This window comes from Mesorhizobium sp. M7A.F.Ca.US.014.04.1.1, from assembly GCF_003998745.1.
Taxonomy (GTDB): Bacteria; Pseudomonadota; Alphaproteobacteria; order Rhizobiales; family Rhizobiaceae; genus Mesorhizobium; species Mesorhizobium ciceri.
This window is the reverse complement of sequence record NZ_RZRW01000003.1, coordinates 1-41590: the sequence shown is the minus strand read 5'-3', so window position 1 is coordinate 41590 and position 41590 is coordinate 1. Positions and strand designations below refer to the sequence as shown.

At 58.6% G+C, this 41590-nt stretch carries 33 protein-coding genes and 2 pseudogenes; 25 read left to right on the top strand and 10 right to left on the bottom strand.

The window, feature by feature from the left end; all coding sequences use genetic code 11:
• A partial coding sequence (locus EOA22_RS00585; protein ID WP_164755152.1) for an NADP-dependent malic enzyme occupies positions 1-1981 on the top strand: 1981 nt, incomplete at its 5' end.
• 33 nt (positions 1982-2014) lie between these two features.
• On the opposite strand, the gene EOA22_RS00580 is transcribed toward EOA22_RS00585, so the two are convergent.
• The 7 genes from EOA22_RS00580 to EOA22_RS00550 form a co-directional block, all read right to left on the bottom strand.
• Positions 2015-2716: an antitoxin Xre/MbcA/ParS toxin-binding domain-containing protein gene (locus EOA22_RS00580; RefSeq protein WP_063169907.1), complete on the bottom strand. Its 702-nt coding sequence runs from the start codon at positions 2714-2716 to the stop codon at positions 2015-2017.
• Between the two features lie 239 nt (positions 2717-2955).
• A complete protein-coding gene (locus tag EOA22_RS00575) occupies positions 2956-3948 on the bottom strand; it encodes an adenosine kinase (protein ID WP_013528052.1) in 993 nt (330 codons plus the stop codon).
• A gap of 100 nt (positions 3949-4048) precedes the next feature.
• Positions 4049-5224 carry a methionine adenosyltransferase gene (gene metK / locus EOA22_RS00570; protein WP_063169265.1) on the bottom strand — a complete coding sequence of 392 codons (1176 nt, stop codon included), beginning with the start codon at positions 5222-5224 and terminating at the stop codon, positions 4049-4051.
• A 57-nt stretch (positions 5225-5281) separates the two neighbouring features.
• Positions 5282-6619: a serine hydroxymethyltransferase gene (gene glyA / locus EOA22_RS00565; protein ID WP_063169266.1), complete on the bottom strand. Its 1338-nt coding sequence runs from the start codon at positions 6617-6619 to the stop codon at positions 5282-5284.
• Positions 6620-6656: 37 nt separating this feature from the next.
• Entirely contained in the window at positions 6657-7001 is a 345-nt protein-coding gene (locus EOA22_RS00560; protein ID WP_082826567.1) for a helix-turn-helix domain-containing protein, read from the bottom strand.
• 1056 nt (positions 7002-8057) lie between these two features.
• Positions 8058-9992, bottom strand: a complete 1935-nt coding sequence (locus tag EOA22_RS00555) for an HrpF/NolX family T3SS translocon protein (protein WP_024505366.1) — start codon at positions 9990-9992, stop codon at positions 8058-8060.
• A 301-nt stretch (positions 9993-10293) separates the two neighbouring features.
• Complete coding sequence (locus tag EOA22_RS00550; RefSeq protein ID WP_024505367.1) at positions 10294-10992, bottom strand: secretin N-terminal domain-containing protein; 699 nt, start codon at positions 10990-10992, stop codon at positions 10294-10296.
• Between the two features lie 187 nt (positions 10993-11179).
• Between EOA22_RS00550 and EOA22_RS00545 the strand changes: the two genes are divergently transcribed.
• From EOA22_RS00545 to EOA22_RS00490, 12 genes are all read left to right on the top strand, one after another.
• Positions 11180-11689, top strand: coding sequence for a nodulation protein NolB (locus EOA22_RS00545; protein ID WP_024505368.1), 510 nt, complete (start codon positions 11180-11182; stop codon positions 11687-11689).
• A 36-nt stretch (positions 11690-11725) separates the two neighbouring features.
• On the top strand, positions 11726-12562 hold the full coding sequence (gene sctJ / locus EOA22_RS00540; RefSeq protein WP_272483026.1) for a type III secretion inner membrane ring lipoprotein SctJ: 837 nt from the start codon (positions 11726-11728) through the stop codon (positions 12560-12562).
• Positions 12507-13193, top strand: coding sequence for a nodulation protein NolU (locus EOA22_RS00535; RefSeq protein ID WP_210326671.1), 687 nt, complete (start codon positions 12507-12509; stop codon positions 13191-13193). Before sctJ ends, EOA22_RS00535 begins: the two co-directional genes overlap by 56 nt.
• Positions 13190-13813 (top strand): type III secretion system stator protein SctL, encoded by a 624-nt coding sequence (gene sctL, locus EOA22_RS00530; RefSeq protein ID WP_024505371.1) that lies wholly within the window; start codon positions 13190-13192, stop codon positions 13811-13813. The genes EOA22_RS00535 and sctL overlap by 4 nt, the downstream gene beginning before the upstream one ends.
• A complete protein-coding gene (sctN, locus tag EOA22_RS00525; protein WP_063169268.1) occupies positions 13810-15168 on the top strand; it encodes a type III secretion system ATPase SctN in 1359 nt (452 codons plus the stop codon). Before sctL ends, sctN begins: the two co-directional genes overlap by 4 nt.
• Positions 15144-15656 (top strand): hypothetical protein, encoded by a 513-nt coding sequence (locus EOA22_RS00520; protein ID WP_063169269.1) that lies wholly within the window; start codon positions 15144-15146, stop codon positions 15654-15656. The genes sctN and EOA22_RS00520 overlap by 25 nt, the downstream gene beginning before the upstream one ends.
• 89 nt (positions 15657-15745) lie before the next feature.
• Positions 15746-16774, top strand: coding sequence for a type III secretion system cytoplasmic ring protein SctQ (sctQ, locus tag EOA22_RS00515; RefSeq protein WP_095769044.1), 1029 nt, complete (start codon positions 15746-15748; stop codon positions 16772-16774).
• A complete protein-coding gene (gene sctR, locus EOA22_RS00510) occupies positions 16767-17432 on the top strand; it encodes a type III secretion system export apparatus subunit SctR (RefSeq protein WP_029354851.1) in 666 nt (221 codons plus the stop codon). Before sctQ ends, sctR begins: the two co-directional genes overlap by 8 nt.
• Positions 17433-17461: 29 nt before the next feature.
• Complete coding sequence (locus tag EOA22_RS00505; RefSeq protein WP_081714428.1) at positions 17462-17710, top strand: EscS/YscS/HrcS family type III secretion system export apparatus protein; 249 nt, start codon at positions 17462-17464, stop codon at positions 17708-17710.
• 8 nt (positions 17711-17718) lie between these two features.
• A complete protein-coding gene (gene sctT / locus EOA22_RS00500) occupies positions 17719-18537 on the top strand; it encodes a type III secretion system export apparatus subunit SctT (protein WP_063169270.1) in 819 nt (272 codons plus the stop codon).
• Complete coding sequence (locus EOA22_RS00495) at positions 18534-19571, top strand: EscU/YscU/HrcU family type III secretion system export apparatus switch protein (protein WP_024505377.1); 1038 nt, start codon at positions 18534-18536, stop codon at positions 19569-19571. Before sctT ends, EOA22_RS00495 begins: the two co-directional genes overlap by 4 nt.
• A 355-nt stretch (positions 19572-19926) precedes the next feature.
• Complete coding sequence (locus EOA22_RS00490; RefSeq protein WP_024505378.1) at positions 19927-20730, top strand: hypothetical protein; 804 nt, start codon at positions 19927-19929, stop codon at positions 20728-20730.
• A 525-nt stretch (positions 20731-21255) separates the two neighbouring features.
• On the opposite strand, the gene EOA22_RS00485 is transcribed toward EOA22_RS00490, so the two are convergent.
• Positions 21256-23352 carry a hypothetical protein gene (locus tag EOA22_RS00485; protein ID WP_245458917.1) on the bottom strand — a complete coding sequence of 699 codons (2097 nt, stop codon included), beginning with the start codon at positions 23350-23352 and terminating at the stop codon, positions 21256-21258.
• A 1411-nt stretch (positions 23353-24763) separates the two neighbouring features.
• Here EOA22_RS00485 and EOA22_RS00480 point away from each other — a divergent pair.
• From EOA22_RS00480 to EOA22_RS00455, 6 genes are all read left to right on the top strand, one after another.
• Positions 24764-25048, top strand: a complete 285-nt coding sequence (locus EOA22_RS00480) for a nodulation protein NopC (RefSeq protein ID WP_245478574.1) — start codon at positions 24764-24766, stop codon at positions 25046-25048.
• Between the two features lie 71 nt (positions 25049-25119).
• Positions 25120-25362 (top strand): nodulation protein NopA, encoded by a 243-nt coding sequence (locus tag EOA22_RS38525; RefSeq protein ID WP_224570034.1) that lies wholly within the window; start codon positions 25120-25122, stop codon positions 25360-25362.
• 117 nt (positions 25363-25479) lie between these two features.
• Positions 25480-26370, top strand: coding sequence for a hypothetical protein (locus EOA22_RS00470; RefSeq protein WP_024505382.1), 891 nt, complete (start codon positions 25480-25482; stop codon positions 26368-26370).
• Between the two features lie 232 nt (positions 26371-26602).
• On the top strand, positions 26603-28666 hold the full coding sequence (gene sctV / locus EOA22_RS00465; RefSeq protein ID WP_063169272.1) for a type III secretion system export apparatus subunit SctV: 2064 nt from the start codon (positions 26603-26605) through the stop codon (positions 28664-28666).
• Between the two features lie 53 nt (positions 28667-28719).
• A complete protein-coding gene (locus tag EOA22_RS00460; protein WP_082826568.1) occupies positions 28720-29262 on the top strand; it encodes a tetratricopeptide repeat protein in 543 nt (180 codons plus the stop codon).
• A gap of 894 nt (positions 29263-30156) precedes the next feature.
• Complete coding sequence (locus EOA22_RS00455) at positions 30157-30627, top strand: MucR family transcriptional regulator (RefSeq protein WP_024505385.1); 471 nt, start codon at positions 30157-30159, stop codon at positions 30625-30627.
• A gap of 228 nt (positions 30628-30855) precedes the next feature.
• Here EOA22_RS00455 and EOA22_RS00450 read toward each other — a convergent pair whose 3' ends face one another.
• Positions 30856-31068: a cold-shock protein gene (locus EOA22_RS00450; protein ID WP_008874821.1), complete on the bottom strand. Its 213-nt coding sequence runs from the start codon at positions 31066-31068 to the stop codon at positions 30856-30858.
• Between the two features lie 1543 nt (positions 31069-32611).
• A complete protein-coding gene (locus EOA22_RS00445) occupies positions 32612-33733 on the bottom strand; it encodes a DUF418 domain-containing protein (protein ID WP_063169274.1) in 1122 nt (373 codons plus the stop codon).
• Positions 33734-34484: 751 nt separating this feature from the next.
• Here EOA22_RS00445 and EOA22_RS00440 point away from each other — a divergent pair.
• From EOA22_RS00440 to EOA22_RS00420, 6 genes and pseudogenes are all read left to right on the top strand, one after another.
• Positions 34485-34943: a response regulator transcription factor gene (locus EOA22_RS00440; protein WP_224570033.1), complete on the top strand. Its 459-nt coding sequence runs from the start codon at positions 34485-34487 to the stop codon at positions 34941-34943.
• A 244-nt stretch (positions 34944-35187) separates the two neighbouring features.
• Positions 35188-35620 (top strand): annotated as a pseudogene (locus tag EOA22_RS00435) (helix-turn-helix domain-containing protein); the annotation flags it as partial.
• 619 nt (positions 35621-36239) lie between these two features.
• Complete coding sequence (locus EOA22_RS00430; protein ID WP_024505389.1) at positions 36240-36899, top strand: response regulator transcription factor; 660 nt, start codon at positions 36240-36242, stop codon at positions 36897-36899.
• Positions 36896-38224, top strand: coding sequence for a HAMP domain-containing sensor histidine kinase (locus tag EOA22_RS00425; protein ID WP_063169275.1), 1329 nt, complete (start codon positions 36896-36898; stop codon positions 38222-38224). The genes EOA22_RS00430 and EOA22_RS00425 overlap by 4 nt, the downstream gene beginning before the upstream one ends.
• 1401 nt (positions 38225-39625) lie before the next feature.
• Positions 39626-39898, top strand: coding sequence for a hypothetical protein (locus tag EOA22_RS37570; RefSeq protein ID WP_024505391.1), 273 nt, complete (start codon positions 39626-39628; stop codon positions 39896-39898).
• Positions 39899-40174: 276 nt separating this feature from the next.
• Positions 40175-41479: pseudogene (locus tag EOA22_RS00420) on the top strand (pitrilysin family protein); the annotation flags it as partial.
• Between the last annotated feature and the right edge of the window lie 111 nt (positions 41480-41590).

The window sequence follows — 41590 nt, the reverse complement described above, 5'->3', positions numbered from 1 at the left end:
GGGCAAGGCGGAGCTGTTCAAGCGCTTCGCCGATGCCGATTCCATCGACCTCGAGGTCGACACCGAGGACGCCGACGAGTTCATCAACTGCGTGCGTTTCCTCGGGCCCTCCTTCGGCGGCATCAATCTCGAGGACATCAAGGCGCCGGAATGCTTCATCATCGAGCAGCGGCTGCGCGAATTGATGGACATCCCGGTCTTCCATGACGACCAGCACGGCACCGCGATCATCTCCGCCGCCGGCCTGATCAACGCGCTGGAGATCACCGGCCGTGACATGAAGACCACGAAAATGGTCTGCAACGGCGCCGGCGCCGCCGGCATCGCCTGCATCGAGCTGATGAAGGCGATGGGCTTTTCGCCGGAAAACATCATCCTATGCGACACCAAGGGCGTGGTTTTCCAGGGCCGCACCGAAGGCATGAACCAGTGGAAGTCGGCGCATGCGGTGAAGACCGAGGCGCGCAGCCTCGCCGAGGCGCTCGACGGCGCCGACGTCTTCCTCGGCCTCTCCGCCAAGGGCGCGCTGACCACCGCCATGGTGCAGTCGATGGCCAAGAACCCGATCATCTTCGCCATGGCCAATCCCGATCCGGAAATCACGCCGGAGGAAGTGGCCGAGATCCGCACCGACGCCATCATGGCCACCGGCCGTTCGGACTATCCGAACCAGGTCAACAACGTGCTCGGCTTCCCCTATATCTTCCGCGGCGCGCTGGATGTCAGGGCAACCACCATCAATGACGACATGAAGATCGCCGCCGCCCAGGCGCTGGCGGCACTGGCGCGCCAGGACGTGCCCGACGACGTCGCCGCCGCCTATCAGGGTAATCGGCCGAAATTCGGCCCCAACTACATCATCCCGGTGCCGTTCGACCCGCGCCTGATCTCGGCCATTCCGATTGCGGTCGCCAAGGCGGCGATGGATTCAGGCGTCGCCCGCAAGCCGATCCTTGACCTCGACCGTTACGCGCAGGAACTGTCGGCCCGCCGCGACCCGATCGCCTCGACCCTGCAGCGCATCTACGACCGCGTGCGCCGCCAGCCCAAGCGCATCGTCTTCGCCGAGGGCGAGGAGGAACAGGTCATGCGCGCCGCCGTCTCCTATGTGAACCAGAAGCTCGGCACCGCCATCCTGCTCGGCCGCGACGACGTCATCAAGGAAAACGCCAAGCACGCCGGCATCGATCTCAACAAGCAAGGCATCGAGATCATCAATGCAAGGCTGTCGCGCCGCAACGGCATCTACACCGACTACCTCTACGAGCGCATGCAGCGCAAAGGCTTCCTGTTTCGCGACTGCCAGCGGCTGATCAACAACGATCGCAACCACTTTGCCGCCTGCATGGTGGCGCTGGGTGACGCCGACGGCATCGTCACCGGCGTCACCCGCAACTATTCGACCGCGCTCGACGACATCCGCCGCGTCATCGATGCCAAGCCCGGCCACCGCGTCATCGGCGTCTCGATCGTGCTGGCGCGGGGCAAGACCGTGCTGGTCGCCGACACCGCCGTGCACGATATGCCGAACGCCGAGCAGATCGCCGACATCGCCGAGGAGGCGGCAGGCTTTGCCCGCCGCATGGGTTATGAGCCGAGGCTCGCCATGCTCGCCTATTCCACCTTTGGCCATCCGCAGGGCGAACGCTCCGAGCGCGTCCAGGAAGCCGTGCGCATCCTCGACAAGCGCCGCGTCGATTTCGAATATGACGGCGAAATGGCCGCCGACGTCGCCCTCAACGCCCGCGCCATGGCGCAATATCCGTTCATCCGCCTGACCGGCCCGGCCAATGTGCTGATCATGCCGGCGTTCCACTCGGCCTCGATTTCGACCAAGATGTTGCAGGAACTCGGCGGCTCGACGGTGATCGGGCCGCTGCTGGTCGGCCTGAACAAGCCGGTTCAGATCGTGTCGCTGAATGCCAAGGACAGCGATATCGTCAACATGGCGGCGATCGCGGCGTACACGGCGGGGACTTGAGGGGCTGGCCTCAGCGGTGAGTCCGCGAGGCGTTCAGCCCGGCGCGAATACGCGCGCGGCCTCGACGACCTCGTCCACCTGATCCTGCCGCAGCAAGTCGATCGGGACGCGGCCGTCGAGCTGCGCCGAGGGCCGCGTCAGCCACAGCCATGCGAGCCTCGGATTGGTGATCAGGGATAGCACGTCGCGAATGCCTGCAACCGGCCGGCCGTCGACGAACTGCGCCAGCGGGAAGACATGTTTGCGGCCGCCCTTGCGCAAGGCGATGACCTCACCCCGCCGCTGCCAGCGGTGCAGGGTCGAGCGGGCGATGCGCAGATGCTCTTCCAGATAGGTCGAACCGGCGACGCGGCCGGCCCAGTCCTCGATCAGCATCGATTCGAGATCGTCGGACTTTGGCAGCGAAGGAGGCTCGACATCGGCCAACGGGGTCGTCGGCGGATTTGTCACGCCGGCAATACCGGCTTCGCTGCGGCGCGCGGCTTCCGCCGCCAGCGCGCGCACGAATTTCGACGCCAGGCCGGGCAGGTCGGCATGGATGGCGTCGATGGCGCGCCGGTGCTTCGGTGACAGCAAGGTGACGGCGGACGCTATGCTGCCGGCGATCTTGCCGACCGAGACCATGGTGGGCTTGTTGATGGCCTCGTCATAGTGGGCAAGTGCACGTTCGACGTCTTCCGCGACCATCTCCGCGAAGTCGTCCTGCTTGAGGCCCTGGATTTGAAATCTGTTCATGCATCTGTCTTCTGGCCGCGCGCTCCCCCTCAGCTGCGGCCGATTGTTGAACTTCTAGTGCGGAAAACGGAAATCGCGGCGGCAACGAATCCTGCCGCCCGACAGCATGCTGTCCAGCATTTCTTGACACCCCAACTGACTGAGGGCGCACCGAAATGTCAGTCGCGGGACGCCCAGATTGCGTGTAGGTGCGATGTATGACAACTGCGCGACGGTGAGGGGCGGCAGCTTGACGGTTGTTAAAGCAATCCCGCCTGCTCAGCCTCGCGGCGCAGATTCTGCCGGGGCCTGGGGCCGATCTGCTGGATCACCAATCCGGCCGCCAGTGAGCCAAGGTCGCCGCAGGTTTGCAGGTCGCGGCCTTGCGTGTAGCCATGCAGGAAGCCGGCGGCATAGAGATCGCCGGCGCCCGTCGTGTCGACCAGTTCCTTGATGGCGGTCGCCTTGATCACCACCGTCTCGTCGCCGCGCACGATCACGGAGCCTTTTTCCGAGCGGGTCACGGCGGCGATCCGGCAATCCTTGCGGATCTGCGCCAGCGCCTCGTCGAACGAGGATGTCTGGTAGAGCGATTTGATCTCGTGGCTGTTGGCAAAGACGATGTCGACCGTGCCCGAACGCATCAGCTCGAGGAATTCGTCGCGGTAGCGGTCGACGCAGAACGAATCCGACAGCGTCATCGACACTTCGCGGCCTGCTGCGTGCGCCAGCTTCGCCGTCTGGCGGATCGCTTCCTTGGCGCGCGGCGGGTCCCACAGATAGCCTTCGAAATAGGTGACCTTGGCGCCAGAAGCCTTATCGGCCTCGACATCCTCCGGCCCAAGCTCGACGCAGGCGCCGAGATAGGTGTTCATCGAACGCTCGCCGTCAGGGGTGACGAAGATCATCGACCGCGCCGTCGGCGGCTCGCCCTTGAGCGGCGTGGTGTCGAAGGCGACGCCCTGTGCATGGATGTCGTGGGCGTAGATTTCGCCCAGCGCATCGTTGGAGACCTTGCCGAAGAAGGCGGCGCGGCCGCCGAAGCTGGCGACGCCGGCCGCCGTGTTGCCGGCGCTGCCGCCGGACGCCTCGATCGCCGGGCCCATGCGGCTGTAGAGCAGTTCGGCGCGTTGTGTGTCGATGAGGTTCATCGCGCCCTTGATGATGCCGTTGGTCTCGAGGAATTCCTCGTCGCACTGGGCGATGATGTCGACAATGGCATTGCCGATGCAAAGCACGTCATAATCCGGCATCAAAATCTCCGCCAAAACCCGAGCCGGCTTCTTGCCACGCCGGCCGGGCGTGGTCTCGCGAGTTGAAATGGGTTGCCGCATGCGCTTGATCCAGCCGCCCTCACGCAGCTGCCGGTCCGGCTTCACGCAGCAAATCGTCAGCTTTGTCCGTCTTCTCCCAAGTGAACTCAGGCTCTTCACGCCCGAAGTGTCCGTATGTCGCCGTCTTGCGGTATATCGGCCGTAAGAGATCAAGCATCTTGATGATGCCTTTCGGTCGGAGATTGAAAACCTCGAGAACAAGGCGCTCGATCCTTTTTTCCTCGATCCTTGCGGTTCCGAAGGTATTGACCATGACAGAAACCGGACTGGCCACGCCGATCGCGTAGGCAAGCTGAACCTCGCAGACCTCCGCAAGGCCGCTGGCAACGATGTTCTTCGCGACATACCGGGCGGCATAGGCCGCCGAGCGGTCAACCTTGGATGGGTCCTTGCCCGAAAAGGCACCGCCGCCGTGACGCCCGGTCCCACCGTAGGAATCGACGATGATCTTCCGTCCTGTGAGGCCGCAGTCGCCGGCAGGCCCACCGACCACGAACCGCCCTGTTGGGTTGACCAGAAATCTGATCCCCGAAGTATCCAGGTGGGCCGGCAGGACCGGTTTTATGATCTCCTCAATGACGCCTTCGCGGACCGTGGCTTGTGAGACCGCTTCGTCATGCTGCGTTGACAGGACTATGGTATCCAGCGCCACCGGGCGGAGCCCTTCGTAGCGTACCGACACTTGAGATTTCACGTCCGGACGCAGCCAGCCAAGCTGTCCCGCTTTCCGGACCTCGGCCTGTCTTTTCGTCAAATGGTGAGCGAGTTGGATCGGCAGGGGCATCAATGTATCCGTCTCGTTGCATGCGAATCCAAACATGATGCCCTGATCCCCTGCCCCTTGCCCGAGATCCTGCCCTCGTCCTTCATCAACGCCCTGGCTTATGTCGGGCGACTGCTCGGTGAGGGCCAGAACGACGGCGCAACGTCGACCATCAAAGCCAATCGCATCATCGTCGTAGCCAATATCGAGTATCGTATCGCGGGCGACTTGGCTGTAATCGATGTGGGCATGGCTGGTGATCTCGCCAGCCACAACGACCATCCCCGTCTTCACCAACACTTCACAGGCGACGCGCGCCTTCGGATCGGTGCGCAGGACCGCATCGAGAATGGCATCGGAGATGTTGTCTGCCATCTTATCGGGGTGTCCCGCGCCGACGGATTCGGAAGAGAACACGAACTGCCTGGTCATAAAAATGCCCTCGCTTCAAGTGCTGGAGTTAGTGAGGAGTTTCTGGATTGGGGTGGCTTATCGGTCGGGGATGCCGGGAACATCGAACGCAGTGCAGAAGTCGGCAACGTCTCTTCGTACGCTCGCATGAACTTCCTGGTCATCGGGCTGGCGGCAGACCGAGTCGATGAAAGCGGCGATCTGCACCATCTCCGTTTCGCGCATGCCCATGGACGTCACCGCTGGTGTCCCTAAGCGGATGCCGCTTGTCAGCGCCGGATGCCGCCGGTCGCCCGGGACCATATTGAAATTCGCAATGATGCCTGCACGCGATAAGCGCTCCGCATAGGCTTTGCCTGACAGCGACCGGTCCCGAAGATCAAGGATCAGCATGTGATTGTCAGTGCCCCCGGTGACGAGTTCATAACCTCGCTCCAGAAGTGCCTGGGCCAGAGCCTTGGCGTTGTGGACGATCTGCTGACCGTAGACACGAAAGGACGAGTTCGCTGCTTCCTGCAAAGCGACGGCAAGCGCGGCGATAGTATTCATATGCGGTCCGCCTTGCAGAAGAGGGAACACGGCGCGGTCTATACGTTTGGCCAGATTGTGTTTGCTCTTCGGATGATGGAGGGGCTGATAACGGTCTTCATTCCTTGATAAAATGAAGCCACCCCGGGGACCGCGGATCGACTTGTGAGAGGTGCTGGTGACCACATCGCAATGGGACACGGGGTTCGGATGCACTCCTGCGACAACCAGGCCGCAGATGTGGGCGATGTCAGCCACCAGATACGAGTTCACCTCCGAAGCAATTTCGGCCATTGCCGCGTAGTCAAAAATACGCGGATAAGCAGTTCCGCCGACCCAAATTAGCTTCGGGCGTTCCCGCTTGGCGGTCTCGCGCAAGTGGTCATAGTCAATTTGCTGTGTCTTTTCGTGCAGCCTGTACGGGACGCGCTGATAATCGCTGCCGGAAAAATTGACGGACCAACCGTGAGTCAGATGGCCGCCTTCGGGTAAAGGCAAGCCCATGACTTTGTCACGGGGGCTCAAAAGCGCGCGATAGACAGCCTGGTTGGCTGGCGAGCCTGAATAAGGCTGGACGTTGGCATGTTCACTGCCAAATAGCGCTTTCAGGCGCTCGATCGCGAGGGTCTCAAGCTCATCGACGATCTCGTTTCCGGCGTAGTAGCGCGCACCGGGGTATCCCTCGGCATACTTGTTGGTGAAAATCGACCCGGTCGCTTCCAACACCGCCGAGGAGGCAAAGTTCTCGGAGGCGATCAGTTTGAGAGTTGTCCGCTCCTGACGCTCCTGTCTTAGAAGCAGTTCGTGAACGCGGGAGTCGACGGCGGCTAAGTGAGGCCGCCCGTAAGTGTCGGGCTGCGCGATGGCGCCGCCGGCGGAGTTATCCATGGTAGTCGCGCTCCATTTGGACTGATCTATTTCACGATCAAGCAGGCGGTCCCTTCAACCGCGCGTCTTGTATTGCTTCCAGGCGTTGTAGGTCTCTTTTATGATGGCCATCATCGTGGGGCAGGAGATCGACCACCAATTGAGCCAGCTCGCCATCCTTGCCTCCTGCTTGCATATGGTACGAAGACTGCGGACGTTGTTCGTTGCAGCAAAGAAAGTTGGCTCTGACCAGCCGCCGAACGTGGCGTCGAACCTGCTCGCGAGGCAGACCGGTAATATCGGCCAGCTCGCCGACGGTTAGATCCGCATGCGCGCAAAGGCCCAGGATTCGAAGGCGATCAAGATGCGCTGCCGTCCTTAGGCGATTTACCAGTGTCAACATTGGTTAGCATCAACCCGGACGGGATGCAGCAAGCCGCTAGCCCTTCTATCCCCATCAATCCGCATGAGACCTCTCTCGTCATTTGCTGTAAATCCGCTGGTATGGATGCTAATGGAAGATAGATCACAGTCCTTTCTACGACTAAGACGCCAGATATTGGGGCTAATGTACCACCTGACAGGAGACTACACTCACGAACATTATGTGAATTTTTTTTAACGTTGCTGAGAATCAAGGGGGAGGTTTGGCGAATGTCTCGCCGTCGACTGTCGAATCCTGCCCGACGGGATTATAGGGTGCGTAGCCTGCTTGTCCTTTCCACATGACCAGCGACGATGGGGCGAAGGCGGCAGACATAGCTCTGGAGCATGCTGCGGTATCTTTGGCCTGAAGCCGAGGAAGGCGGACCGTGGCTTCCGCGCCGCTGCCGGGAGCCCGCGAACAGGCCAAGTGGATCAGCCGGGTGTTGCCGTCATAGAGCGTGAGACCCAAAGCTGGCCAGCCGCGCCCTGAGGCTGACGCACCGCTCAGCGTCCACCTTGCTCTCGAAGCCCATCGGCATAGCGCCGATAACGACTTGACCGCGTGCGTGTCGACGAGCGATCGGTGAGCGCAAGGATCGAGGGTGCAGTGCAGGATAATGCTGTTTTAAATCAGCGCTGTTTTCAGCCGACTGCCTTGAGCGTGGCACGAGGATATAGGCCCAAGGCAGGAGATCATCGTCTGCTGTTCGGGAGGCCGCCCTGGGCGCGCGACAGCCGTTCCTTCGGCTGCGCCGCTCCGCCACCATCCGCGCCGTGCCTTCCGGAGACCATTCCCGCTACCGGCCGGCGCCCGTGAAAACCTCGACCCGGCGCACCGGCTCGAGATGGCTGGGCTCAGCGTAACTCTGAAGTCGTCATATACCGAAGTCTTCACAGACTTCGGACATCCCCCTCACAGTCCGATCCAGATGGCGTCAGGAACACCGCTTGCGTTGATGCGGATGAACCCCTGCTTGTGCCACAATGACCCTTATGTCAGCGCGCGAGCCAAAGCTTCCGCGCAAGGCGACGGCTAGGATAAGGCAATGCCGACGAAGGGCACATTGCTTGCCACACTCTGGAATGATGGCATGCTCGGAAGGCCTAGGCTTTGCTCAGGGCCGCCTGCAAGGCGCGCTTTGAGGTTATTCACATAGCCTTCTGCGTAGTCCTGCGCCGTCGAGACCGAAAGATCAATGCCTGCCGCCAAGGCCTCTTCCATCAGGTGCTTTACGAGCCCATTTCGAATGGCCAGCTTGACCTCGGGGCCTGCGATAAGGCCGATCGCCTGCGCGGCCATATTGAGGCCAGCTTCCTCCAGCGCTCGCTTCATATCGCCTCCGTTAATGGCCGTACGCAGGAGATTGGCTGCTTGCGACTCAGCCTCGAGAACCATCGAGGCAAGATCGGCTACTTGTCCGAGGCCCGGAATGAAGCTGAGCAGTCCCACCGCCGTTGCCGCCAAGTCGAGCACTTTCGTCTCGATTTTGAGCACGGAGTCGACGACGTGCATGACGGCCCCGCCGTTCTTTTTGGCTGACTTAATGTCAGGCTGGTCCATCAGGCCCATCTTCATGTCCGCGACGGCATTCTGCTCTTCTGCGGTTTGGGCGCCGTGGGTGATTGGCTGCTGAACGTTGCGGTTCGCAGACGACATGTTTGTGCAAAAATGGGCAAAGTCTTTTTTGCTGATATTGCCGGAATCAACCGTATGCCCGCCGCCAAAGTCGAAGAATTTATGATGGGTCTTATAGCCCGTGATCGAATTGTTCAGGAGGCCAAACAAAAGAGGATCTGAAAGGAGCTGAGAGGCTGCTTCCCGCACTTTCGGATCAAGGCTCTTGTCGTCTTTCATTTTCGCCAGTTTGTCGCGAGTCAGAACACCGCTTCCAAAGAACGTGTCCTGATGGTCCTTGATCATCTCGACCGTATTCAGCTCAGTTTGCGTGAGGCTCATCGACGATGAGGCGACTTGCAGGAAATCCTCTTTGTGCATCTTCCCTTTCGAGCCACCGCACAACTGGTTCCAAGCATCGGGGTGATCGAGGAAATATTGCGCCGCCGCAATGACCTGGGGCGGAAATTTGCCGTTTTTCGATTCGCCGCCGACCATTTTCTTGAACTCATCCAGACTCAGGTCCTTGGACAGATTTTCGGAGTACCGGTAAAACTCCCGCAAGGCATCGCTCAAGGTCATGACCGAAGGCTGCAAACCTCCGCTGCCGTCGGATGGTATGTAGTTCTGCTCGTAGCTTCGCGCTTGGGCTTCCTGAAATGCAGCAACTTGTGGGTGGTGGTTTGAAAATCCGGCCAAGTCCTTGGCGTTGATCTTGCCTCCACAGCGGCCGTCGCCCTGCGAGCCAATCGCATAAAAAAGTCCCGAATCCTGCTGCAGTCCCTGGATCGCCGCTTTCAGATCCGGTGGCGTAGAGGGATCATTGGCTTTGTCGGTCAACGACTTCCAAGTAAGCGGGCATTGGTCCTTGTGACGGTTGAGTACCGCAACAATCTGCAACTCAGCCGTGGTCAGCGACCCACCGTTCCACGTGATTCCGGGGCTCGGCCTGGGAGCCGGCTCGATCTTCGGAGTGACGCCGAGCAGATGTTGGGCTTCAGTCGCCTTGGAGCGTTGCGATTGGTCCTCCTTGAGAGCCGCCCTCATATTTGGCGGCAGCAGATCCAGTGGGTGTTGCTCCAAGCCATTCAATGTCAAGACATCCGGTGCCAGATGGCCCAAAGGGTCCTGCCGCAATTTATCCATTGTCGAATCAAGATTCGACGCTGGCAGATCCCCTTGCGCGAAAGAGCCGGGCTTGTCTGCCAGCACACAAGTGGACAGCATCGCTTCGAAGCACGATGCACTTTGCTGATGCTGGGTCGCAAAATGGGAAACTTTCAGGCCCGGCCAACCCCTTGCGGACTGTAGCGAATTTGAGCGGTAGAAAGTTGAAAGATTACTGGCCGACATTATGCATCCTCAGACGTGACGTTGAAATCCCCACAAGAGACCCCGACAGAAGATCCCTTGCGTTTCACAAAATTCGACAATTCCAAGCGTCGGCAGGTCACGAATGCGCCTGCCCTGCCTTCAATTGCTGTGTTCCGGGCCGGCTCCAAGGTTCGGTCCAACACAATGGCCGGAGTCACCGCGAGAGCTGCCGGGACTCATCATGAGCGGATTAGCTTTCGAGAAACTGACGAGTTTGCGAAGAGTTCACAAAGGGGTAGCCGCAGTCATGTTCTTCAGAGCTGCGGGAAATCCTCAATGTTCATTTCTTGCCCAGCTCAGGCTTCCCGCCAACGCTATCCTGTTGTGGGATGTCAGAAGAATAAGAAGCATCCGGTCGTCCGTCGCGAACGACCGTAGTGGAGGAGCCGCGAAACAAGATCAGCACTGATTCCTTTGGCGTTGCCGCTATGTGAGTCTGCGCCTGCGCCTGCGCCACCAAGCCGTTAAAGGTCTGCTCCACGAGTGCGACGAAGCGCGGTGGACCGGAAACGAAGACGAGGCCATTGCCTGGCACGGGTTTGACCACATAGCGCTCGTCGGAGATATCAAGCTTGTCGAGAGCCCCCTTGAACGCATCGAAGCGAATCGACGTCATCAAAAGCATTCGAGTTTGCGATTCTTGTGCAGCAGACACATAGAGCACAAGGCCGTCATAGTACCATTGTAGACCGTAAAGGTTCGTCAAGCGGTCGAGGAACGCGCGCGGTGGCAAATCAGGCATACGTCCGCGAATTCGCCCCTTCACCGCAGGACTGATGTTGACCCTGATATTCAGGTTGTTGCCGAATTCCTGCAACGCTGCAGCGAGCTCCTGATCCAGAACCGTGTATCTATAGGGTGTCGCCGGAAGGGACAGCGGGACTGCATGCGCCGGGTGAATCCCGGTGGACAGAAAAAACCCGGCACAAAGAAGTCTCAAAACATGCAGGGTGACGGGTTGGATAAGCGTTCTCGGCATGTCGCACTGATAAACCAAACGCTGAAATCATCACAAGTGACTAAATTGCCGAAGAGATTTTAGATTGTCGAAATGACGCCGCCGTTAGTCAGCTTGTTGTCAGCTTGCCCCCCTAGGAGTGTTGCGCCGACACCGGGTGATGAATGGGCGGGGCTCGCCCGGTCAGAGAGAGCAACCGAGTCCTTACATGATGATGCCTGTCACGTCGATCTCTGCCACTCTAACGGCTGGCCTCCCCAGGGTCGGATCACCGTCGATTGTCGAGCAGGCCCAGTTTGAGCGCGCCTTAGGGCATGCAGCCGACTCGCTGAAAAACGATGCCGCCGCGGGGCCAGCGAGTGCGGCGCCAGTTGCTGCGGCGATGGATGTTCAGCGCGCGGCTGCGCCGACGAGCGGCATGGGCGATCGCGTGTTGCAGACGATTTCCTCCCTATATCCACACAACACTGTTTCCTTCCCCGCGCTCGACCATGACATAGCCCTTTCGAAGGGCGCTCTACCGGGACCGGCGCAGAAGCTTCCCGTTCCAGGTGAGGCGGGAACCGGAATCTCGGGCATTCCCCAACAAGGGCAAGACTTCGAAACGATGATGGCTGGTCTTCGGGATGTTTACAACGGCGTCACCCAGGTGGCGCTTATCTCCAAAGGCGTCAGCGGCGTCACATCATCCGTGAATAAACTTTTGAAGGAAGGCTGAACCGCGCGCATGATTGGCTTGGCCGAGGGCGAAATCATGCGTGGCCTGTCAGGGTGGCGGTCGGTTAGACTTGTCATGCTGCCAGTTCTCGTCGCCCTCACTGCTTGCAAAGCCGACCTCTACACGCAATTGCAAGAGCGTGAGGCAAATGAAATGCTCGCACTTCTTGAAGACAACGGGGTCGCCGCGATCCGGGTGGTCGCCAAGGATGGAACCAGCACGATCCAGGTTGACGAAAAGCTGCTCGCCTTCTCAATCAACCTTCTGAACGCCAAGGGGCTGCCGCGCCAATCCTTCAAGAACCTCGGTGAGATATTCCAAGGATCAGGCCTGATTGCCTCGCCGACCGAAGAGCGTGCCCGTTACGTGTATGCCCTGAGCGAAGAGTTGTCGCGGACGATCAGCGATATCGATGGCGTTTTTTCTGTACGTGTTCACGTCGTGCTGCCGCATAACGACCTTGTGCGAGCCGGTGCCACGCCATCCTCGGCCTCGGTGTTTATCAGGCACGACGCAAAAACAAATGTCGCGGCTCTGCTGCCAAAGATAAAGATGCTTGTAGCCGACAGCATCGAAGGCCTGTCCTACGATAAGGTGGAAGTGGTTTTGGTGCCGGTAGAACGTTCCGCACACGAGCAACGGCCCGATCCGACTGCTGTTTTGCCACAAGCATCACTACCTCTTCCTGCGCCACTTCTGGCGACCGTAACAGGTTTTGCCGCAGCCGTATTCGCCGTGGCCTGTTATCTCTTGATCGGCGTTGTTACGCGTCGGCGCAAGCAATCAACCGGCGTTTCCAAGGTCGAGGGGCGCCGGGATGCTTCTGCTGTCGAGGCCATTCGCAAAAGAATGCCTGCAATTGGACGTGGGTGACATCTCATTGCCAATGCCTATACAGACCGCCCGACCTGATGGTCCGCACTTTCCGGGCGCGAGCGAGCTTGCGGCTTCGGCCCATCCAACCCGTCTTGCGGCGCGTCTTGATCCAGCGTTATCGGCCGAAACGTTAGTGAAGTTGCAGAAGTGTTCCAGACTGCATCCAAGGCTGGCAGAATTGCTGGGCAACGATGACGTGGATCTGAACCACATCGGCTGCAGGCCGGACCTTCTACGCGGGCATGATCCATATCGAGCGACCCTTCTTGCTGGTAGTATCTGGCATGCCCGTTCGCTGGTCGCGTTTGTCTCTCAGCCTGAGCTTGCCATCCTTGTTAAACGCATCGGCGTGGATGCACACGCATTCGGAATCCGACACCTGCTGCATGCTGTTGACAAAAGACTGATCTCGGACCCAGAAAAACTCGCTCAGCAAATCGAATACGATGGACACGCATGTCTTGGAGCTTGGCTCCAGGACAGTTCAGCGACCGAGCGTAACCGCGTGCTTCTTCGATTGCCCGAGGGGACTGCCGCGGAGACTCCAGCACATGAGCATTGGACCGCCGCCGGCCAATTGCTTTCACTTGTAGTAGCTCATTTTGAGACAGAGACCCCGGTGAAATGACAGTCGAACTTTCCGAGGGGCCAATAGCGCCGCAGATGCGTCCAGTCGGACCACTGATACCCGCGAGCGAGCTCGAAACCTGGCACAGCGCCGCGCAAGCCCTTGCCGCGGCAGAACGGCATCGGCAGCGCGTTCGAAACTGGGCACGCGCGGTTTACCAGCGGGCGTGGGCGCGCGGCCACATGGAGGGCTCGAATGCAGGCACCGAGGAGATGGCAGGGTTGATTGCGGAGACAATCTCCGAAATCGCGCGACGAAAGGCGGCTCTGGAGCAGGAATTGCCGCAGCTCGTGATGGAAATATTGAGCGATCTTATCGGCGCTTTCGATCCGGGCGAGCTATTGGTGAGGGCTGTTCGTCACGCCATAGAGTGTCAATACAGCGGCGCCGACGTTTGCCTTCATGTTTCTCCCATGCAAGTCGACATGCTTGCACGAGAGTTTGCTCGATGCGACGGCCAGGATGGTCGACCAAGGGTGCGGATCGAGCCCGACCCGACATTGTCGCCGCAACGCTGCGTGCTGTGGAGCGAGTACGGCAATGTTGACCTTGGACTTGACGCCCAGATGCGCGCGCTGCGCCTTGGTTTCGGGACGCTCTGTGAGAAAGGCGAGCTATGAGAAAGCCCGTCCCAGAACATAACGCTGACGCCCACACTCGAGCTCTCGTTCCAGCAATCTCGTCTTTGAGGGCTGCGGCCAAGCGAATTGACACGCGTGCGGTGCGCGGTCGGATCACGCGGGCTATCGGCACACTGGTTCATGCCGTCTTGCCAGACACTCGTATTGGGGAACTTTGCCTCCTAGAGGACCCGCGAACCGGGCTGTCGCTCGAGGCCGAGGTGATCGGCCTGTCGGGTGATGGTGTATTGCTGACACCGATCGGGGACTTGGTGGGCCTATCCAGCCGCGCAGAGGTCGTGGCCACTGGCCGAATGCGTGAGGTGCCCGTCGGCGGCGATTTGCTCGGTCGCGTGATCGACAGTCGTTGCCGCCCATTGGACGGCAAAGGCGAAATCAAGACCGTCGAAACTCGGCCCCTGCATGGCAGAGCCCCCAATCCGATGACGAGGCGCATGATTGAGCGGCCATTCCCGCTTGGGGTCCGTGTCCTCGATGGTCTGCTGACGTGCGGCGAGGGCCAGCGGATCGGGATTTATGGCGAGCCAGGTGGTGGCAAGTCGACGCTGTTGTCACAGATCGTAAAGGGTGCCGCCGCTGACGTCGTCATAGTGGCGCTCATAGGCGAACGTGGACGGGAAGTTCGTGAATTCATCGAAAGGAATCTTGGTGAAGAGGGCCTTCTCCGTACGGTCGTCGTGGTTGAAACATCCGACCGCTCGGCGGTAGAGCGTGCGCAATGCGCTCCAATGGCGACTGCGCTCGCGGAATATTTCCGCGATCAAGGCCTACGCGTTGCTCTCATGCTGGATTCGCTGACGCGCTTCTGCCGCGCTATGCGCGAAATAGGCCTTGCTGCGGGTGAGCCGCCGACGCGACGGGGCTTTCCTCCTTCCGTTTTTGGCATGCTGCCAGGCCTGCTCGAGCGCGCCGGCATGGGTGAGCGGGGCTCAATCACGGCCTTCTATACGGTGCTTGTAGAGGGTGATGGCACGGGTGATCCAATCGCCGAGGAATCGCGTGGTATTCTCGATGGCCATGTCATCCTCTCACGCGCTATTGCGGCGCGATCGCATTTCCCCGCTATTGATGTGCTGCAGAGTCGCAGCCGCGTCATGGATGCAGTCGTTTCGGGGACACATCGCAAGGCAGCATCCATTTTCCGCGAGCTCCTGTCGCGCTATGCCGAGACCGAGTTCTTGATCAATGTTGGCGAATACAAGCCAGGTGGAGATCCCCTGACTGACCGGGCTGTCGCGTCAATCGACGAACTGAGGGAGTTTCTGCGCCAGAGCGAAGATGACGCGTCAGATTTCGAGGAGACGGTCGCATGGATGTCGCGTCTGACCGCGTAAACTGGATTCAGTCTTCGAGTATACGGCTTCTGAAGGAAATGCAAGAGCGTCGTGCCCTTGGCGAGCTGTCCAAGAAGGAAGCCCAGCGCGATGTGGCCGCCTCAGCCGTACAAAATGCCTCTAGGGAGCTTGCAATGATACAGCAACATTGTTCAAGAAAAGAAGCAGCGCTCTATCAGCATCTGATGTCACTCGACAACTTGTCTAGCGCAGCGCTCGACCGTCACCGCCTTCACACTGAACAACTTGCCGCTGAGATCAATTCCAGACGGCAGATGCTTGATGATACCCAAATCGCTCAAGAGGAGGCTGAGATGGCGGCGTCCAGGACGAGGGAGCTATGGGTCATATGTTCGGCGGCAAGGGACAAATGGCAACAAATCGAGGACGACGTGCGGCGCGCCGTCGAGACTCATTCGGAGGCCGCAGCCGAGATCGAGGCCGACGATGAGATACTGCTGAAATATGCGAGGGGGTCGCTTGCCTAAATGCCGCGCAACCGGATCCGACGGTCGCAAGAGGTCGTCCGAATGACACGACCGTGCAGTCTTTGATAGGCGCTGCGGTCACACCCGCCATGTTCGAACCAGTTCTGAAACTGTCCCACACGGTTGTCTCGTGGCTCAATGATACAGCAGCGCCGCGCACGCCGTTTCAAAGCCGGATCAACGAGGTGCCGCTATCGGTGCGAACGGCAGGGCTTGTCTGGCAGCAGGAACCTGCTGCCATTCCGATGCTTGACTGCGTCTGGAGAGTGGGAGCCGAAACGGTCATCTTGTCACTGTCGCGCCCGCTCGTAGAGGAGTTCATCACGACAGTGCAGAACGGCTTGGCCTTCCCTTCCGAGCCAACTGCTTCGCTAATTCTCGAACTCGCTCTGGAGCCGCTTGTCACTCGACTGGAGGAGACGACGCGTCTGAACGTGCAACTCGTGCGGGTATGCGAAGCCACGATGCTGGCTCCTCATCTTGAACTCGACATCATTTTCGGCGCGGTCAAGGGCAAGGGCCGTCTATTCCTGTTCACGCCACTTGACGGCTTAGTACCGCCTGCGTTTCGCGCGCTAGGCGAACTGCTTGCCCAGTTGCCGCGGCAGCTGGGCGGGCTGCCTCCAGAGCTCCCGCTCATTGTTGCAGGAGAGGTCGGCACGCTTCGCCTTCCTGCGGCGCTTCTTCGAAGCGCATGTGTCGGTGATGCATTGTTGCCCGATATTGCGCCGTTCGGCCGCGGCCAGATCACCCTAGCTGTCGGCCAGTTGTGCGCCGAGGCGGATCTTGACGGCGATGAATTAATCTTGCGGGGGCCTTTCCGCCCGCGACCGTGTCCTTTGGAGAGTGCGCATATGACACAACCCGGATCGCAACTGGAGCTTACTAAGGATCTCGACGATGTCGAGATCGTGCTTGTCTTTGAATGCGGCCGCTGGCCTATTTCTCTTGGGGAATTAAGAAGTGCCGGCGAAGGGCATATTTTTGAACTTGGATGGCCGATCGACGGCCCGGTCGACATAGTGGCCAATGGTCAGCGTATCGGGCGTGGCGACATTGTCCGCATCGGAGAAGAGCTGGGCATCAGGCTCCGTGGCGGGTTTGCATGCAATGAGTGAAGCTCAGCCGACAATCCTGGCGCTTCTTGCGGTTACCGCCGGACTCGGTCTGCTGGTTTTAGCAGTTGCCACGACAACGGCCTTTGTAAAGGTATCAATTGTTCTTTTCCTCGTCCGCAATGCGCTCGGGACCCAGACCATACCACCCAATGTGGTGCTGTACGCCGCGGCGATGATCCTCACTATGTTCGTTAGTGCGCCCGTTGCTGAGCAGACCTATGACCGCATGTCGGATCCCAAGCTCCACTATCAGACATTCGACGACTGGGTAAGCGCCGCTAAAGCCGGAAGTGAGCCCTTGCGCGAGCATCTCAAGAAATTCACAAATGAAGAGCAGCGGCGATTTTTCCTATCTTCGACAGAAAAGGTCTGGCCAGAGGAAATGCACGCTGCAGCCACGCCTGATGACTTTGCAATACTTGTACCATCTTTCTTGCTATCAGAATTGAAGCGCGGATTTGAGATAGGATTTCTACTTTATCTGCCTTTTATTGTTATAGATCTGATAGTGACAACTATCTTGATGGCAATGGGTATGTCGATGGTCTCACCAACTGTTATATCTGTTCCGTTCAAGATCTTCTTGTTTGTTGCCATTGATGGTTGGTCAAAATTGATGCATGGGCTTGTGCTGAGTTATACGTTACCGGGAGGCTGATCATCACTGAATCCAGCATCATTACTCTTATGAGCCAATCACTGGTGGTTTTCATGATCTGGATTCTACCGCCGCTCATTGCATCAGTGGTTGTCGGCCTCGTCATCGGCATCCTCCAGGCGGCGACGCAGATCCAGGATGAAAGCTTGCCGCTCACCGTGAAGCTTCTGGTCGTTGTCGCGGTGATTGGGCTGTTTGCTCCTGTGCTAAGCGCCCCGCTCATAGAGCTAGCCGATCAGATCTTCACCGAGTTTCCCGCAATGACACTTAGCTACTAGTCCGCCCCATGGACGCGCCATCGGCCGATATTCAAATTCTGATCCAGACGGCTTTCGAACTCGTCGTTGCGGCAGGTCTTGGGGCAGCCCGCGCGATGGGCATCATGCTGATCTTTCCCGTATTCACACGCTCGCAGATCAGTGGGCTGATCCGGGGCTGTTTGGCTGTTGGCTTCGCACTACCATGCCTGGCACACGTCAGCGGCGGATTGCCGGCGCTGGATCCTGATACGCGCCTGATCCAGCTAACCCTGCTCGGATTCAAGGAAGTTTTTGTCGGTGTACTCCTTGGCACTTTTCTTGGCATTCCGCTTTGGGGCCTTCAGGCTGCCGGGGAGCTTATCGACAACCAACGCGGCATCAGCAGCCCGACCGCTTCGGCCGATCCCGCGACGAACAGTCAGGCTTCCGCGATGGGCGTTTTTCTGGGGATCACTGCGATTGCCATATTCGTCGGATCAGGAGGCCTGGAAACTTTGATCAGTGTCCTGTACCGCAGCTACTTGATCTGGCCGGTGTATCAGTTTCACCCGACACTGAGCGGGCCAGGAGCAATGGAGTTGTTGGGGCTTCTCGACAGCATAATGCGCACGGCATTATTGGTTTCGGGGCCTGTCGTGTTCTTCCTGATACTGATTGATATATCGATGATGCTGCTGCGTCGCTTTGCCCCGCAATTTAAGGCGAGCCAACTGTCTCCGGCAATCAAGAACATTGTCTTTCCAGTTCTCATGGTCACCTACGCTGCCTATCTGGTGGAGAGCATGAAACTGGAGGTCACACGTGCCAACGGCGTGCTGGAGTGGTTCGACAAATTGCTGCCATGAGCGACACAAGTGAAGAGAAGACACACGCCGCCAGCCCGAAGAAGTTAAGTGAAGCGCGCAAAAAAGGACAGCTGCCACGTAGCTCCGATTTCGTCCGCGCGGTCGGGACTTGCGCTGGGCTCGGCTACCTTTGGCTAAGAGGCAGCGTGATCGAGGACAAATGCCGGGAAGCGCTCCTATTAGCCACCAAGTTGCAGAGCCTACCTTTCGATACCGCGGTGCCGCAGGCATTGGTTGTGCTCGTCCAACTCACAGTCGCGGCTGTTGGCCCGCTGCTTGGAACCCTTGTCGCCGCGGTGATTTTGGCCAGCCTGCTAGCCAATGGTGGATTTGTCTTCTCTCTGGAGCCGATGAAGCTCAGCTTTAAGAAAATTGACCCCTTTGAAGGGCTGAAGCGCTTGGGGTCTGCTCGTTCCATGGTCGAAGTCTGCAAGACCATGTTCAAGGTATTGGTTCTCAGCGCAACCTTTTCCATTGTCCTTCTCGGGATGTGGAAGACAATGGTCCCTCTGCCGATCTGCGGCATGGGCTGTGTTGGCCTCATCTTTATGGAGACAAAATTGCTGATGGGAATTGGCGCCGGCGCACTGCTGGTCGGCGGACTGATCGATCTTCTGCTCCAGCGCGCGTTGTATCTGCGCGAAATGCGCATGACCAATACCGAAGTGACGCGCGAGTCGAAGGATCAGCAAGGAGCGCCAGAGTTGAAAGGTGAACAGCGTCGCATCCGCGAGGAGGCGGCCGACGAGCCTGCGCTTGGCGTGCATCGCGCCACGCTGGTCTTAACAGGAAGGGCGGTCCTGATCGGTCTGCGTTACGTTCGCGGTGAAACCGGGGTGCCGTTCTTAGTTTGCCGTGCCGAAGGTGAGCGCGTTTCACATGTGTTGAGCGAGGCGCGGGCACTACGCCTGACGATCGTCCATGACCATGTCTTAGCGCGTCAGCTGATAGGCACTACAAAACTCGGCCACGCGGTTCCTATGCAATATTTCCAGCCTGTCGCGAAAGCATTCTTTGCCGCAGGCTTGGCCTAGTCATGGAAGTCCACGACTGCCCAGTTCAAAACTGACCTGGCTCCATGCTAGTGGCAAATGTCGGCTGGCCATCCGTGCCCCAGTGTCTCTGTCAGGCCAACCGCGCAACCGCGGGCCTGGGGCAATCACTCCCCTCGGATCTGCCACCCAGCAACTACGGCAAGTCCTCCGGGCATGACCTTGCAGCCTCTGCTGGCCGGTGCGTGGCGCAGTCCGAGGTTTTGAGGCCGGCAGTGCGGATTTGATTGGTGCAGCCGTTGGAATGCCCTCGTCAGCTAGTCGTCAACTAAGCGCCCTATGTTGAACAGCCGTGCTAACTTGAGCTCGGTTGCGAAACATAGGAGTACGAATCGTCATGTATGGTCGAATTGGTGGCTCATCCGATAGTTACCGCGCGCATAATGCCGGCGAGCAATCGGATGCAGGAAGCGAAGGGTTCGCGGACACATTTGCCCGAATGCACTTATCCGGATCGGAAGGTAGCGGCGCCTCATCATCGGCGGCTCCCCAAGCATACTCCCTCAATTCCCGACCTCCTGTGGTGGAGATCAACAGGACTTCCTTCAGGAGACAGGTGAGGCAATTTCATGGTGATGAAATCACGCACATCGCCGACAATCCTCAAGAGTATTCGGAGTTCGTATCGTCACGAGCCAGGCGCACCGCGGACGTTGCTCAGCAATATGGCATCCGTCGAGATACGGAGCACGCGCGATATTTCAGTTACCAATTGGGAGACCGGAGTGCCGGACTGCTGAGAATGGAAGGCGGATTCAGCATGAACGAGTTCGAATCGGAAAGTTGGCGGGAACAATTTCCTGGTCGAACTGAGGTCACTTCCATAGTGGATCTTCAAGTCGCCCATCCGCTCGTCGAAAATGCGGGCGATATTCTGCTGGAGCATCAACTTCGGATAGACGGCGACCGACCGTTGCTGAATTGGCGTGCGGCTAATCCGGAAGCACAAGCGCGCGCGCAGACGATGGGGTTTGTTGAAGTGGATCATGGCGACCTGGTGCTTGACCCTACGCAGCATCCCGACAAATGGACGAAGAACAGTGCCGGTGAGTGGCAGCGTGCAGGCAAACCTCCACTCTATCTCCACAAAACCGAGGATAGCGACAGCAGCGATAGCGGGTCCGACGACGATTTCATGTGATTTGTCGACCCGCCGCCGAGCCTTGCAACTGGTGACGGTTGCAAGGCTGTTGGCAGTGAATGCTAATTGTCCGGCGACAGCCCCGCCTTAGCGCCAGCGCCGCCGAGCAATCCAGCCCATCTCCCAGACAATAAACTGCGGATGCGCATCGTGGGTGCTTGCGAGCGGATTGTATTCGGGCCGGAACTCCGCCTCTTGGAACCGAGCTCTCCCGAATCCAATTTTCTCCACCACACCGTTGGGTCGTTGCGATGCGCCGATCCCGATCGGATCGGCTATGCCTGCTCCGCGCTCGCAGGAAGACCTTCCGCCTCGATCTTGGCGGCGCGATCTCGGCGATAAGTTGGATGGGAGGCAAGATACGCCGCCACGTCAACAGCCGGTAACGCGACATCGCAAATCGGCCCTGACGGTAGCCGATCGACTCCAATCGCCGGACCGCAACTCGCGCAGCGGCATTCGCGGTTTGGCCAGGAGAAATGCTCGCTGACTCACAGCGTGGCCGGCCGCATTCTGAGTGCCCTGTCATGCAGCCTGCGCCGACGGGAGCTCGGCACGCGAATGGCGTGGTTGGCGGCCAAGCCCTGAGGTCAACAAGGACTTACAGAAAGCGGGGGTGAGTTTGCCGCGATGAATTATGACCTTCTCGCGACCGGACCTAGCATCGGCTTCCTCTCGCTCTCGATTGTAGCCGCGCTGTTCGTTGGATTTAACGTGGCAAGCGGTGAATTCGGAATCAGCCAGCCCTTCCAAGTTTCTGGCCATGACGGGGCGACTCGTGTGGATGTGCACCCACATCGGGCTCGGCATCGCACCATTGACCAGCATCTTGGGCTGCAGCTTCATCTCAAACAGCTTTCCTGGCTCGCCACGCAGCGCGACCGGTGCCTCCGGCGGCATCAATTCGTCGGCATTGCACAAATGTTCCAGGTATTTTTGCGCCGGAAATGCGTAGGTCTTCATGCAATCAGTCGTAATGCCGGCTTTTCCTTCATTCAATGCGTTGGCCTGTCCCAGCACCATGTTCAGCAACCCTTTGAGCTGGTCTGTGCGTTCGTGCACTTTGGGTAGCTGGGTGGAGGTGAGTAGCAGGCGTACATTACGCCCCTGCAACCCGGCGAGACAGGTTTGCATCTCAATGGCCTGGGCTCGCAGGTACTGGGCCACATCGTCCACGACCTTACCGGCCTCCTCAGGCTTCATCTGGCGCACTTGGGAGACGACGCTTTGCTGACCGGCCAGATCGAACTGCAAAAGTTCGTCCAATCGTTTGAGCCGCTCCGTCAATACCTCCATTGACAACGCGGCGCCCCCGATTGTCGAGCCTGCCCCCGACGAACTCGCAGCCACCTCTTGCGCTCTCACCTGTGTACTCGCAACTTGATCCGAGCGCGCGAGAACCTTGGCTGCTGGCACTGTGCCGGCGTTCGCAGCGACTGGTGTTGATGGCTGCCCGGCGGCAGAAGTCCCGGCGCGAGCTGCCGACTTATGCTTTGACTTCCCTTTCCTTCGCGCTGTAGTGCCTTCTGACACTGCAGCCGTACCAGCAGTGTCAGCCGGTATCGCAGCGCCTGCCCTGGCCGGCATCGCAGCGCCCGCCTGGGCCTGTGGCGCCATGATGGCTGACGGCGGAGACTGCAGGTTCAACAAGTGCATGGCATCGTGCGCAGTGATCCATGCATCGTCCACGATCCGTTCGAACAGTTTCAATGGGAGGCCGGCATCTGGGTAGGTATGGCTTAGCTTGGTATGCACCTCGTGCAACGCCAATCCAAAATCCGAAAGCCGCTCCATGATTTTTTCTACAACCGCGCAATCATGAGCGTTGAGTGTTTTGCCATCATCCATTATGCCCTTCGCCAAAGAGAGGGCGCGAAGAGCTTCTTGAGCGGCGCTTGCCATCAGCTGCACCACTCCATTTCGACCGACGAGGAGTTCCTTCAAATCTGGCTCGAACCTGCTCGCCCGCAGTTCAATCTTGGCCCGCGCAAGACCGATCCGCTCACGGACCAGCCAGATCCTGACACTCAGTACCGAGCCGGCACGCAGCCGCAGTGCGCACCGCTCGGCTTCCCGCATCACGGGCGTTCCACTGGATAGGCTAGCGGTGGCAGCGCAGGCGGATCGCTGCCGTTCGGAGCGCCATGCCTTTTTTTCCCACCACTTAATTGCCGCCGTATGGTGGTTCTCCACATTTAAAATCAACAGCTCCTGCCGGTCCGCCTGGGAGTAGGAGTAGAGTTTATCGACCATACCTGCCGCTTTCTTGGTCTTTTTGTCCAATTTCGTGATCGTCGACAGGCCAAGTTTGTCTACTTCATTCGCGGCGTCGCACACGATCTGGCAACATCTACGCACCTTGTCGTCTGGCATAATTGTCTGCGCCTCAGCCGCAGGCAGGCTAGCGCGGTACTCCAGAATTGCTGAGGCTGCATCGACGACCCCACTGATCAGCTCCACCGCCTCCTCGGGGACGTCGGTTTTCCTGGCCGCAGCCTCGCAATCAGTCAGTTGTTGAACAAGACTGTTCATTCTGAGCTGTGTCGGACTGATATCTTTATTTGACGATGAGCTGGTGCCTTCCACCTGCGCGGTTGATAGTTGGCTACCGACCGGCGCCATGGCTTCGCCCTCAGACATGGAGGGAGAACCGCGCCGCCTTGCGGCTGCGCCACGTGGCGCTACGGTTCCGCGTGGTGGCGCAGCGGCTCCACGTGGCGGTGTGTTCAGGATTTGATCTTCGCCAATCGAGGCGCCTGGCAGACTTTCGCGGGCATCGCCTGGACCGCGCGCAACTGGAAGGGAGGAGGGCCTCCTATCGGCGTCCCCAGAGCGCATCTGCTCCACAACGGAATCGAATGACTGTCCACCTTCTCCCGCAGCAAGACTTGATTGCGAAAGGGAACTGCTCGCCCGCCCCGCGCGGCTGGCTCCAGTTTCAGCCTGCGATTTCCGTGGTCGGCCAATGCCCTTCATATTGCGTCTCCGTAGTAGGCGAGAATGTGCTGCTATTGTGCTGGCGGCTGACGAGACCAGCGGCATCTTTCGGTTAACGTCACGGTCAGCCAGACCCGCGACGGCGTAATGTTCCCGCCAAAGTGCTTCTCAGTAGCAGGCCAAGATTGGCCCGAGCTCACAGGACTTTCGCAACGTTGCCATCGATGTCCTGAGATTATCAGCGCTTCAGTCCGCCGATTTCCAGGAACAGCGAATGAAATCAGACCAACTCGGCTAGCTCCCCTTCCTAGACACGTGCCTGACGATTTTATTGATGCGTCACTCCTCTCGTTCGCCACCGACAAAGTCACACATTTGCTTCAGAGAAGCGTGTGCGTTGCGTATCACGCGGACCATTTCGATCTATAGTTACAAAAAGTGTCGAGACGGGACCTTTGGATCCGAAGGTCAGGCACGGCCGGCCTAGATAGACCGCTTGGCTGACGATTAGCTGACGATGGGAGTTCTCACGAACAGGGCAAGAAAATCCGACCGCTTCAAGCTTTCGATATGGTGAGAAGAGGATCCGCACCGGCCTCCCAAAGCCGGCAGACCATCCCATGTTCGTACGGTCGCCGACCTTCTCGAAGCCAATGAGCTCACCGCGCCGGGCCGTGATGTGCAGGCGAGAGAATGGTGATGCAAAGACCGAGTTCCTGCTCGTTGCGTGCGCCCGTGGAGCCAGCAAGAATACGGTCATTGCGGTCATGCAGCACGTGGACCGTGTCTCCTGTTCGACACCACAGCATCGAGGATGCAAACGAGCTGCTGCGGCTGCCATTCGGTCGCGGCATGCGTGGACGGCGGGATTGGCCGAACAGCCGAGATCGTGGTCGACTGTTCGATGCGAGAGCAACATCCTGCAGAGCATACGTTTTTGCGCTGGCCGGTTTTTGTCAAAAGCCGTCAGGTTCTCGAAAGCTCCCGCCCTTAGCTTGATCGAGGCTAACCTTTAACACGTCGCCGCCAATGGCAAATGCCGGAGTACCTGATGATAGCAGCAATTGGGAGTGGAGTTGGCAACCTCGGGACTTCCTTGATCCGAAAGGGCCATGGGGATTCGAAATCCGAGCATTCTGGTGATGGCAAGCCGGCTGATGGCAATGATGGCAAGCCAGCTGGTGGGAATGATGGCAAGGCAGCTGGCGGGAACGATCGGGCGGATAACCGGACCGTTTCAAATGATCAACTTCAAGACAACTCACAGTCTGCAGCACAAAGTGAAGCCTTCCAAAGTATCCTGCGATCGTTCGCGTTCCAATTCGCGAACGATGCGATGGCTGAGGCCGATGAAGCTTTGGATGACACAGAAGATGCCTGACGCGGGAAATCCGGCGTGAGGTCATACAGGCCGTTATTGACGGCACAACTCCAACAGAAAAAGGAATGATCATGGCTGCAGTTGATAATAATAAAAAATCAGGCAATACCAATACCAGTAGCGCCGGCAATACCGATAAAACTAACAGTGGCACTCCCGGCAATACAAGCGGAGCTGATGCTACTGCTTTTCAGGCGCAAGTGCAGGAACTAACCAATGTTAGCTTGGAGGCGACGAAAAGGAGTGTCCAGTTGCGCACTCTAACGACCAATCTCCAGACCATCAAGAAGGCCGCCGACGAACGCGTTTCGTAATGTCGGAAGCGGGTTTTAGACTGCCCCCTAGCGCGTCTCCTTATTGACGCGACGTAGTCCCGAAATGAGCCGCATGGCAATTGCCATGCGGCTTCTATCCTGTTTGAGAGATGCTCTGTGGATGACGCCGTTTCCCTCCGTTTCGAAGTGCGTTCGGGGCACTATTGCGGTCTGACCGGCAAGACGGATCTTCAAAAGTGTTTAATCGGCAGCGGCTTCGATGCCGATTTGGTCTTTGTCGAGCAGGGACTGGCACCGCATCACCTTCGTGTAACTCTTCTTGGCAAGTCGATCGAACTGGAGGCGCTTGCACCCGGACTCAGTATCGAGGGCAACCGGAATATCGCCGCAGGCCAGTCCGTTGTTGTGCCCCTTCCTGTCGTCCTGCTCGTAGGCGAGATGTCCATTGCTTTGTCCGTGCAGGATGCAGAGCCGCCTGGTTCGACCGGCATACCGCGCCTACCGATCGGTGTGCTCGCCATGGTCATAATCAGCTCACTCGGGATCGGCGCGCTTTCAGGCACGATCTCCTATCTTGGCAATGCAAGTGGATCGAGCCCCAATTCACTTCGGGCTGAAGTCGCGTCCAGAACGATCAGTCACCGCGCTGACAATGAACTTACGGAGGCAGCGGCCCAAGAGCTGCAGGAGGAAGTCGATCGAGCGGGTCTTCTCGACGTCAAGATTGGGTCGGCAAAGGGTGTTGTGACCGCCGAAGGCACCGTCACGTCTGAATCGGTCATCAGTTGGCAGAAGCTTCAGCAATCGTTCGATCGTCGCACCAAGGGTACTCTAACACTGGTGAACGGAGTGCTCATCAAAGAGGAGAAGGCGCCATCCGCAATCGCGGTCGAAGCTGTGTGGCATGGGGTCCAACCATATATTGTCATCGACAGCGAGAAGTATTTTGTCGGCGCCATTTTGGCTGATGGATGGGTGGTCGAACGTATTGAGGACAGCCGTGTGCTGCTGAGCAGGAATGGCCGCATTGCTGCTCTCCAATATTGAAAGCTCGCAGGCCCCATCAAGCAGCACTCTATGGCCAGCCAAACATCCTGTCGCGCTCGGTGCTGACAAGCTGGCTGCGTTGGAAACATTTGCTGCCCAGCCATTTCGCGCCTGCTTGTGGCTCTCATGCAGGGTCACGCGCTGGCCAAGGCTGAGGCGCCTTCGGAGTTCGAAAGCCACGTTTCATGGCGTAACAGCAGAGTAAGTCTCAACCGATTGCAAAGGTGTCTCGATGGCCAACGTCCTGCGTGACTTCATCAAGCGTGCGCCGGCCAGCCCGGATTTAATGGTTGCGTTGATGCTGCTTCTGGCTGTCGCGATGATGGTCATGCCTATCCCGGTCGTGGTGGTCGACGCCCTGATAGGATTCAATATGGGGTTGGCCATACTGCTGATGATGGTTGCCCTGTATGTCAGTACTCCACTTGATTTTTCCTCTTTGCCCGGCGTTATTTTGATTTCCACTGTATTCCGTCTCGCGCTCACGGTCGCAACGACGCGACTGATCCTGGCCGAGGGGGAGGCCGGCAGCATTATTCATACTTTTGGCGATTTCGTCATTTCAGGCAATATCGTGGTGGGTTTCGTCATATTTCTGGTCGTCACCATGGTGCAATTCATGGTCCTCGCGAAGGGTGCCGAACGGGTGGCAGAAGTGGCGGCGCGTTTCACGCTGGATGCTCTGCCGGGCAAGCAAATGGCGGTCGACGCAGAGCTACGCAACGGCCACATCGATGCCAACGAATCCCGCCGGCGGCGCGCCGAATTGGAGAAGGAAAGCCAACTCTATGGCGCGATGGACGGCGCGATGAAATTTGTGAAGGGCGATTCCATCGCCGGGCTGGTGGTTATCTGCATCAACATGCTGGGTGGAATTTCGATCGGCCTGCTCTCCAAGGGCATGTCCTTCGGCGAGGTACTGCATCACTACACTCTGCTGACGATAGGCGATGCATTGATATCGCAGATTCCGGCCCTTCTGCTCTCCATTACTGCGGCGACCATCGTCACCCGTGTGACTGGGACGGCGAGGATCAACCTCGGTACAGAAATGGTCAGTCAGCTCACGGCCAGCACTCGAGCCTTGCGACTGGCGGCCGGCGTCCTGGTTGTAATGGGGTTCGTTCCTGGGTTTCCCCTCCCCGTCTTTCTGATGCTGGCCGCAGTGTTCGCTGCGGTAAGCATTGTCAAGGCTGATGTGCTGGGCGCCGGCACTGCCGATGCGAAAGGTGGAACTGCAGCGGAGCCTAAGCAAGCCGCGCCTGCGAAGGAATTCCCGATCGCATTTTTTCTAGCGCCAGATCTTATGCAGGCGGTCGATCAAGCCGAATTGCAAAAACATATTGGGCGCGTTTCGCTCCTGGTCACAGCCGATCTGGGCATTATCGTTCCTCGCATCCCTGTCTTGGTTGACGAGCAGCTGCCTGAATCGCAATTCCGAATTGATGTCGAGGGCGTGCCAGTCGAACAGGACGCCTTAGATCCAAACCAGATGGCGCTCCGAGCCGATGTAGCGCACGTCGACTCGAGCGGTGTCCCCCTTAGACGTGAGCCGAAAACGGACAGACTCCCGGTTGAACATACCCCTGCAAAGGCCCTTACGGGCGCCGGCACGGAGCATAGGGCTCCCGGCGAACTCCTCGCCTTGCGCGTCCATGCAGCGTTGACCCGCTACGCACCGCGATTGGTGGGCATCCAAGAGACCCGACATTTCCTGGGCCGAATGGAGCAGGAATATTCTGAGCTTGTGAAAGAGGTGCTACGCACGACGCCGATTCCTCGGATTGCCGATGTTCTGCGCCGCCTCCTGGAGGAAGGTATCCCAATCCGCCACACCCGTCTCGTGTTGGAGGCATTGGCCGAATGGAGCGAGCGTGAGCAGAACGTTGCCCTGCTGACGGAATATGTCCGTTCTGGTTTGAAGCGACAGATCTGCCACCGCCATGCCAACACGGAGGGCATCGTGTCCGCCCTGGTCGTCGAGCGCGAGAGCGAGGATGTGATGCGTGGCGCGGTTCGAGATTCGGATGCAGGCCCCTATCTCGCACTGGAGGATCGGCAAAGCGAAGCGATGCTATCACAGATACGTCAGGTCCTTTCGAACGCAGAACCGGGTCAAACCCGCCCTATTCTGTTGACGTCGATGGATGTCCGACGTTTCGTCCGCGGCTTTCTGACGCGAAACGGGGTTGATCTCGCCGTGCTGTCTTATCAAGACCTCGCCTCCGACTTTACAATTCGCCCCGCAGGATCCGTCACACTCCCGCACGGATCGAACAGCGGATTGTTAGAGTAGTCCCACCTTTCCTAACTGAACGCCACGCGCCTCCCCGATAACTGAGAGATAACATGAATAGTAATACAGTTTCTCCATCGCCTATGTTTCTGCGCCGGAACTCACTTCTTTTTGCCGTACTCGCCATTCTGCCTTTGGGCGGTTGCGCCAGCTGGCAAAAGCCGGCTCTTTCCGTGCAGGAGACATCTTCCCCCGAGTTGCTCAGCGCCGATCAAATCGATCCGGCTATGCGCGAACGCATTTTGCGCGAAGTTGGTCAGGATGTTCAAGAGCGGGCTTTGCGGGATGAGGTGAAGCAGCACCCGGACAATGTTGATGCGGCGATACGACTTACAAATGCCTTGGTGGGCCAGAAGCGCCCGCACGAAGCGGTTGAGGTGCTCGACAGCGTCTTGGTTGCAGCCCCAGGAAACGTACGTGCATTGAATGCGAAGGGCGTGATTTTGGACATTGAGGGGCGGCATGACGCGGCACAGGCCCTGTATCGGCGAGCTCTCGAAAACGAGCCAGGCAATCAGATGGTGCAGCATAACTTCAATCTGTCGCTTGCCTTTAACGGCAAGTCCGAACAACCAAGGTTAGCACGATCGCAATAGGTGGGCACAGTGCATGCGCAGCCTGTTCCCCGGCTCGAACACGCGCTCGGCTCCCATCATAGATGGCCCCCTGAAGAGAGCCATATCTATGCAAAACAGTTGCTCCAGATCTGGCCGGCAGAGATCGGCAGGAGAGCCGGATGACATCACGCGGCCACCCGCAAGGCCACCCGCCTCGCTTCGTTGCCAGAGCGCCCTCTCCCTCGCCGGTCACCGTCTCGCAATGCGGCGACCTGGCTTAAGGCGGTCGACCGAGCGCCCGATGCAGTAGCCATGAATACGTAACGCAGCGATGGACCCGCCGGATCGTGTCGCGCTTGTGCTGGCCGTCCCTGCCATTACAGCACGGTGATTGTAGCTGGATCATATTCTAGAGGCATCGATGGTGTGGATGCCTTCGATCCAAACAATCGATTTGTTGAATTCGTCCGCCTGAGGAAATTAGCTGCGGCGATCCGACTTCCGACGCCTGCAGGCGCAAAACCAACAGCGTGAGCGCTGCGGGTCCGGAGGCAGGCTGCAAAGTGCAATCACCAGCGCTGATAAGCGGCAAGTGAAGAATGTATCGCTCGGGCAACTCCTGTGTTGTGCACGGTTGCCCCGCGAGGTGAACTGTAGCAGCTTGGCAGCTCAGCGTTCACGAAAGGAGAAAAGATTTGGGGCCAAGCAAAGACCGGCTTTTTTGATTGTCTTGCTGTATCGCTATGGTGGGGCGGGCGCGACCGCTCCCATAATTCAATACGCTGCCTTTAGCGATGGACGATGACGGGATGCGTCGCCGAGACTTCAATGGTGGAGGAGCAGCGCACCCGTCGATCCATTTGCTTTCAGCGGCAACCGCCACTATGAAGCGACACTTCGCCCAACTGTGTTTCAAGCTGCCCGGAGAAGTTTATGACAGAAGAACCCCACAAGACCGACATCCTCATCGAGCTCACTGCCGATGTTGTATCAGCCTACGTCTCCAACAACCCCGTCCCGGCGGGGGAGCTTCCTGCCCTGATCGCCCAAGTGCACGGGGCTCTAAACGGCACGGCTGGACTCATACCGGCAGAAGAGCCTGTGCCTGTAAAAAAACCTGCTGTCCCGATCAAAAAGTCGATCGAACCGGACTACATCATTAGCCTTGAAGACGGCAAGAAATTCAAATCGCTAAAGCGCCATCTGGCGACGCACTATGGTCTGACCCCAGACGAATATCGCGCCAAATGGGGTCTGCCGTCGGATTATCCCATGGTGGCGCCGAATTACGCCGCTGCGCGCTCCGCCTTGGCCAAGACCATGGGACTCGGCCGCAAACCGAAAGAGCCGGAAGCCCCAGCCACGGCGCCGGCGAAACGGACCCGCAAGAAGGTCGCAGCCTAAATCCGTATCAACAGTCGTTCGGACGCGCAGCAGCCGTTGGCCCAATCTGCGCGGAATCAAAGGGCGGGGATGAGCCCCGCCTTTCCCGTCCAAGAGCCTCATTTCCAGAGTAATTCATGATGGCTCCAGCAATCCCTGCCGCGGCATTAACTTGCATGCTCCGGCCCGGGTTTCGAGCCGTCAATGCGTTCCGGCGATGACGAACCTTGCCAAGGCTTTCCCGGACCGTTAGCCAGCCTTGCTGAGGCTGCCTGCAGAGGACTTTCCCGTGCGGCGATCCTGTTCCACCTCGTAGTTGATCTTCTGGCCCTCATTAAGGGTCGACAGGCCCGCTCGTTCAACAGCGGAAATGTGGACAAAGACATCCTGACCGCCGTTGTCAGGCTGAATAAAACCAAAACCCTTCGTGCTGTTGAACCACTTCACCGTTCCAGTCGCCATATCCATTCCTTTGTAATAAGTCGCAACTTAGGCAGGCCATTCACGCCAGCCTGATTTGTACACGAGACTTTAGGCGCATCAAAATCGGAAAATTGCAAGGCCCACTCGATCGCCTGATCTCCAGCAGCAACTGCAACATATGCGAGGCGCGTGCCAGACGAGGCGTATGCCAGACGTTTCGTCGTGCGCTGTCGCTCGAACGTTGACAGAAACAATGACACACCTTGCAAACTCGGCACATCTTGTGGACGTGCTCGGGTCGCTTCTCGACTGCGATACCCGCTCCTGACCGGGTATCGTCGGCCAAAATGAGAGTTTTTGTCATGTGCCGCCAGACCGAAAGATCAGGCGCGCAGCGACCTGCACATTCAAACCGGAACCCGCGAACCTCGATTAGCTTCTGCCTGCTCCGAAGGGCGGTAGCCTGCTCTGAGGCGGGCCACTGTCGGGTTGAAAACCAACTGTCGGGTTCGGAACCCCAGATTGTCGGCAAGGTACGCGCCGCCCACTGGTTGGCCAAAGGGGCACTGGCTCCTGATCCTGCCGCCATGCTCGCCCGATCTCAACCCGATCAAGACAGGTCTGCTCAAAACTCAAGGCGCGGCTGCGGAAGAAGGCGGCCAAAACTTTCGACGCTCTCTGCGGAACTCTCGGCGATATCTGCCAGCTGTAGGAGCCAAATCAAAAACCATTAATTGCGACAGGTGATTTTATGACATTCATTGCGAAGAGGCCAGAATGAACAGCGGAAGAGAGTAGCAGCTCTCTGGTCGCGGCGAGGTGGATCGTCGACACGATCGGCACCTGGCCCGTGCGGGGATCGCACCGCAGCCAGCACCAGAGCCAGACCTTGACCGCTTGCCTTGCTCAGGCGCCACAACAACGAGTGGCTGGAAGCAGATCCACGTGAACTCAGCGATATCGATCAGACGATGCTTACCCTCATGAAAGCCGATCCCGACGCTGTCCAGCGCCGCGAAATCCTGACCAGCATATGGCGCATCGGATGCCACCGCCTGCACACTCACCATCGACATGCCGGAACTCGGAACCAAAGGCCGCAAGCCTCGCCGGCCTCGGCAAAATGGAGCGGCCGCGCCTTCATCCGGGGCGGCCGGGCCAATGTTCGCCAGGCCCTCTACATGCCCGGCCCTTCGCCCTGCGCTTCAACCCCGACCTCAAGGCAAAATACCAGGCGCTAAAGGCGGCAGGCAAACCCGCAAAGGTCATCATCTTGTTGCGAAAGCTCCTCATCCTAGCAAACGCTCTCCTCAAGGCGCAGCGAAAATGGCCCCTAAAACCCTTGACCGAAACGGATACCTTAGCCTTTCAGGTGAGGCGGGCCGAGATAGACCAACCGCGGGTTTAACTTCGCGAGTTTAAGCTGATTATGCCGATGCAACTCTAGCGCCTGCGCGACCGTTTTAGCTTCCATCAACAAGGCGGCAGGCTGGGAGGAAGTACCCTCCCCTGCCGCGAACAAGCTTTGGACAAAGCCCCACCTTGTCCGTAATGTGATCGGGAGGCCGGGGCGCGGCGGTGCTCAGCGGATGTGACGCGCGAGATCTGCGACCCTACCCATCAGCACTTCCATCGGTCCTCGCTGGAAGATGCGCAGCCAAAGCACCGCAAAAGTGCTGATAACCACAACGAAGCCAAAGAGCGTGGACAGGCTCTCGTCTTTGAAAATGTTTATCTTCATAAGATAGGCTATTCCCGCAATGTGCAGCACATAGGCCGTCAAAGACATCGAGCCGACTGCGATTATTGGCCAGACCAGCTTTCGCAGACGCGGGAGCGCATCCACAGCGAGCATGCAAGCCGCCAAGATGATCATTGCGCAACCGGTGCTGCCCACGATCGAAAGCGTCGTTTCGCTATGAGGTGCGGCTATCCATGACGACTTGACTATAAATGACGACTTGGAAGGCTCAAAAGCGCCGTCAACGTCAGACCACCACAAGGAGGTTTCAGTCAAAGCGCGGGAACTCAGCGCGAGCAAGGATCCCCCATGGCCCAACACGGCCAGCGCGACCCCCGCCAGACCAAGGCGCCAATGCGCTGCTAGCGTATTAAGATTAAGGCGCGCGATGGCCATGCCAGCGATGAGGAAAGGAACCCAGGTCACCGCGGGATAGTAGCCGTTGACCATGAGGTTGAAGACCGGGTCGAGGAGGTTGGGGGCAACCGACAGAAGGGAGGAACGGACTTGCGGGAGAACTAATGCCGTAGCGGCAGCGATCAAGCCCAGCTGATATGCGCTGAGCCGATGGAGCGGCAATACCAACAAGAAGCAAATTCCGTAGTATTCTAGGATGACTTCGACCTGGGTACCGAGGCAGCCCAGGATTGAGCCAAGCGCGAGCAAAACAAGGGCACGAATTGCGACTCTGGCGATGGCCTGTCTACCGGCTATCCCCGACTTCGGCGCCTTGCGACCTGTAATCAGGAGGATTGAAAAACCGGCCAATACGGCAAACAGGGCCGACGGCCGCCCATGGGTTAGTTCCATCAGAAACCCGACTAGTCCTCCTTCGCCGGGGTCGGGACCGAGATGGGCGGCATACATCCCGAAGACAGCCAGGCCCCGAGCGAGGTCGATGCCGACCAGCCGATCTACTACCGACCCATTCCTAGCGTCGGCAACCGGTGCCTTCATTACCATGGTAGATTCCCTTGTTGGGTGTGTGGATCGCGGGAGCCGCGATAGGAGAGCCGGTCGGCTGCTGCCGTCGCCTCGTGAAAGGGTTCAAAACATCGCGCCATCTGGCGCATCGAGCCGGCGACAGAGCTGTTCAGCCATTAGCCTGGGGTAAGAACAACAGATCGGCTCACAAAGCCTGTGTCACGGACCTGAAAAGTGGTGTCGCGGAACCGTCGTTTTTTGCATGATGGCTAAGCCGAGAGATCCACTGCACCGACGAGAGACTCAGCGACGTTAGATATCCGATCAGTACGCCGCGGCTCCGCCGGTGACGATCACCCCGGGTGTCAAGGCCAGGGCGTAAACCTGCCATAATCTGTGGTAGTGCGCCCGCGACCAATCCGTTCGACAAAGCTCGGCGCATGGTCGAGCCAATCATATTCTTCCATGTGGCTGTTGCCTGAAAAACCGAAGACGCCGTTCGCTGGTCCAGCTCCAGACCTCGGCCTGCGTCGGTCATTAGAACCGGCGCGCCTGTTTCCCAAATCAATTTGCTGATGCAGCCGCCGGGGGTCACATTGAGCAAAAGTGCCGAGTTCAGGACGGGTTTCATAGGGGCTCTTCGTTTGGCTTTGTTAACGACCCCTTTCTTGCAAGTTGTAGCTGACAGCAGCCTGAAAGCTCCCCAAATAATTCGCTGCCGCCGGTTCAGCCTATTGTCAGCTTCGACCAATAAGATGGGAGCCTTGCCCTCATACCGGAGCTCGGCAGCATGATGCGAATACTGCTCACTGAAGACGATAAGGACCTTGGAAGTGCTATGCACGATCATTTGGTGGCTGGTGGCCACGCGGTCGACTGGGCCAAGAACCTGTCCGAAGCGCGCGATTATGCAGCTGTGGTCGGCTACGACCTTATTTTGCTCGACGTTCACCTGCCGGACGGCAATGGGATCGACTATCTGCGGGAGCTGATCAAGGAACTTGAATCGGCACCGGTCATCATTCTGACAGCCTGCGATCGGATTTCGCATCGCATCGAGGGCTTCAACGCTGGAGCCGACGACTATTTGGTCAAGCCGTTCGATCTGGGGGAACTCTCAGCGCGTATCCATGCAGTGGCACGTCGCCATGGGCATTTTCCGGAGCCGCAATTTTCGGTTGGGACGCTTTCCATACAGGCAGCCGAGCGACGCCTCTTCCGCGACGGGCAGGAGGTCTACCTGACTTGACGCGGATGGGCGGTGCTCGACTACCGTCTGCCCCAGCCCTGCACGGTCGTTTCAAAAGGGAAGATCGTGGACGCGCTTTTCGGCAGACGGCGCTGATTCATACTCTAAAAGAAAATTCGGCTTCCAGTTGCCTTGGCCATGACTTTCCTTCCCGAGAGATGGGTGACAGTTCATTCCGGATAGATGGGTTACACTTTCGGCCCTTTGCAAGGAGAGCAAGGTGCCTTGGAAGGAGTGTAACGTCATGGAAGAGCGGCTGAAGTTCGTCGCCCGGCTGCTGGACGCGAGAAGATGGCGGTGCTTTGCCGGGAGTTCGATATCTCGCGCAAGACCGGCTACAAGATCCTCACGCGCTACAACGACAGCGGCCTGGAGGGCTGACGGACCGATCGCGGCGGCCCTATCGCCACGCCAATCAGCTTCCGTTTCAAATCGAGAAGCTGATTGTGCGCCTCAAGCAAGACAAGCCGACATGGGGTGCGCCGAAGATACGCGAGCGGCTGGCCCGGCTGTATCCGGATGTGCACCGGCCCGCGATCTCGGCCGTGCATGCCGTGCTCGACCGCCACGGCATGGTCGAGCGCCGCAAGCGCAGGCGCAACAGGGCGACGGGGACACCACTTTCAAACGGCTGTCGCCCTAACGATCTTTGGTGTGCCGACTACAAGGGCGAGTTCGGCAGAGAACACGGCCGGGACAGGGGATCACAAACACTTGACCGTTCCAGACCCTGGCAGTGGCGCATCGATTGACCGTTGGCTCTGTTCGTGGGCACCGAAAATAGGGCCTTCTTGGTCCTCGGCAGAGAATATGGCCCGGACGGGGGATAACAAACACTTGACCGTTCCAGACTCTGGCAGTGGCGCATCGATTGACCGTCGACTCTGTTCGCGAGCGCCGAAAATACGGACGACCCCTATGGTCAAAGTGCACTTCTGACCTGCTAGGCACTGTTCGATAACTGGAGGCACCCGCTACGGTGCCCTCGTATTTAAGACACCTGTCAGTTTCAAGCCTGGACATTGACGCGTGGCGCGGCTGCCATTCGTTGACCGCCACGTCGAATTGCCCGCCAACCAGTGTACAGCCGCCGGTGGTCACATTGAGCAAAAGTGCCGAGATCAGGAGGGGTTTCATAAGGCCTCTTCGTTTGGCTTTGTTAACGACCCCTTTCTTGCAATTGTAGCTGACAGCAGCCTGAAAGCCCCCAGATATTCGCTGGCGCCGGTTCAGCCTACTGTCAGCTTCGATCAATAAGGCAGGAGCCTTGCCCTCATACCGGAGCTCGGCAGCCTGATGCGAATACTGCTCATTGAAGACGACGACGACCTTAGAAGTGCTGTGCACGATCATTTGGTGGCTGGTGGCCACGCGGTCGACTGGGCCGAGGGCCTGTCCGGAGCGCGCGGTCATGCAGCTGTGGCCGGCTACGACGTTATTTTGCTCGACGTTCACCTGCCGGACGGCAATGGCATCGACTATCTGCGGGAGCTGATCAAGGGGCTTGATACAACGCCGGTCATCATTCTGACAGCCCGCGATCGGATTTCGCATCGCATCGAGGGGCTCAACGCTGGCGCCGACGACTATTTGGTCAAGCCGTTCGATCTGGGGGAACTCTCGGCACGCATCCGTGCAGTGGCACGTCGCCAAGGGCATTTTCCGGAGCCGCAATTTTCGGTTGGGACGCTTTCCATACAGGCAGCCGAGCGACGCCTCTTCCGCGACGGGCAGGAGGTCCACCTGTCTGGACGCGAATGGGCGGTGCTCGACTGCCTTCTACGCCGGCCCGGTTCGGTCGTTTCAAAGGGGAGGATCGAGCACGCGCTTTATTCATTCAATTCGGAGTTCGAGAGCAACACAGTGGAGGTTTATGTCAGCCGGCTCCGCAAGAAGATCGGCGGGGATAGAATAGCAACCGTGCGTGGCTCCGGATACAGGCTCGTGGTCACATGACGAACTCGAACAGCATGACGAGAAAGCTGATATCGTGGTTAGGCGGGGCAACGCTCCTGGTTTGGATCGCCGCCCCAACCATTGCTGCGTTCATTTTTTGCAATAATGTAAACGAAAGTTCGGATGACTTGCTCCAGGGGAGCGCAGAGTACAGAGAACCAGAGCTGATCAAGGTCTTGAATGGAAAACACGTTGATCAATACAATAACCACTTGCCAACTTATGAAAAGTACTGGACCTATCGTGAGCAGGTTATTAATAAGTACGGGGTAGTGCTTATTTCTGAACCGGAAGAGGGTCAGCAGCCCTTCCCTGATGCTCCCCTGAGTAACGGCTTTTGGCGAAACGCTGATTACCGCGTCTACACAGAGGAGATCCAAGACGGCGTGTATCATCAGTTGGCCGAACCGCTTGATGGCCGCCGTACCACAATCGCGAAGGGCGCACTTTTTGTCTTCCTTCCGACACTCGTGCTCCTGCCCTTTAGCTTAGCTGTTTGGTGGATCGTGATCCGGCGCTCGCTGCGGCCAATCGAGGTACTGCGACAGCAGATCGGATCGCGCGACGGCGGCAATCTGTCACCAATGGACTTGGGCGATTTCCCGGCAGAGTTGGCTCCAATCGCGGCATCCGTCAATCGGCTTCTCGATCGTCTGCGGGCGGCTCTCGAGGCCGAACGCGAGTTCGCCGCAAACAGTGCGCATGAACTGCGCACGCCGATCGCAGGTTCAATCGCTCAGATGCAGAGATTAGTGGCCGAGCTTCCCAATGGGTCGGCCAAAATGCGTGCGCGCGGCATCGAGCAAGCGCTGTCGAGCCTTGGCCGCCTTGTCGAAAAAGTGCTTCAGCTCGCTCAAGCCGAATCGGGGGTTGGCATGGCGGATCACGCGATCGATCTTGTCCGATCGGTTCGGCTGGAAATCGATGACCTGAGGAAAAAGCCGCAATATGCCGGACGCCTGCATCTTAACGTCGACGGCTGCCCCACTTTGATGCGCAAAGTGGATGTCGATGCGTTTGGGATCCTCCTTCGTAACCTGATCGAGAATGCGCTGATACATGGACTGCCCACTGTTCCGACAACAGTTTCCGTCCAAACTGATGGAACCATCGCTATTGCAAACGCCGGACCGGTGGTGCCCCTCCCCGACCTCGAAGGGCTTACAAAGCGATTTAGTCGTGGTGCTACTCCTGCTGCGGGCTCAGGCCTTGGTCTACATATCGCTAACATGGTTATCCAGCGGATCGGTGGCAGTCTAGAGCTTGCGTCGCCCGCCCGCGGTCGCAATGATGGTTTCGAGGCGATCATACGAATTCCTCAATGACACCGGTGAATTCGACGACAGTTGGACACAGGGCGGATTGCTGGCAAGGCTGCTGACAGGGCGAACTGTACGGCAGTATGTATACGGCGTAGAAATCGTACTTCACACAACGCATTTCGGCCGCGGCAATCAATGCCGCTATCATCGTCTGAGCAGTTCGATCGAAGCGACACGACATGATCGGCAAAATCGAAGGCTCCGCCTCACCGCTCGCTCGATTTCGCCCGGGGAGAAAAAAGGCCATCCGAGAAAGTGCAAGCCGCCGCGCAAAGGCGACGTGTCCAATTGTCTGGGTGCCCCTGTGCGCCGGCCCGATCGGGTTGGCGCAGGTCCAGTAAGGACCCGGACCAACCATTCCATTTAGACGACCGGCAGGTTTTAATCGGCGTCCGGATCGCCGTCCCAAAATGCCCCAAGTATACGGCTAGAAAGGCTGCCAACGATCGAGCTTTGGTCGGAGGCGTGCTTGTCAGCGTCTTGGGTGCTTGACCGGCCTTTGCAATGGCCATCGCCATCGCAAGTATCGTGCGTGGCCAGTGAGACCGCAATTTCATCAGCCTGGAGCCGACCGTATCGGTGCTTTTTTATGATTTAGGGATTTTTCGTTTTCCTCTTGGATCATCACGGGTTTGGAGAGGATCTGGTGTTAAGTGCCATTCGGAGCGCCGGCGAACGGCCCGAAATTAATGTGGTCGAGTGATGAAGCCTCCCGAATGCGTTAAACGAGACCCTTTATGGCGGCCCTGGCTGACAACAGTCTGAAAGCTGCAAGCGGCATGCGAAAATGGGGCGATCCTGAATGACGACAGATGCTATCAACATGAAAGAGGCTCGCCCTGAAAGCTGAGCACGCTTTATGCTCAGGCTGCTGACAAGGCCAAAGCAGCGTAAGTGCGTAGTGAAATCCAAGGTCCACATGGGTCGTCGCGCGTCCCATGCGCCTGGGAAGGCGCCGGCCCGGCCAAGCTTTCCCAGCTCGTCCGCATGATGCTTCGCTGAGCGTCAATGGACGTTGGCGCGAGACCAAGGCGTCGTGCGTTGCAATCCGGACGGTCCAGGGTATCAGGAGTTTCACGGCCTCGGCCCGCTTGGCTGGCCACAGTTGAAGCTCCAACGTACCGGCTGGCACCGGGAAATTGGGCTCTGCGCTGCCTCAACGCTGATGGCACGGTCAATGCTTGCCTACCGATGGGGCCGCCCATGCCGTGATGCTGTCGGTCGACGTTCGCAAACCAGACCCTCGCGAGACCCAGCGAAGGGGCTCGCCGGTACGACGAGGGACCTTACCTCTTTATGCGCGGCATCATTATCGAGGATGACATGTTGCCTTACACGTCGTCCCTCGCGCTCGGGTCTTTGTGGGGCGGATGAAGTCCTGATCGCGGTGGCACTGCTGCATGTTTGCGTAAGACCCATCCAGTCACGATCGCGCTGTCCTTCGATGTCGCGGTGCTGATAGGCGGGCAGATCGGTGTGCGCGGCGCCCGCCAAAGGATCGTCGTCACGCCGGAGGAGGCGAGCGTCATAGCCGGCGCGCCGGCGAAAGGCGCTTTCTGTCGGATGCCCGACAATGTCGGATATCGCAAGTATCAAGGTTGGATCAAACCTTGCGAATCGGGGCTTTCTTACTTGGCACGGGGCATGCTCAGGTATCCGCAAACACCCAATGGATAACGAGCAGACTTCCCATGGCCTCACCATGCCGAAAGTTTCCCGGACGCATCCAAAGATGAGGCTCGCGTCAGGCCCAGCAACACGCTGACGGCTCATGTGGCTCGGCGTCGCGTGCCGATCCACTTTCTCCCAATAGGCGTTCGGGAGACATAGATCCTTCAAAATGAGGAACAGATCACTTTGCCAGGAACGCAGCCCATAACCCCACTCTCCCTACCAGAACTACCAAGCAAGCCCCGCACTCATGGGCTTCGCAGGACGTCCGTTGCGTCCGAGTTGGTCGGCGCGGGGCCGGCTCCGATCCCCGTCGCATGGGAGGACGGCAAGGCGAGGGATTTCGTGCTCGACAACGGCATGGAGGTGGTCGTCATTCCCAACCACCGGGCGCCGATCGTCACCCACATGGTGTGGTACAAGATCGGCAGCGCCGACGAGCCGCCGGGCAAATCCGGCATCGCCCATTTCTTCGAGCATCTGATGTTCAAGGCGACGACCAACCATGCGGGCGGCGAATTCGACCGCGCAGTGTTCGAGATCGGCGGCTCCAACAACGCCTTCACCTCCTCCGACTACACCGCCTTCTATCAGACAGTGGCGCCGTCGGCGCTCGAGCTGATGATGAGCTTCGAGGCCGACCGAATGCGAAACCTCATCCTGACCGACGATGTCGTCAAGACCGAGCGCGATGTGGTCATCGAGGAGCGCCGCTCAAGCACCGACACCAACCCGCAGGACGTTCTCCATGAGGAGATCGACGCGACGCTGTGGCAGAACCACCCCTATCGCATCCCGATCATCGGCTGGATGCAGGAGATCGAGCAGCTGAACCGCGTCGACGCCACCGTCTTCTATGAAAAGTACTACTGGCCCAACAACTCCGTGCTGATCGTGGCCGGCGATGTCGAACCGGACACGGTGCGGGCGCTGGCCGAAAAGACCTATGGCAAGGTGGCGCGCGGACCTGACCTGCCGCCGCGCATCCGGCCGGTTGAGCCCGAGCAGAACACCAGGCGCACCGTCACGCTCTCAGACGCCCGCGTCAGCGTGCCCAGTTTTTCGACGCAGTGGGTGGTGCCGTCCTACCACACCGCCAAGCCGGGCGAGGCCGAAGCGCTCGACCTGCTGGCCGAAATTCTCGGCGGCGGTAACCGCGGCCGGCTCTACCAGGCGCTCGCTGTCCAGCAAGGTATCGCTTCCAGCGCCCGCGTCTATTTCCAGGGCACTATGCTCGACGACACCAAGTTCGCCATCTATGGCGCACCGCGCGGCGATGCCAAGCTGGCTGATCTCGAAGCGGCGGCCGCTGCCGAAGTTGCCCGCATTGCCGAGGATGGTGTCAGCAACGAGGAACTAGGCAAGGCCAAGGACCACTATTTGCTCAATATGATCTTTGCGGAAGACAACCTGGACTGGCTCGCCAGCATCTACGGCTCGACGCTGGCCACCGGCGGTACCGTGAAGGATGTCGAGGAACGGCCGAATCGCATCCGCAAGGTTACCCCCGAGCAAATCAAAGCAGTTGCCGCCCGCTATCTCGCGTTCGACCGTTCGACCACGGGCTATCTCTTGCCCAAGACGGAGAATCAAGAGATGACGCTCGGCGCTCGGCCCCATGCTGCGATGAACATCCAGGAGGTGAAGTCCGAAAAGGGCATCATCGCCTGGCTGGTGGAGGACCACACAGTGGAAATC

Excerpts from the sequence above, each read along its gene's own strand:
- EOA22_RS00535 (WP_210326671.1), top strand. The coding sequence starts at position 12,507 with ATGCTTCTGCTGTCGAGGCCATTCGCAAAAGAATGCCTGCAATTGGAC.
- EOA22_RS00505 (WP_081714428.1), top strand. The coding sequence starts at position 17,462 with ATGAGCCAATCACTGGTGGTTTTCATGATCTGGATTCTACCGCCGCTC.
- EOA22_RS00460 (WP_082826568.1), top strand. The coding sequence starts at position 28,720 with ATGAATAGTAATACAGTTTCTCCATCGCCTATGTTTCTGCGCCGGAAC.
- sctQ (WP_095769044.1), top strand. The coding sequence starts at position 15,746 with ATGTTCGAACCAGTTCTGAAACTGTCCCACACGGTTGTCTCGTGGCTC.
- EOA22_RS00440 (WP_224570033.1), top strand. The coding sequence starts at position 34,485 with ATGATGCGAATACTGCTCACTGAAGACGATAAGGACCTTGGAAGTGCT.
- EOA22_RS00455 (WP_024505385.1), top strand. The coding sequence starts at position 30,157 with ATGACAGAAGAACCCCACAAGACCGACATCCTCATCGAGCTCACTGCC.
- metK (WP_063169265.1), bottom strand. The coding sequence starts at position 5,224 with ATGACCAGGCAGTTCGTGTTCTCTTCCGAATCCGTCGGCGCGGGACAC.
- sctJ (WP_272483026.1), top strand. The coding sequence starts at position 11,726 with ATGCGTGGCCTGTCAGGGTGGCGGTCGGTTAGACTTGTCATGCTGCCA.
- EOA22_RS00575 (WP_013528052.1), bottom strand. The coding sequence starts at position 3,948 with ATGCCGGATTATGACGTGCTTTGCATCGGCAATGCCATTGTCGACATC.
- glyA (WP_063169266.1), bottom strand. The coding sequence starts at position 6,619 with ATGGATAACTCCGCCGGCGGCGCCATCGCGCAGCCCGACACTTACGGG.
- EOA22_RS38525 (WP_224570034.1), top strand. The coding sequence starts at position 25,120 with ATGGCTGCAGTTGATAATAATAAAAAATCAGGCAATACCAATACCAGT.
- EOA22_RS00555 (WP_024505366.1), bottom strand. The coding sequence starts at position 9,992 with ATGTCGGCCAGTAATCTTTCAACTTTCTACCGCTCAAATTCGCTACAG.
- EOA22_RS00495 (WP_024505377.1), top strand. The coding sequence starts at position 18,534 with ATGAGCGACACAAGTGAAGAGAAGACACACGCCGCCAGCCCGAAGAAG.
- EOA22_RS00545 (WP_024505368.1), top strand. The coding sequence starts at position 11,180 with ATGATGATGCCTGTCACGTCGATCTCTGCCACTCTAACGGCTGGCCTC.
- sctT (WP_063169270.1), top strand. The coding sequence starts at position 17,719 with ATGGACGCGCCATCGGCCGATATTCAAATTCTGATCCAGACGGCTTTC.
- sctR (WP_029354851.1), top strand. The coding sequence starts at position 16,767 with ATGAGTGAAGCTCAGCCGACAATCCTGGCGCTTCTTGCGGTTACCGCC.
- sctL (WP_024505371.1), top strand. The coding sequence starts at position 13,190 with ATGACAGTCGAACTTTCCGAGGGGCCAATAGCGCCGCAGATGCGTCCA.
- sctV (WP_063169272.1), top strand. The coding sequence starts at position 26,603 with ATGGCCAACGTCCTGCGTGACTTCATCAAGCGTGCGCCGGCCAGCCCG.
- EOA22_RS00520 (WP_063169269.1), top strand. The coding sequence starts at position 15,144 with ATGGATGTCGCGTCTGACCGCGTAAACTGGATTCAGTCTTCGAGTATA.
- EOA22_RS00430 (WP_024505389.1), top strand. The coding sequence starts at position 36,240 with ATGCGAATACTGCTCATTGAAGACGACGACGACCTTAGAAGTGCTGTG.
- EOA22_RS00560 (WP_082826567.1), bottom strand. The coding sequence starts at position 7,001 with ATGTTGACACTGGTAAATCGCCTAAGGACGGCAGCGCATCTTGATCGC.
- sctN (WP_063169268.1), top strand. The coding sequence starts at position 13,810 with ATGAGAAAGCCCGTCCCAGAACATAACGCTGACGCCCACACTCGAGCT.
- EOA22_RS00425 (WP_063169275.1), top strand. The coding sequence starts at position 36,896 with ATGACGAACTCGAACAGCATGACGAGAAAGCTGATATCGTGGTTAGGC.
- EOA22_RS00445 (WP_063169274.1), bottom strand. The coding sequence starts at position 33,733 with ATGGTAATGAAGGCACCGGTTGCCGACGCTAGGAATGGGTCGGTAGTA.
- EOA22_RS00450 (WP_008874821.1), bottom strand. The coding sequence starts at position 31,068 with ATGGCGACTGGAACGGTGAAGTGGTTCAACAGCACGAAGGGTTTTGGT.
- EOA22_RS00580 (WP_063169907.1), bottom strand. The coding sequence starts at position 2,716 with ATGAACAGATTTCAAATCCAGGGCCTCAAGCAGGACGACTTCGCGGAG.
- EOA22_RS00490 (WP_024505378.1), top strand. The coding sequence starts at position 19,927 with ATGTATGGTCGAATTGGTGGCTCATCCGATAGTTACCGCGCGCATAAT.
- EOA22_RS00485 (WP_245458917.1), bottom strand. The coding sequence starts at position 23,352 with ATGGCGCCGGTCGGTAGCCAACTATCAACCGCGCAGGTGGAAGGCACC.
- EOA22_RS00550 (WP_024505367.1), bottom strand. The coding sequence starts at position 10,992 with ATGCCGAGAACGCTTATCCAACCCGTCACCCTGCATGTTTTGAGACTT.